Here is a 55,579-nt window from a genome sequence, read left to right as displayed (position 1 = left end):
CTGCCCGAACATGGCATCCAGATCCCCCGCGCCGACGGACATGTTGGCGATCACATCCGCAATGGCCGCGACTGTCAGCAGCAGGCCATAAAACGTGCCGAGCAGGCCCAGAAAAATCAGCAGGCCGGTGAGATACCGTGAGACTTCCCGCCCTTCATCCAGCCGTCCGGAAATGGAGTCCAGCACGGCCTGCATGGCGGGGGTGGAGAGTGCTGCCGGGTTGCCGCGCTGGTCCGGACGGGTGCCGAGGGCTGTAGCCAGCGGGGCCAGCATCCGTGGCGGCGGCAGAGCAGCCAGACCCGTGCGGGACTGACGGATGGCGTCTACCCAGCCTACTTCCGGCAGAAGGCGGCGCACCATCAGGATATTCCACAGGATGCCGATGGCCAGAAGACCCAGAATCAGCCCATCAAGCAGGGGGTTGCTGAAAAAGGCGTCCCGCAGGGGCCGCCACAATGTTGCAGCGACAAGCGCCACACACACGAGAAACCCGATCATTCTGAAGAGATACTGTGTGGGGCGCGTCATTGGGTTCCGGTCCGGTTAGAAGAGGAAGGGCGTCAGGGTACAGCGTCTGACTGGTAAATATCTATATAATCCTGTCCGCCATTGGTGGCGGGGGCCTTGGGCAGGCCAATGACGCGCAGATAAATGCGCGTGGAGGCAATGCCGCCATTCATCAGCACGCTGCGGGCCGCAAGCCCGCGGGAGAGCGCCATACGGCGCGGCATGGAGGGATCATCCACAGCGCCGGAGCTGTAAGCGTCAATCAGCGCGCGCACATGGGGCTTTTCACTCAGAGCCTGCCCGAAAGCCAGAAGCGCCTGATGCGTTTCCGGGTTCAGCGTCGCGGCTCCGGCGGCAAAGGTAATCCGCACGCCGCCCGGAATGGTGGATACGCTGCCTGTGGCTTTTTCATCAATGGCGGGCTGCGCGGGCATGGGGAAGGGGTGGAGTTCCACATCCGGCGGGGCGGGGGTGAGTTGCGGCACCGGAGGCGGTGCCAGTGGAATGGTTGCCGGAGGCGCCGGGTGCGCGGGTTTGACAGGGCCAGCGGCTGGAGTTGCAGCAGTGCCAGTGCCAGTGCCAGTGCCAGTGCCAGTGCCAGTGCCAGTGCCAGTGCCAGTGCCAGTGCCAGCGTGCGTGGCAGGGGCATTGGGTGGGGTGGAAGACGCGCTCTGTGCAGCGGGTGCACCCGTCCCGGTGCCTGCTACCGCTGGCGTGGCCGGATGGGTCAGCGCAGGTTCCGTCGCGGGCTGTTTTACTGTCCGTTTTGGCGTCGGTTTTGCCTTGTGCGGAGCCGGATGCGGCGCGCTGTGGGCGGGTGTTGCCGGGGCCGCGGGCTTGCTGGCCAGCTTGTCCAGCGCCTGTGTGTTGGTGACAACCTGCGCGTGCGCCAGCGTGGTCGGTAGCAGCAGGAGGGCGCACAATCCTGTCAGACGGCGCGGTCGGAGATGAGCGTTGTGCATTGCGGGCAAGACTAAACCAGAAGAGGGACGGGGTGGAATGGCAGAACGCCTTTCACGATGATCTTTTATACGCCGGAAGGGGCGAATATGCGGCATCAGGCAGAAAACTGCTCTGCGGTAATGCGCTCGGAGAGTGTCTGGCCGGGATCAAACAGCACCGTGACGGCCAGCGTGCGGTCCTCATGGATCTGCACGGACACCACATCCCGGATTTCTATCGAATCTGCCACCGCCGCCACCGGGCGTTTTTCTGGCTCCAGAATGGTAAAGCCAACGCGTGCGGTGGACGGCAGCAGCGCGCCGCGCCAGCGCCGGGGCCGGAACGGGCAGATGGGGGTCAGCGGCAGCAGATTGCCCGAAAGCGGGACAATAGGGCCGTGGGCGGACAGATTATAGGCGGTGGACCCGGCGGGGGTGGAGAGCAGCGCACCATCACAGATCAGTTCGGGCATCCGCACCAGATCATCCACATCGACCCGGATTTTCGCGGCCTGACGGGTCTGGCGGAACAGGAAGACATCATTCAGGGCCAGTGCCTCATGCGTGTCACCCTGCATGGTGCGGGCTTTCATGCGCAGGGGGTGCAGGGTAGCGGCCTGTGTGGTGATCAGGCGCTGCGGAAGGCTGTCTTCCAGCATCGGGTTCATCAGAAACCCGACGGAGCCGCAGTTCATGCCATAAACCGGCACGGTCAGATTTTGCTCCAGCACCACGCGCAGCGTTTCCAGCATAAAGCCGTCGCCCCCAAGGCAGACAACGACGTCCGCGTCCCCCGGATGGCAGTTGCCATACTGGCGGGTCAGGCGGTCAAACTCATGCCGGGCGACATCGGTCGGCGCAGCCAGAAAGGCAATGCGTTCCGGCACGTCTGACAGCACGGGCGCAGCGGCTGCTGAGGGAGGCGGAAAGCTAGTCATGGCAGGCATCCCATGGCGGGCTGATGGCGGAAAAAGCGGGCGGGCAGGCCGCATTCCTTATCCTGCAATGGTCTGATCCTGAAAGAGGGTGGCCTCATTTTTATGGAGGTCGGCTTCATGCAGATGGGTGCCCAGTAGTTCATCATACACGCTCAGGGTGGCCTGCTGCATGGCGTGGGTGGTGTAGCGAGCCAGCACCGTGGCGCGGGCCGCCTCACCCATAGCATGCAGGCCTTCCTGCGGCGCATGCAGGACAGCGGCAAGTGTTTCGGCCAGAGCCTGCACATCCCCCGGCGGGACGCTCAGGCCCGTCATACCGTGCTGAACGGTTTCCAGCGCGGCGCCGTGAGCGGTTACAATCACGGGGCGGCACATGGCCTGTGCTTCCACCACCACACGGCCAAACGGTTCCGGCCGGAGCGAGGGGATGACAACCAGCGTCGCCAGCGCCATGGCCGCAGGCATATCCTGACAATGCCCGGCAAACCGAACCTGCTCTGTCAGCCCCAGTGTGCGGGCGTATGTCACAAGGTCTTCCGCATAGCGATTGCCGGGGGGGCAGGAGCCCACAAAAACACATATCCACGGTGTCTGCGGGGTGGTCTGCTTAACCCGCGCGAGGGCTTCCAGCAGAAAACGCTGGCCTTTCCATTCCGTCAGACGGCCGGGCATCAGAAGCACCGGCACCCCGGCGGGGATGCTCCAGCTTTCGCTCAGCCGGTGCACCCGCTGTCCACTGACGGCTTCCGGGCTGAACTGGGCGCTATCCGCCCCGCGCGGGATCACGCGCAGGCGGTCCGGCCCGACATGATACTCCTGCGCCAGCCGCTCGCCGATATGCTGGCTGATGGCAATTACGCGGTCTCCCGCAGCCAGCACGGCGTTATAGCGTTTTTTTCCGGGAAAATTATTGGCATGGACGCCATGCCATGTGGTGACAAACGGGGTGCCTGTGCGGGTGCAGGCCAGCCGCGCCACCCAGGCCGGGGCGCGGGAGCGGGCATGGACAAGGGCCACGTTATTCTGCCGGATAAAGCGCGCCAGTGTGCCTGCGTTCCGCAGGATGGAGACGGGGTTTTTGCTGCCGCAGCGGGGGAGCATATGGTGCTGCGCGCCCAGCCGCTCCAGCAAGGGCACCAGCCTGCCGCCCGCGCTCATAACCAGTGCGGTGCCACCGGCCTGCGTAATGGCATCGGCCATTTCCAGTGTGCCCCGTTCAACCCCGCCCTGTTCGAGTGCCGGAAGAATTTGCAGGATGACGGGGGAGGATGGCGTAATCGTCATATCTGGGCTGTTAGCATGGTTTTCCGGCAACAGACACTCTTCCACGCACCTGCGGTCGGGTGGTCTGACTTGACCACCCGGCCCGTATCCGCGTTATGGAAGAAAGAATGACGCATTTGTCTCTCTCTCTGCGGCCTGCTCCGGTGCGTTGCACGCCTTTTGTTGCAACAGTGGGGCTGGGCCTTCTGCTGGCTGGTGGCCCGGCCCGCGCGGCGACGCCTGCGGCGCATGGCGCAAAGGATGCCCGGCAGACATGGGCGCTTGCCGAGTGCATGAGCATGGTGGAGGAAGACCCCTTCGGCGCGCGGGATTACGCGCAGGACTGGCTGAAGCACGGCGGAGACCGCGAGGCCCGGCACTGCCATGCTCTGGCCCTGCTGGAACTGGGGGATGAACTGGACGCGGCGCAGGAACTGGATGATCTGGTACGCAAAGCCCCGGCCTCCGGCCCGGAAAGCTCCGCCAGTCTGCGAGCCGTCATGGCGGAAGAAGCGGCTGAAGCGTGGCTTTCAGCCGGGAATATTCCCGGTGCCTTAAATATTGTGGATTACGGCCTCTCTGTGCGCCCCGGTGATGTTTCTCTGCGTCTGGCCAAAGCGCGGGCGCTGCTTGAGCAGGGTAATGCCGGTGCTGTGGTGGCGGATCTGACCTCTCTGGTGGCGCGAGGGGCGGAAGCGCCCCCGGAAGCCTTTGTGCTGCTGGCCTCAGCGGAGCGGCGGCTGGGGCAACTGGATAAAGCGACCCAGCATATTACGCTGGCCTTACAGCGGATGCCGGAAAACGCCGCCGCCCTTCTGGAACGCGGGATTATCCGGGAGCAGGTTGGGGATGCCACGGGCGCGCAGGCGGACTGGCAACATGTGCTGGATGTTGCACCTGACAGCCACGAGGCTGACCGCGCCCGTCAGGATCTGGCTGTTCTGGCGGCTGACCCGGATTCGCCGTGACGCAACCGCAGGCTGTGCAGCGTATTCTGGTCATCCGGCTGGGGGCGCTGGGGGATTTTGTGCAGAGCTTCGGCCCGTTTCAGGCTATCCGGGCGGCGCATCCTCAGGCGTCTATCACGCTCCTGACCACGCAGCCTTTTGTAGAACTGGCCCGTCTTTCTCCGTGGTTTGACGCAGTTGAGACCGACCAGCGGCCTGCATGGAGCAATCTTCCGGCCCTGCTGAAGCTCCGCCAGTCCCTGCGTAGCTACGACAGGATATACGACCTTCAGACTTCCAGCCGCACAGCACGTTATTTTGTGCTGGCCGGACGCCCGGCAAGCTGGTGCGGGCATGTGGGGCACGGCCCTCTGCGGCATGATAACCGCTGGAGGAATGACATGCATACAGGCCCCCGCCAGCGCGACCAGTTGCGGCGGGCAGGCATTGCGGATGTGCCGGTGCCGGATGTGTCATGGCTGGCGGAACGCGGGCCGCATCTGGACAGACCCTATGCGCTGATTGTGCCCGGAGCCTCCCCGCATCGCCCGGCCAAACGCTGGCCGGTGCGCCGGTATGCCGAACTTGCGGCCCGTCTTGAAAGTCTGGGTCTGCTCCCTGTCGTTGTGGGTGGCCGGGGGGAGACACCGCTGGCGGACATCATCCGGCAGGACTGCCCGCAGGCGCTGGACCTGACAGGTAAGACAACCTTGCCGGAACTGGCGGGGCTGGCCGCACGGGCGCAGATGGCGGTGGGGAATGATACCGGGCCAATGCATCTGGCCGCGCTGATGGGCTGCCCCTCCGTTGTGCTGTTTTCCGCGGACAGTAATCCGTCCCTTACCGCCCCGCTGGGGCGGGTGCCGGGGCAGGTTTGTGTGCTTTCTGTGCAGGATCTGGCGACACTTTCCGTCAACAGGGTTGCAGCCGCGCTCTCCTGCCGCCATTAGAAACCTTTCCAACCATCTGATCTCCGGAGTTCTTCCATGCCTGCCATCACCTTGCCTGACGGATCCGTTCGTAGTTTTGACGGGCCGGTTACGGGCACGGCCATTGCCGAAGCCATCGGGCCGGGGCTGGCCAAAGCGGCACTGGCCATGGAGGTCAACGGTGCATTGCAGGATATTGGCCGCGCCATAAGCGATGATGCCGCCGTCCGCTTTATTACCCGGAAAGACCCGGAGTCTCTGGAGATGATCCGGCATGACGCCGCCCACGTGCTGGCCGAAGCTGTGCAGTCTCTCTACCCCGGCACACAGGTGACCATCGGGCCGTCCATTGAAAACGGCTTTTATTACGACTTTTATCGCAACGAGCCGTTTACCCCGGAAGACTTCGCCGCGATTGAAGCGCGGATGAAGGACATCGTTGCCAATGCCGAGCCCTTTGTGCGGGAAGTCTGGCCGCGGGATAAGGCGATTGCCTTTTTTGAAGAGAAGGGGGAACGCTTCAAGGCCGAGCTGATCCGTGATCTGCCGGAAGATGAAGATATTTCCATCTACCGTCAGGGCGAGTGGCTGGACCTCTGCCGAGGCCCGCATCTGCGCAACACAAAGGATGTTGGCACGGCCTTCAAACTCATGAAAGTGGCCGGGGCTTACTGGCGCGGTGACCATCGCAACCCGATGCTGACCCGTGTTTACGGCACCGCATGGCGGGACCAGAAGGAACTGGACGCCCACCTGCACCAGCTTGAAGAGGCGGAACGCCGTGACCACCGCCGCATTGGCCGGGAAATGGACCTGTTCCATTTTCAGGAAGAAGCGGTGGGGCAGATCTTCTGGCACCATAAAGGCTGGCGTCTGTATTGCGCCCTTCAGGATTATATGCGCCGCGCCCAGACCCGTGGCGGCTATCAGGAAGTGCGGACCCCGCAACTGGTGGATCGTGGCCTGTGGGAAGCCTCCGGCCACTGGGACAAATACCGCCACCACATGTTTGTGGCGACGGTGGAGGACGAGGATAAGACCCTCGCTCTCAAACCCATGAACTGCCCGTGCCATGTGCAGATTTTCCGCCACGGCCTGCGCTCCTACCGTGAACTGCCGATGCGTATGGCGGAATTCGGGGCGTGCCACCGGTATGAACCCTCCGGCGCGCTGCATGGGCTGATGCGCGTGCGCGGCTTTACGCAGGATGATGCGCATATCTTCTGCACGGAAGACCAGATTGCGGATGAAACCGTGCAGTTCGTGCGCATGCTGCATGAGGTCTACAAGGATCTGGGCTTTGAGCATGTTCGCGTGAAGTTTGCGGACCGCCCGGAGCAGCGGGCCGGAAGTGACGAAACATGGGACAAAGCTGAAAGCGCGCTGAAGGAAGCGTGTGAAGTGGCCGGTGTGACGTATGAATATAACCCGGGTGAGGGCGCGTTCTACGGCCCCAAGCTGGAATTTGTGCTGCGTGACGCCATCGGGCGTGACTGGCAGTGCGGCACCCTTCAGGTCGATCTGGTGCTGCCGGAACGACTCGATGCGAGCTATATTGGCGAGGACTCAGCACGCCACCGGCCGGTAATGCTGCACCGCGCGATTCTTGGGTCCTTCGAGCGGTTCCTTGGTATTCTGATCGAGCAGCATGCTGGCCGGTTCCCGCTCTGGCTGGCCCCTGTGCAGGTGGTTGTCGCGTCTATCGTGAGTGATGCCGGAGCCTATGCGGAAGAGGTGGCCGCGGCCCTGCGCGCGGCTGGTCTGGCCGCGGAAGCCGATGTGCGCAACGACAAGATCAACGCCAAGATTCGTGAGCATAGTGTGGCGCGCGTGCCGGTTATTCTGGTGGTTGGCCGCCGGGAGGCGGAGGAGCGGACCGTGGCCATGCGCCGTCTGGGCGGGAAAGATCAGGAAACGCTCGGGTTTGATGAGGTTGTGGCCCTGATGGCTGAGGAAGCAACGCCGCCGGACCTGCGCAAAAAGGCGTGAGACTCGGCCGGTTGTTTTTGGCAGGGCTGGAATGAGTCTGTTTTCTGGCCGGATATGCTTGATAAACGGCTGAGAATTGCGCACATAATAACACCGTAAGCGGAAGCACCGGGAGGTGCTTCTGTTTGTTTTGTATCCATGACAGGAGCTGACCATAGCCAGACCCCCTATTCCCGCGCCGCCCACCCGCGAGGGACCACGTGTTAACGAAGAGATCCGCGTTCCGCAGGTTCGTCTGATTGACGAAGAAGGCGAGATGGCGGGTGTCATGTCGACCCGCGATGCGCTGGCTCGCGCTTATGGCGTCGGACTCGATCTTCTTGAGATCAGCCCGAACGCAGAACCGCCCGTTGCCAAGATTCTTGACTACGGCAAGTTCAAATACGAGCAGCAGAAAAAGCGTAACGAAGCCCGCAAGAAGCAGAAGGTCATTGAAATCAAGGAAGTCAAGGTTCGTCCGAATATCGACGAAAATGACTACCAGGTTAAAATGCGTTCCGTAAAAAGCTTCCTGGGGGATGGCGACAAGGTGAAAGTCACCCTGCGTTTCCGTGGCCGTGAAATGGCGCATCAGGAACTGGGCATCAAGGTGCTGGAGCGTATCCGGACCGAGATGGAAGAGCAGGCTAAAGTTGAACAGATGCCGCGTCTTGAAAACCGGCAGATGATCATGGTGCTGGCTCCCCGTTAAGCTCTGCCTCCGGGTGCAGGCTGATCTAAGCAGTCTGATCCGCCCGGCAGAACCAAAAAGCGCCTGTGCGAGGGGAAACCCCGCACAGGCGCTTTTTTTATGGCGAGTTGCCGCCCGCAGTAGATGCACAGGCGGCCAGTTTATCGTCCGGTTTACGGCGTCAGCAGAACTGTAGCGTTGGCGCTGGCATGCACCGTCTGGACTTCCGCTGTGCTGGAAGGCGGAGGGGCACCGTCGGCCAGACCGGCCCGTGCAGGCATTGCCATCAGCATGACGGGTCTGGGGTAGCCGCCATCGGAGATGGACACCTTGGCAAACCGCACAACATGCAGGCCAAGGGATGCAGCAAGGGTATCGGCCTGCTTTTTCAGGTCTTCAACGGCCTTTTTCTCGGCGTCCAGCTTCAGCGTTTTCTGGTTTTCGGGCGAGAGAGACCATGAAAGATCTTCCAGTATCAGCCCTTCCCCCTGAAGGTCTCCGGTCAGCGGCAGCAGGCCTGAACCATCGGGCGCGGTAAAGGTGAGGGACTGTGAGGCTGTCCATGAGGCAGGAGCCTTGTCCGGTCGCTCTTCTGAAACGGAATATTGCAGCACGGCGGCTTTGATCCCGGAGGTCTTGCCGGACTGTTCCACCGCTTTATGGACAAGCGTGTTGACAGCCTGCTGAGCGGCGGCGGCTGTTTTTGCCCGCCCTTCCGCCCGGAAATGCGCAGTAAGCTGGTCCGGTGCTGCCTGCACTGAGCCTGAGCCGCTGATATCCAGACGGGTGTAGGTCTCCTCCGGTTTTGTCTCCGCAAAGGCAAGGCCGGGAGCAATCAGGGCAACGGCCAGTGCAAAAGCTGGCACATGGAAGGAGGGGATTTGGGGTGAGAGGCGCATTACGGTGTTGTCCTTTTCAGGCTGACAATGGCGCGCCGCAGGCGGATCAGTCCGGAGCGAACCAGCCCCTGCCGGCACAGGTCTGTGCCTTCGTCCCGGAGCTGGCTGACAGTATGCGGCAAGACGCCCTGCGTCTTGTAAGTATCAATGACATGCGAGAGCCGGAGGCAGAACTCAACACTGTCTGAGGTAATGACCACAGGCTCGCTTGGGGGCAGCGCACGCATAATCCGCCGCTCCTCAGCAGGCGGGGCAGGGGGCATAACGGCCTGTGCTGACAGTCGTGTGGCGAGGGGTGTCACCACAAGACTCCCTAAAATCAGCACAAGGGTGAGAGGCAGGGGTCGTCTCATGCCCTGATAGTTTTAGGGGCGCAGTGTCTTTTTTAAGGCCGAAATGAGGGCATAAGTATTCGTTAATGTGCGCGCCTCAGAAGGGGTGAGGAGGGTCGCCAGCGCGTTCAGAAGAGGCTGTGGCCTCATCCGGCAGCGGGACGGTGATGCGGGCGAGCAACCCCGGGGTGTTTGAGGCCAGCTGCAACTGTCCGTCATGCAGGTGCACAATGGCCTCCACAAGAGACAGACCAAGGCCGGAACCGGGGGTATGTCTGGCCTGTTCCGCCCGGAAAAACCGCTCGGAAGCACGGGCTATATCGGCATCATTCATGCCGATCCCTTCATCCGTCACACTCAGGCTGAGCTGTCGGTCGCTGCTGCCATCTGAGCACCGTCCGGTGGTCAGGATTTCAGCAGACAGCGTGACTGTGCCGTTGGGGGGCGAGAACTTTATGGCGTTATCCAGCAGATTGGCCACGGCCTGCTGGAACATGGCGCGGTCTCCAAAAAAGGGCAGATGGTCGGGCAGGTGCCGCACACATTTCAGCCCGTGCTCTTCCGCCACGGCCTGATACAGGTCCGCCACATCCTGCAACGCCGGAACCAGATCAAACTGCACAAAGGCGGAGCGGCGCGCCCCGGATTCAATCTGGGCGATCCGCAGGAGTGCTTCAAAAATAGCAGTAACGTTGTCCAGATTACTGGCCGCCTGCTCCATCGCCGCGCGGAGTTCCGCCTCACTTGTTGCGTGCAGCGCGGCATCTTCCAGTTGGGCACGCGCCCGGGCGATGGGGGTGCGCAGGTCATGCGCAATGGCGTTTGAAACCTGCCGGACGCCTTCCATCAGGCGGCTGATCCGGTCCAGCATTTCATTGATGGTGATGGCAATTTCATCCAGCTCATCATCCGTGCCCTGCACCGGCATGCGGCGGGACATATCTCCGTGGGTAATCGCCTGCGTGGTGCGGCTGATGGACTGGATAACGTGCCGGAACAGCCGCCGGATAAGCCACCCACCGCCGACAGCCAGCAGAATGAGCATGAGGCACGCCCAGAGCAGCGTATCCGTGAGCATCTTGCGCAGCAGAGTGCGGCCGCTGATATCCCGCCCAATCAGCAGGTGGTACCCCTCCGGTAGAGCATAGGCCCGCACCTTGGCTGTATCCTGCGCAAAGGCGCGCTGAACGGGGAGGTTAAACCAGCGCTGGTCGCTGGTAATCTGGTGCGGCCATTCCGAGAGATTGCCCGCGACCCATTTCCTGTCTTTGTTGATCAGCAGATACAGGGCGTTGTCATCCACGTCCTGCTCCAGCCTGTCATCAATCACCATCGTCAGGCCGGTGGGGCCGCTTTCTTCCCAGATATTGAACAGGGAGCGGGAATCTATGGTGATCGCCTGTTCAACCTGATGCTCCAGCAGCCCGGCGGTTCCCCACCAGATAAAGGAGAAAAACAGGGCAGCGGAGCAGACAAAAAGCGTCCCGTAAACCAGTGCGAACCGTAAGCTGACCGAGCGGAGGCGTAGAAAGCCGGGCTGCGGGCTTGCGGGCGCAGAGGAGACCGGCGCGGTCATTCCTGCAACATATACCCCGCATTGCGGATGGTGTGGACAAGCGGACGGCCAAAGGGCTTGTCAATTTTCTGGCGCAGGCGTGAGACATGGACGTCAATCACGTTGGTCTGCGGGTCAAAATGGTAATCCCACACGCCTTCCAGCAGCATGGTGCGGGTTACAACCTGCCCGGCATGGCGCATCAGAAACTCAAGCAGCCGGAATTCACGCGGTTGCAGGTCAATCTTCTGCCCGGCCCGTTTGACCCCGCGGGAGAGCAGGTCAATTTCAAGATCCCCGACCACAAGGCGGGTCTGCGGCTGGGCCTCGTTCCGGTTGCGCCGGACAAGTGCTTCCAGACGCGCCTGAAGCTCACTGAAGGAGAAGGGCTTGGTGACGTAGTCATCGGCGCCAGCTTTCAGCCCGGCAACCTTTTCATCCACATCAGCGAGAGCCGAGAGCAGCAGCACAGGGGTTACGTTCCCCTGCCGCCGTAATGTTTCGAGAATATGGATGCCGTCCACGCCGCCCGGCAGCATCCGGTCCAGAATGATGATGTCAAAATTCTCGTTGGTGGCGAGGGACAACCCATCTTTGCCGTTTTCAGCCTGCTCGACGAGATGCCCTGATTCGGACAGGCCTTTAGCGATGAAGATTCTGACTGTTTGATCGTCTTCAACAAGAAGAATGCGCATTTCTGGACCAAGACTCCGGAAGTAATTACCAAAATCTTACGGTGTTCCTACCGGTTTGTCACGACGGAGTTTTTATACGCGTTCGTCATCTGAGAGAGGGGGCGTTAACCCATCAAAAATGGAGAGGAGTGCTGCGGTTAAGGGGGAGGCAAAAATCAGACCGGGGAACCCCAGAATGGCGCCAAACAGCGTCTGGGAGAGGACCGTGATGGCCGGGGGCATCTGCACGGCATGGCGCTGGATAACGGGTGCCAGAACATTCCCTTCAAAAAACTGGATCACGCTGTAGAGCACCGCCACCATGATGGTTTCCCGCGTGCCCAGAGACAGCGCCAGCAGCAGGGCGGGCACGGCCCCCATAATCGCGCCGATATAGGGGATAAAGTTACACAGCCCCGCCAGCACACCCAGTGCCAGAGCCAGCGGCACGCCGATAAACCAGAGGCCCACGCCGGAGAGAACACCCACCACCAGCATGTCCAGAGACTGTCCGGCAACCCAGGCCCACAGCGTCTGGCTGGCACGCAGCATCAGCATCCGGGCGCGGGGGCGCTGAGCGACAGGCACCAGCCGCAGAGCACCGTTGGCATACAGGGCCGGGTCCATGGCGAAATACAGTCCGGCGATCAGAATCACGACAATCGTGCCCGCAGCGCCAAAGGCGGAGCCAAGGATGCCAGTCATGGAGCCTGCAATCCGTGAGCCGAGCGAGGCGAGGCTGCCACCGCTGCCGCCCTGATTGCCCCCAAGGGAGGCGGGCAGATAATTCAGGATCATCTGGCCGGTGGGGTTATGCTGCAAGGTGGTGCGCAGAGAGGCTTCCTGCTGGCGCAGGGCATCCTGTAGTTTGGAGGCCTCGCTGACAATGGCCGGACCGCTGCCCCACACCAGTAACGCCACCGCTGCGATCAGCGCAGCCACCACGGCCGTCAGAGACCAGCCGTAGGGCAAGCGCAGATGTTTGACGAGAATTCTGGACAGGCCATGCAGCACCACGGCAAACAGCGTCGCGGCGAACAGGATGGTCAGCACATCCCCCAGTAGCCACACCATCAGCCCGATCACGGCCAGCCCCAGTGTCAGCCGCAGGATGTGGGTTATGCTGCCCAGCCACCCGGCGCTGTCCTCTGAGTTAGTTTCAGGGACGGGGCAGGACGGAGCGGCAGTATCCGTCTGTTTTTTGTCAGTTTGCTCAGATGATGCGGCGCAATCAGGCGGAGAAGCGGAGGCGGAAGTCATGGAAAGCAGTTCTTTCAAAGGAAGGAATGGCTATGTAACGACTGATGGGGATTTTAGTGACCGGGAACAGTACATATTTTTGTACGTTCTGTAATAAAATGTTCTGAATGAAATGATTCAGACAAAAATGAGAACTGGGGAGTGCGGGTAACGATGTCAGGCGGGAACGACGGGGGGCTTCAGGCAGCCTCAAAGGCCATTCTCGCTTTTGCTGTGGGAACATTTGCAATTGGAACAGGGGAGTTCGCGGCGATGGGGCTTTTGCCCCAGATTGCGGACAGCCTGCATGTGACAGCCCCAGAAGCCGGGGGCGCGATTTCCGCTTACGCGCTGGGTGTTGTGGTAGGTGCTCCTCTGGTTTCTGTGATCGGGGCGAGTTTTTCACGCCGTTCCCTGATGGTGGTGCTCATGGCGTGGTTTGCGGTGACAAACTGCCTGAGCACCTGTGCGACCTCCTTGCACATGCTGGAAATTGCCCGGTTTATTACGGGGCTGCCGCATGGCTCTTTTATGGGGGTGGCCGCGCTGGTTGCGGCGGGTCTGGTGGAGCGGGGGTACCGGGGGCGCGCCGTCGGGCGCGTGTTTGCGGGCATGACCATCGCCAATATTCTGGGCGCACCCTTTGCCAGTTATGCCGGAACGTATTTTGGCTGGCGGCTGTCTTATCTGCTGATCGGGCTGATCAGCGCGGTGTGCTGCGTGATGGTGCAGATGTTTGTGCCGTATGACGCCCCCAATCGTGCACGCTCCGCTCTGGGGGAACTGGCCGCGTTTTCCCGCAAGCAGGTCTGGTTTGTCATTGGCACGGTCGCTGTCGGGTGTGGGGGGATGTTCTGCGTCTATACCTATTTCTCCCTGACGTTGCAGAGCGTGACCCACGTGCCGGTCTGGGCGGTTCCTCTGTTCCAGTCGCTGTGGGGTGTCGGCATGTTTGTCGGCGCGTGGGTCGGCGGTATTGTGATGGACAGAAACCTGAAATGGGCAACCATCGGCGCGTTTATCTGGAATGCCGTTGCTTTGGGGCTGTTTGCGCTGGTTGCCACCAATATCCCCCTGACCGCTCTGGCGGTGTTCATGCTGGGGGGTGGTATTGCGCTTTCTCCCGCCATGCAGATGCGCCTGATGGATGTAGCGGCTGATGCGCAGACGCTTGCGGCCTCAATGAACCATGCGGCGTTTAATATGGCGAACGCGCTGGGAGCCTGGCTGGGTGGCCTTGTGCTGGTGGCCGGGTATGGGGACGCCGCAACCGGCTGGGCGGGCATGGCCCTGTCCTGCATCGGGCTTCTCCTGTTCCTGCTCTCTTTGTGGAGTGAGGCGCGGGACGGCAGGAAAGAAGCCCGTCTGGCTGGCTGATGCTAGCTCACTGACACCGGCAGACTGACGCCCGGAGCGTCAGTCCTCCAGGGCTGCGTTTTCTATTTCCGCTTCGGCTTCCAGCCAGCGTTCTTCCAGTTCCGCCTGTTCCTTGCCAATGGCGGCAAGGCGGGTGTTCAGGCGGGTGACTTCATCGGCCTTGCCGTCGGCGTAGAGAGCCGGGTCGGCGAGGGTTGTTTCAATTCTGGTGCGTTCCGTCGCCAGTCTGGCGAGCTTCGCTTCCGCATCTTTGATGATTTTGCGCAGCGGAGCCTGAGCCTTGCGGGCCTCGGCGCGTTCCCGCCGATCATCCTTACGGCTGGCCTGTGCGGAGGTATCCGGTTTTGTGCTGCGGTTGGCGGCACGGTTCTGCTCAATCAGCCAGCGGCGGTATTCGGCCATATCGCCTTCAAACGGCGTGACTTTCCCATCCGCGACCAGCCACAGCCGGTCCGCCACCATTTCAACCAGATGCGGGTCATGGCTGATCAGTAATACGGCCCCTTCAAACTCCGACAGGGCGCGGACCAGCGCATCCCGCGCATCCAGATCCAGATGGTTGGTCGGTTCGTCCAGAATCAGCAGTTGCGGGGCGTCGCGCGTGGCAAGCGCCAGGAGCAGCCGGGCTTTCTCACCGCCTGAAAGATCCTTGACCGGCGTTTCCGCCCGGTCCGCATCCAGCCCAAACCGCGCCAGTTGCGCCCGCACGACGGGCGGGAGGGCCTTGGGCAGGGCGCGCTCCATATGGTCAATCGGGGTCTGATGCAGCACCAGCTCTTCTGCCTGATGCTGGGCGAAGTAGCCGATTTTCAGGCGGGAGTTGCGCTCAACAGAGCCGGACATCGGCTCCAGACGCCCCGCAATCAGCTTGGCGAGGGTAGATTTCCCGTTTCCGTTTGCCCCCAGAAGGGCAATCCGGTCTTCCATATCCAGCCGGAAAGACAGATTGGTGAGAATGGGCGTGGTGCCATAGCCCACACTCACGCGATTGGCCGTGAACATGGGCGGGGCGAGTTGTTCCGGCTCCGGGAAGGCGAAGCGGGTAGGGGTCTCCTCCACCACACTTTCAATCACCGGCAGTTTTTCCAGCGCCTTCAGGCGGGCCTGTGCCTGCCGGGCTTTGGTGGCTTTGGCGCGGAAGCGGTCCACAAAGGACTGCATATGGGCGCGTTGCGCCGCGATTCGTTCAGCCGCGCGCGCCTGCTGCAACGCCTGTTCCGTGCGGATTCGTACAAAATTCTCATAGCCGCCGGGGGTGAGGCTGAGCTTGCCTTTGTCCAGATGCGCAATGGCGTCCACGCACGTATCCAGCAGTCCGCGATCATGGCTGACAATCAGCGCGGCTCCGGCAAAGCGCGTCAGCCAGCCTTCCAGCCAGAGAGTTGCTTCCAGATCGAGATGGTTGGTCGGTTCATCCAGCAGCAGAAGGTCGGGTTCTAAAAACAGGGCGGTCGCGAGGGAGACACGCATCCGCCAGCCACCGGAAAAGTCCGACACTGGGCGGCGCTGGGCTTCCGCACTAAAGCCGAGACCGGCCAGCACGGACCCGGCGCGGGCCGGGGCGCTGTCGGCCTGAATAGCGCGCAGGCGTTCATGAATTTCTGCAATACGGACCGGGTCTGTCGCGGTTTCGGCCTCGTTCAGCAGGGCTGTGCGCTCCGTATCGCCCGCCAGAACCGTTTCCATCAGGGAGGCTCCGTCAGCAGGGGCTTCCTGTTTGACGCGGGCCATGCGGGCGCGGGAAGAGAGGCGGATTTCCCCGCCATCCGGCGCAAGGTCCCCCGCAATGGCGGCCAGCAGGGTGGATTTTCCAGCCCCGTTCCGCCCCACCAGCCCGACCTTGCGGCCCGGTTCTATGGAGAGGTCCGCGTGGTCCAGAAGGGTGCGGCCAGCAATGCGGAGGGTCAGGTCGGAAATGACAAGAAGGCTCAAGGAGGGTCTCGTTCTGGCTGGAATCTTATTATGATCTGGTGAAGTACCTACCAGCCTGCGCGAATATGCTCTAGAGGAGCAGGCGGAAAGGCCGCTTTATTGTGCGGCCCGATTATGAATGAGGAGACCGCACATGGCGACAGAACGTACTCTTTCCATCATTAAGCCCGACGCCACCCGTCGTAACCTGACCGGCAAAATCAATGCCGTGTTTGAAGACGCAGGCCTGAAGATTGTGGCGCAGAAGCGCGTGCAGCTCACCCCGGCTCAGGCCGGTGCGTTCTACGCTGTGCATAAAGAACGCCCGTTTTACAACGATCTGGTGTCCTTCATGATCTCCGGCCCGGTGGTTCTGCAGGTTCTGGAAGGCGAAAACGCCGTTGCCAAGAACCGCGACGTCATGGGTGCCACGGACCCGAAGAAAGCTGAAGCACACACCATCCGTGCTCAGTTTGCTGAAAGCATTGAAGCTAACTCCGTGCACGGTTCCGACAGTGCAGAGAACGCTGCCAATGAAATCCGCTTCTTCTTTGCGGAAACCGAAATCCTTCCCTGAGAAGGTCGTTCATTTCAGCGCGGTCTTTGCCTGACGGCATGACTGCTCTGGTATGAGACACTCTGGCCCGTACCAGAACCTGGCGCGCCTCACGGCGTTCCGGGGGCTGGACGGGCCAGATGTGTATGAGGGCTGATGGTGTTCCCCACAGCGCCTCCTGCAGAATGCACATAAAAGTTATGAGCAGACCGGAGAGACCGTTCCGGAGGCTTGTCATGAAACTGCAATAATAGAAAAATAATGGTGTAACAAAGGGTTAAGGTGCGATTTTGCGTCCGCACACCCCTGTGAAGACATTTGTTTCCTGCATGGGTGGTGGGTTGTCAGCACCAAGGTTACGCGGGGCTGATCCTTTATGATCCAAGGCTCAAGAAATTCTGACAAACCGGTCGAGGCCATGCCTGTCTGTGGTCGCCCGTATAGGAAAGGAATGTCATGAAAGTCCTGGCGGTTCACCCCAGCGCCCTGATGTATACCAAGGTTTTTCTCCGGCTGGAGCCACTCGGGCTGGAACTGGTGGCAGGTGCGGCGCGGGACGCCGGGCATGACGTGCAGCTTATTGATCTGCAGGCTGAAACTCACAAGGATTACTGGGCGCTGCTGGACAGTTTTCAGCCGGATGTGGTGTGTTTTTCTGGAAACTACCTCGCCAATGTACCGGAAATTATCGACCTCTGCCGCGCCACGCGGGTGCGCTACCCCGATATTTTCCAGTTTATTGGCGGTCACTCAGTCTCCTTTATTGCGCGGGATGTGCTGGCTTTGTCCGAAGGGGCGGTCAACTGCATCCTGAAAGGGGAGGGGGACGCCTCCATCGGCCTGCTGCTGCGCGCACTGGAAGATGGCAAAGATCTGCTGAGCGTCCCCGGTGTAGTGACGATGGACGGGGAAGGGCCGCCGCCGGTTTTTGTGGAATCACTGGATGCCATCCGTCCGGCGCGTGACCTGCTGCGGCACCGCAATAAATACTTTATCGGCACGCTGGACCCTGCGGCCTCCATCGAATTTGCGCGGGGCTGCCCGTGGGACTGCACATTTTGTTCGGCATGGACGTTCTACGGCCGCTCTTACCGCACCGCCAGCCCGACCGTTATTGCGGATGAACTGGAAGAGATCAAAGAACCGGGCATCTTTATTGTGGATGATGTGGCCTTTGTGCATGAAGAGCACGGTATGGCCATTGCCAATGAAATTAAAAAACGCGGTATTAAAAAAGAATACTACCTGGAAACGCGGGCGGATGTGCTGCTGCGGAACAAGGAAGTGTTCAAGGTCTGGAGTGAGATCGGCCTGTCCTACATCTTCATCGGCATGGAAGCGGTGGATGAGGAAGGGCTGAAGCAGTTCCGTAAACGGGTCTCACTGGATAAGAACTTTGAGGCACTTGAGTATGCGCGGTCTCTGGGGCTGATTGTCGCGATCAACATTATTGCTGATCCTGACTGGGATCGCGCCCGGTTTGAGGCGGTGCGGCAGTGGTGTCTGGAAATTCCGGAAATCGTCAATATTTCCGTCACCACCCCGTATCCGGGCACGGAAATCTGGCACAAGGAAGCGCGCCGCCTGACCACGCGGGACTATCGCCTGTTTGATATCCAGCATGCCGTGCTGCCCACCAAGCTGCCCCTGCCGGAATTTTATGAAGAACTGGTGAAAACCCAGCAGGTGCTCAACACCAAACATATGGGCTGGGAAGCGCTGAAAGATACCGCAGGCATTGCGGGCCGTCTGTTATTGAAGGGGCAGACAAACTTCGTAAAAATGCTGTGGAAGTTCAATTCCGTCTTTAACCCCAAACTCCAGCTTGCCGACCATATGCGCAAAGCGCGTTACCTGATGCCCATCCAGCCGGATGTTGTGGACTCTGTGGACCGCAAAGACCTGTATGTGCATGGCCCGGGTGGCCGCAAAACCCGCGCGCTGGATGACGCGACAGAACAGTTTGTTGACAAGACCCGCATGAGCGAGAACGCCTGAGCTGAGAGCTGAGAGCTGAGAGCTGAGAGCTGAGAGCTGAGAGCTGAGAGCTGAGAGCTGAGAGCTGAGAGCTGAGGCAAGGATCTGGAACCTGAATCTTCTGTGTGGGAGCAGGTTTCAGGCTCCGGCGTAAAGACTGTTTACAAAGTGGTTGAGAAGGCGGGCGGCGGGAAGCTGAAAGCCCCGGCGGTGTAGCTTTCAATCACGGCGCTGAGAGGCGTGCCGTCCTGCCGGGCCAGTACCGCGTGATGCCGGAACAGGACAGGTGGAAAAACCAGAGGTGTGTCGGACCCGGTGGGGAGGGGGTGGAGTTCCCACCCCGTAGGCAACGGAGACCAGAGGCGCTCAGCCAGCACAAGGCGGCGCGTGAAGGCAAGGGACGCGGTGACACGCCCGAACGGGGTTTCTGTCGTGTCCAGCGCCGTGTTCATTTCCGCTGTCAGGCGGTCCGGCAGATACCAGTTTTCAGCGTCTGACAGAGTACGTTCGCCACAGATCAGCCGGACATGCCGGTAACGCAGCGCATCGGCCGGGCTATCATCAGATAATCCAAGAGCCTGCCGCAAGGCCGGCGGGCATGGGCGTGGCGGCGTTTGCTGGCAGACAGCCCGTACTGTGGGAACTGGAGCCAAGCGGTGCCGCCTGCTCCAGTCCTCCAGCGTCCGGGTGGCGCTGGACGTGCTGAGGAGGGCCGCATCCAGCTCGTTCAGCAGTGCTGTCAGCATCAGGCGATGCAGAGTTGTGGTCCGCCAGCATGTTTCCGGCTGAGGCGGGAGCGTTGCAGAAAAGTGAGGCGTGTCCGGCATAAGCGTATCTTACGCGCCAGCAGGCTCTCTGCCGAGAGGGGGAGTGTGAAAAGACGTGACTGCTGCCATCAGGCCCCTGCGGGTGGAGGACTATCCTGCCCCGTCGGATAGGGGTTGGGGCAGGAGGGGCGGATGGGGTACACTGTGCGCTGGTTCTGGCGCAATGCCGCCAGAGGGTAAGATTTCAATGCGAGGTGACGCACTCATGGCAACCACAGAAATAAGCTTTATGGTTGAAGGTATGACCTGTGATGGCTGTGTGTCCTCCATCAGGCGCGCTCTGGCCGCGGTGGATGGCGTAAAAAGCACGGACGTTAATCTGGCCACAGGCGAGGTAAAAGTGGAATATGACCCGGCACAGGCGGGCAAGTCCTCCCTGCAGAATGCTATTCTCGGGGCGGGGTTTGACGTCGGATAAAGTGGAAACCCTCTGTGTCATGCGGTCCGCACGGGGGGGATTTGCCAAGCCTTATACTAGGCGCAGGCGGCAAGGCATGGCAGGGTGATCAGCCCTGTCCGGCGTCTGGATGCCGGTGCGGTGTGGCGAGAAAAAAAGGTCAGCGTGGTTGTGAGACGGAACAAGAAGACACTCGGCTTTGGAATGATGCTCACCGGGCTTATGCTGCTGGGTGGCTGTTCCTCTGAAATTGGCCGGAAGCCTTTTCTGGATACGGATGTGTCCTGCCTGAGAAATCAGATGAAAGGCCCGATGTTCCTCAGCTTTCCTCTGGCGGCCAATACCTGCCAGCGCATGAGCAACCATAACTTCATTCTGGGTGAAAAAGACGCGCATCCGTTGCCGCTGAATTTGAAAGATGCGCCCGACCTGCAAAAGCAGGCGGATGACTATGGTTACAGCTACACCCGATAACACCGGGCGGCCCGGCTTTGTGCGGGGCTTTTAGCTTTCCAGTTCTGTGTCCCAGTACAAATAATCCCGCCAGCTTTCGTGCAGGTAATTGGGCGGAAAGGCCCGCCCATTATCCTGCAACTGCCATGATGTGGGGCGCACAGGTCTCTGGCGGGGCAGCATGTTGATGCTGTGCGGCAGATGCGGGCCTTTGCGCAGATTACAGATCCCGCAGGCGGTGACGACATTTTCCCATGTGGTGCGTCCGCCCTTGCAGCGGGGAATAACGTGGTCAAACGTCAGATCCTGCGTGGGGAGCTGGTCTCCGCAATACTGGCAGGAAAAATTGTCCCGCAGGAAAACATTAAAGCGCGTAAAGGCGGGTTTGCGGGCGGAGGGCACATAATCCTTCAGCGCAATAACGCTGGGCAGGCGGAAAGTCTGGTGGGGGGAATGGACTTCAGCATCATATTCGCTCAGCACCGAAACACGGTCGAGGCACACAGCTTTGATGGTATCCTGCCAGGACCAGAGGGAGAGCGGAAAATAGGAGAGCGGGCGGAAATCCGCGTTTAACACCAGAGCAGGGAAGTTTATCGTACTGCCGTCAGCCAAGACGCGCCTCCTTGGGGGAGTGAGGGCGCAACTTCCGGTGCTGGCGTTAAAACTCGTAACAGAACGCCGTCAGAAGTGCGTCGTCGAGATCAGTGTTGGCAGGAGTATTGCAGATAGAGTTGTTTATCGCAAGAAATGACCTAAGTATTTAACAAAACAGTATTATTGTCATTGTATGAGAGTGTTATGAGTCCTGTTCTGCCCGGTTGCGCCCTATGACGGAGTCTTCATGGGTGACACGTTTTGCGCCCAGCCCGACCGGGTTGTTGCATCTGGGGCATGTGGCGTCGGCTCTGGCAGGCTGGACGCAGAAGGGGCCGCACGGCCTCTGGCTGGTGCGGATGGAAGATATTGACCCCCAACGCTGCCGGGACGATTACGCCACGGCTTTACTGGAGGACCTGGACTGGCTGGGGTTGCGCTCTGCGGGTCCTGTGCTGCGACAATCCGGAAATATGCCTGCCTATCGCGCAACGCTGCACTGGCTGAAGCAGATGGGGGTGCTGTATCCCTGCTTTTGCACCCGCTCTGATATTGCGCGGGAATCTGCGGGCATGATGTCCGCCCCACATGCTGCGCCGGATGGGAGCCTGCTTTATCCCGGCACATGCCGTTCTCTGTCTGCCCCAGCGCGGGTGGCGGCTCTGGCAGCGGGAAAGCCGCATGTCTTGCGGCTGGATATGGCCAAGGCGCTCAATTCTCTCAGGACGGAGGTTCCTGCCGTCTGGCCTCTGACCTATCAGGATCTCGCACGCGGGACAGTGCAGTGCCAGCCTGAATTGTTTGGCGATGTTGTGCTGGCCAGACGGGATGTTCCGGCGTCCTACCATCTGTGTGTCACGCATGATGATGCCGCACAGGGTGTCACACTGGTGACACGCGGAGACGATCTGCGTCCCGCAACCGACCTGCACCGGCTGATACAGGCGCTGATGGGCTGGCCCGCGCCAGCGTATCTGTTTCACCCGTTATTATGTGATGCGCAGGGGCGGCGTCTTTCCAAGCGGGATGGCGCGAAAGCCGTCCGCGCCATGCGGGAGGCCGGTATGACGCCGGAGGATGTGCGTGCCGCTGCCGGATATCCCGACGCGCTGAGGTGAGCGATCCGGCAGTCTTGTGGGTCTGTATAAAAGATTTTTCATAAAATTTGCTGCCATGCGTGGTTTCCCCGGTTCCGCCGGACGCAGAAGCGCATTAGGGTGTCGGCCCTTGCCGGTTTTTTATCTCCATTCGGCCCTGTTCCGGCAGCCAGAGGCGGGGCCGATGGCATAATGTGTCAGGAAGTGTTGGAATTATGAGCATTGTTGCTGACCGTCTGAACAGGATCAGCCCGAGCCAGACGATTGTTATTTCGACCAAAGCGCGTGAGCTGAAGGCGCAGGGGCGGAATATCATCAGTCTTTCCGCTGGTGAGCCGGATTTCCGCACACCTGACAACATTGCCCGCGCCGCCATGAAGGCGATTGAAGACGGCCAGACCCGCTATACGGACGTGGCAGGCACCCCCGCTCTGCGCAAAGCCGTGGCGGAACGCTTCCGTCTGGATAGCGGTCTGGATTACACGCCAGAAGAAATCATTGTGTCCACCGGCGGCAAGCAGGTGATTTACAACGCCATGATGGCAACGCTCAATCCGGGTGATGAAGCCATTATTCCCGCACCGTGCTGGGTGTCTTACCCGGATATCGTGACGCTGGCAGAAGGCGTGCCGGTTATTGTGCCCTGCCGCCGGGAAAACGGCTTCAAGCTGACGGCTGAAGAGTTGGAAGCCGCGATTACGCCGCGCACAAAATGGCTTTTCCTGAATTCCCCCTGTAACCCGACCGGCGCGGCCTATTCCGCCGAGGACCTGCGGCCGCTGTGTGATGTGCTGCTGCGGCACCCGCATGTCTGGGTGTTTACAGACGATATTTACGCCAAGCTGACTTATGACGGCTTCCGTCCCGCCACGTTTGTGGAAGTCGAGCCGCTGCTGCGGTCCCGCACCGTGACGATGAATGGTGTCTCTAAAGCCTATGCCATGACAGGCTGGCGCATTGGCTTCTCCGGCGCGCCGGTGGAACTGACCAAAGCCATGAACAAGCTGCAGGGGCAGTCCACGTCCAACACCTGCTCCATTGCGCAGGCGGCGGCAGTTGAAGCTCTGACAGGCCCGCAGGACTTTATTGGCGGGATGGTCAAAACCTATCAGGCCCGGCGGGATCTGGTGGTAGACATGCTGAATGAGGCCGAAGGTTTGCAGTGTGACAAGCCGGAAGGTGCGTTTTACGTCTTCCCGTCCGTCAAGGCGTGCCTTGGCAAAACTTCCCCCGGTGGGCGTAAGCTGGAAACGGATGAGGATTTTGTGACAGCCCTGCTGGAAGAGGAAGGCGTTGCCGCTGTGCATGGCTCGGCCTTTATGTATCCGGATTACATGCGCATTTCCTATGCCACGGATACGGAAAGCCTGCGGGAAGCCTGCGCCCGCATCCAGCGTTTCTGCAAAGGGCTGATTTAAGAGTATGGCACGGTCTTTCGCGCGTCGGCTGGACGGACTTCCGGCTCCGGCAACCATTGAGATGGCACGCCGTGCCCGTGCGCTGCGGGCGGAAGGCAAGCCGGTTATTTCTCTGGCGCTGGGGGAGCCGGACTTCCCCACGCCACCCGCTGTGGTGGAGGCGGCTCATGCGGCCGCTCTGGCCGGGCAGACCAAATACCCGCCTGTGGACGGCACCCCTGCGCTGAAGGCCGCCATTGCCCGCAAGTTCACGCGGGAAAATGGACTGGACTACGCGCCGGATGAAATTATGGCGTCCAACGGCGGCAAGCAGGTTATTTTCAACGCCTTTATGGCGACACTCAACCCCGGTGATGAAGTGGTGGTGCCAGCGCCATACTGGGTGAGTTATCCGCTGATTGCCCGCATGTTTGGCGGTGTGCCGGTGGTAGTGCCCTGCCGGGAGGAAGAGGGCTTCAAGCTTGATCCCGCAGCCCTTGCGGCAGCGCTGACTCCAAAATCCCGCTGGCTTGTCCTGAACTTTCCCAATAACCCGACCGGGGCCGTCATGACGGCGGAGGAGCTTGAGCCGATTGCGGAAATCGTGCGGCGCTATCCCGATCTCTGGGTTCTGTCAGACGAAATTTACGAACATCTGGTGTTTGATGGCGTGCGTTCTGCCTCACTCGCCGCTGTTGCGCCGGACCTGAAAGACCGCATCATCACGCTCAATGGCGTTTCCAAAGCCTATGCCATGACGGGCTGGCGTGTTGGCTTTGCCGGAGGGCCGAAAGATCTGATTGCCGCCATGCGTGGCGTTCAGGGCAACGCGACATCCGGCATCTGCACCATTGCGCAGGCTGCGGCGGCGGCTGCGCTGGATGGCCCGGCGGATCTGGTGCAGGAAATGGCGGCAACCTATGGCCGCCGCAGGCAGATGGTGGTCGATGCGCTCCGGCGAATCCCCGGCCTGACCTGCGCCATGCCGGAAGGTGCCTTTTATGCTTACCCCGGTGTAGCGGGCTGCCTTGGCCGTACCACCGCAGGCGGCACACGGCTGGAAACCGACCATGATTTCGCATTGGCTTTTCTGGATGAAGGCTATGTGGCCACGGTGCCCGGCAGCGCGTTCGGGCAGTCTCCATATCTGCGTCTCTCCTGCGCCACGGGCGATGCAGATCTGATGGAGGCCTGTGCGCGTCTGGAGCGGTTTGTCAGCACGCTCCGCTGAAATTGGAACAGTAGGCTTGGGTCTGCCTGTTTTTCTGAGAAGGCGGGAGTGCCGCAGGGAACACTCCTGATCAGGTGGTCTTGTCGGACAGGCTGTTCCCGCTGATTGAAAGCATCAGGCGGGTTCTTTCACATGATTGGATGAGTGTGTGAGAGGTCGTGCGTTCAGGAAGAAACCGTACGCACAAAGCGCAGGATTTTCTTGCCAGCGTTCAGATAGGCATAGTTCTGTGCGCTGTTATAAATTGTAAAATCATTGGCCTGTACAAGCTGAGTTTCCGTATCGAACTCAAGGGTCAGCGTCCCTTCCAGCACAAAAATCATCTCGTGCCAGCCTTCCGGGTCAGGTTCCGCCACATAGCGTTCCCCCGGTGCGAGGGACCATAGCCAGAGCTGCGTATCATGCCGCGCAGGGGCCGCGCCCAAAAGAGTCGCCTTGCTGGCATCTGTCTTGCCGCGCCACATCACTTCCTCAATGCGGCGTAATTCCCGCTCCGGGTTGCTCACCAGTTTGAGAAAGGTTGTGTCCAGTGCTTCTGCCAGCCGGTCCAGACTCCCCAGACTAATATTGGCGTTGCCTGCTTCAAGACTGACAATCATGCGGCGGCTGATACCCGAGGCATTGGCCAGAGCCTCCTGACTCAGGCCTGCTTCCTTGCGCAGGCGACGCAGGTTTGTCCCCACATACTTTAAAACATCGGATCGTGGGGGTTGATTGTGCATTATAGTGCCCATATACGCTGCTAACTATGATCAAGACTCCACCCCCCTCAGGCTCTCGCGTCAAGTTCCTGTCCCAGCAGGAGATCATACTTGTCCTGATCACCATGCTGTGGGGGGCAACATTCCTGATCATCCATCATACCATGGAACATACCGGCCCGCTGTTTTTTGTGGGCGTGCGGTTTATTACGGCTGGTCTGATGTCCCTTCTGCTGTTCCGCAAATCCCTCGCGGGTATGACGCGGTATGAGCTGAAGGCCGGTTGCATGATCGGGGTGGGTGTTTTTCTGGGCTATACCTTTCAGACTCTGGGACTGAAGACTATTTCCAGCAGCCAGTCAGCGTTTATCACAGCGCTCTATGTCCCGATGGTGCCTTTTCTCCAGTGGGCGGTGCTGAAGCGCCGACCGCATATGATGAGCTGGGTTGGGGTGTTTATCGCATTTGTTGGCCTGATCTGCCTGACCGGGCCGGATGCGGCCAGTGGCCTCAGCTTCAGCCCCGGTGAAGTTGCGACTCTTCTCGGTGCTGTCTCCATAGCTGCGGAAATTATTCTGATCAGCCGCTATGCGCTGCGGGTGGACAGCCGCAGGGTGACCATCGTGCAGTTGCTGGTAGCAGGCCTGCTGGCACTGGTCTTTATGCCGGTGGCTGGTGAGCATGTTCCGGCGTTTTCATGGGTCTGGGTGGCATCTGGCGTAGGGCTGGGGGTGATGAGCGCGGTTATCCAGTTTGCCATGAACTGGGCGCAGAAAACGATTTCCGCCACGCGGGCGACGGTCATTTACGCAGGTGAACCTGTGTGGGCCGGGCTTGTGGGGCGCATTGCGGGGGAACGCCTGCCACCGCTGGCTATAGCCGGGGCCGGGCTGATTGTGCTGGGGGTTCTGGCGAGTGAAATTCGCCTGCCGCGTAAAAAGAAAGCGCCAGAACTGCCCTGAACCTGCGCTGCCCTGCGGGTGTCAGAAACAAAGGACGCGGAGGGGAAAAGTCTGTTAGCCGTTCAGCACATTACGTGTTGTGCGCCGGGCAATATCGGCGGCGGCTTCTGTATCGGGCAGCAGGCCGATAAGTTGCAATTCATCACAATACTGCGCAATCTGGTCGCGCAGCGCGTGGCCGGTTACGGGGCTGATGGCAGGCTGATGGCGCATCATGGCGCGCATGGTTTCAGTGCTGAACTCTGGTGATTCATCAGCAACCAGTGTTGCGGCCTCGTCCCTGTGCTGGTTGGCCCATTTTGCTGCGTCCCGCAATGCAAGGGTGAGGGCGGTTGCGGCGTCCGGATCTGTCTCCAGCGCGGTGTGAGAGGCGCCGAGAATCAGGCTGGTGCGGTCCGCGTAATGGCCAGTATTGCTGCTGACCAGTTCTGCAAACAGGTCCGGGTGGCTGTTGAGTAACTGCCACGCCAGCGGGTCATGCGCCACGAGCGCATCCAGAGTGCGGGCACTGGCGGCGTCTACCATCTGCTCGGCTGGCATATCCGTCCATGTGATGCCGTCCATGGCGTTAATGCCCTTACGGCGCATCATGATGGCAAAGAAGAATTTATCCGCGGCATTTTTATCAGGTACGGCTACAGTCCGGCCGACAAGCTGATCAAGCCGGGTGATGTTTGCTCCGCGCCGCACCAGCAGGCGGAAGGTACCGGGCTGGATGCCCAGAACAAGGCTGGCGGGCAGGCCGCTATACAGGCGCGGCAGCCATGTGAGGGCCGGAGCAACAGCATAATCGGCTTTGCCTGCAACCAGCGCATCCAGTGCATCATTGCCGTTCTGCGGCGCAAAAACCCCTTCCACATCCAGACTATAGCGGGCAAAAAATCCTTTCTGGTAGGCTACGGCCAGAACCGGCGCGGTATCCGCATGCGGCCAGATCAGCCTGAGTTTACGATACTGACCATCCGGCTGTCTGCGGTGGGAGCGTTTGTGCCTGTGGTGTTCAAACGCGCCCACCGTTCCGGCCACACCCAGTCCGGCAAGGCCTGTCAGAACAATTCTGCGGCGGAAAGCCGGGGCGGAGGAAGGTCCTTGTGCGCTCATGCGTCTTTCTTACCACGAGGAGCTTTGCGCGTCGTCTGCTCATAAAAACAGGAAACACAAAAAAAATGAAAAAAGGGGGTTTACGGCTCCCCCGGATCACGGTTATACGATGCCTCGCTGATCCCGAATAGCTCAGTTGGTAGAGCAAGCGACTGTTAATCGCTGGGTCGTAGGTTCGAGTCCTACTTCGGGAGCCAGCCTTTCTCACACAGTAAAATAATCCGGACAGATAGAAAAAATTATTGTCTGTTTTGCCGCGAAACGCGTCTCCCGATATCGCGCGCGTTTTTGCGGCCAGATGCGTTCCGGCGGCCTATGTGCGGCCTAATGGACAGAACATTACACGCAGGCTTTTTTGGGTGACCATCTGCTGGAAATTTCTTCGCGAAATTAGTCAAAAGCCATTATGTGTTCTGCGATTTAGGCATATTTTTCTGAGTATAGAAATCTAGCTAGGCAGAAAGAAAATCCCAACTATCCTTTGATCGCACTTCAGTTTTGACGAAACTGCTGGTTTGAGCAGCCGGGATCAGGCCGTCTGGGGCGGACCGATAGGGGGTGCCTGTAGGACTACGCTTTAGTCCTGCGTCGTTTCCCCGGCCTTTTTGCATAATGGACGTGGCTGTCCCGTCCACGGGCAATGCGTGAGACTGTGCTTTCGCTAATCCCGAAGGCTGTAGCAACAGATTTCAGAGTTTCTCCTTTCTGCCTCCGGCTTGTGATCTCCTGCCTCTGCACGTCCGTTATTTGCCTCGGCCGCCCCATGCGCTTGCCCTGCTCCATCGCACGAGCGCGTCCTTCCGCTGTACGCGTGCGGATAAGGTCGCGCTCCACATCAGCAAGACCACCAAGGACTGCAAGCATCAGCCTGCCTGTACTTGTGCTGGTGTCAGTCCAGGGCTCGGCCAGAGAATAAAACTGGGCCTTTTTGTCCGTGATCGTTTTAACGATAGAGAACAGGTCAAATGTACTGCGTGCCAGACGATCAAGCCGGGTCACCACCACGCTCTGGCCGGGTTTAAGGCTGGCAAGGAGCTTGCGGAGTTCAGGGCGCTCAGCGTCCGCCCCGCTGGCCTTCTCGCGGTAGATACGGCGACATCCGAATTCCTTGAGTGTGTTGAGTTGAAGTTCCAGAGTCTGCCCCGTGGTACTGACGCGGGCATACCCGACTTTGCGGCGTGTGATGCAGGTATTCATTCACCCATAAAGAGCTGAAAATGCTTAAGAGTTGCTTGATAAAGTCTTAATTTGCGCAAGCCGAAAAGTCCCGTCTTGCAAAGTGTTAATGAACCGTAAAAACGCTTACACCCCCAATATTGTTAGTGCAAGCAAAACATAGAATATCAAAAAAGACACACTCCCAATTCTTTGCGCAAATCAAGGATTGGGAAAATGTCTACCATAAATACTACTAGTGACTGGGGTGACCAATACGATAGTCAGGATGTGACTCTTGATGGCACTTCTTCTCCGATTACAGTAACGGTCAAAGCTGTTCATTACGATGGGTGGACGGAAGGCGATTCATCTAATACTAATTTTCATTCTAATAATATGACGGTTAATGGTAACGTAACATTAAAGGGTGATGGTTATCTTACTGTAAACAATACCGTTACAAACAATAGTTCTTTAACTATTGAAGCAACAAATTTTACTATTGACGGCACGCTAACCGGTAAAACTGTTACGATTGCTAACGGCGGGGCCTTAACTGTAGGCACCTTGACTGCTCCTATTACATTTGGTGCTTCTCCGTCAGGGGCAACAGAATATAATACGCTTACGGTAAAAAATTATGCTGCAAGTGGAACACTTACATTAAATAATTTGTCTCCACGGGATAAAATTATTTTTGATAATGGTCAAAGTACAACTCTCCAATGGGGAGACGATGGAAAGACTATTGTTGATCAGAACGGTACCGTCTTGGCAAATGTTACTTTTGCCGAGGGTTATGACAAAGATGACTATCAGTTTAATGGTGATGTCGTTACTGTCACATGCTTCCTTTCGGGCAGCATGATCCGTACCTGTAATGGGGATGTAGCGGTTGAAGCCCTCCGCATTGGTGATCAGATTGTTGCATTTGACTGGAAGAATAAAAAGGACGTTCTTCGTCCGGTTGTCTGGGTTGGCAAAGCGCGTGCGACGGTGCGGCCGGGTCTGCATGATGATGAAGCCGGGTATCCTGTCCGTGTTCTGAAAGATGCTGTTTCCGACGGTGTGCCTTACAAAGACATGCTGATTACAGCAGAGCATTGTCTGTTTTTTAAAGGCAAGTTTGTTCCCGTTCGTATGCTCGTGAATGGCGCGTCCATTTTTTATGATAAATCCATAACGTCATACGACTACTACCATGTGGAAACAGAGCAGCATTCCGTTATTACCGCCGATGGCATGCTGACCGAAAGCTATCTGGATACGGGCAACCGCTCCTCTTTCCGTCAGGAAGGCCGGGTTGTGGCCCTGCATGGCACAGCCCGCACATGGGAAAAGGATGCGGGGGCACCGCTTTGTGTAGACCGTGCTTTTGTGGAGCCTCTGTTCCGCATGCTGGAATGGCGGGAAGACAGTGTGGCTGGCTGCCAGACTTCAGCAAACGCTCCGGCTCTGACGCAGGATCCTGATCTGCATCTGGTTACGGAAACTGATGCCGTGATCAGGCCCATGCGCAAAGCCGCGCATCATTACAGCTTCATGCTGCCGCCGGGCACACAATCTGTCCGGATTGTCTCCCGCACCAGCCGTCCGGCTGATGTGACCGGCCCGTTTGTGGATGATCGCCGGTCTATGGGCGTGGCCGTTGCGGATATTCATCTGTTTTGCGCCAAAAGTCAGCATGACATCAGTGCGCATCGTCAGGCTGTAAAACCGGCTGGCTGGTACCCGTCGGAAGGTGCGCAGTGTGTGTGGACCAATGGGGATGCGGAGCTTCCGTTGGGTGATTACCTGAAAGAGGGAAAAATGGGCATCCTCTCACTCCAGATTCTTGCAGCGGGGCCCTATATTATCCGCGCTGAGGAGACAGCGGAAACGCAGGTCAAAACGGCCTGATAGTCTGAAGGTCTGAAATGGGATGCAGGGTCTGCTTTTTCTGGCAGATCCTGCATTTTTTGAAGAGTGTAGTGTTATCGGAGCGCGGCAATGCCGGTCAGTTCCACACGCCACTCCGGTCTGGCGAGTTTTGCTTCGACCGTCGCGCGGGCGGGTTTGTTGTCCCGGTCCAGCCAGGCGTCCCATGCGCGGTTCATGCCTGCCATATCGTTCATATCCGCCAGAAAAATCTGCACGGAAAGCAGGCGGCTTTTATCTGTGCCCGCTTTGGCCAGAAGGGTATCCACCTGCCGCAGGATATCGGCCATCTGGCCTTCCGCATCCAGAGTGGCATCATCAGCAATCTGCCCGGCCAGATGCACAAGCCCGTTGTAAATGACAGCGCCGGTCAGGCGTTCTTCGGGGTCAAGACGTGTAATGGTCATGGATGTGTTTCCAGTTTTCTATCCGGTGGTGTCAGGCAAGCGGCATGTTATCAATCAGCCGGATGTCTCCAAGGCTGGCCGCAACAAACAGGCGGGTGCCGGGGTCAGCTTTTTCTGACGGCGCCAGAGTTTTTTCAGATCGCAGGTCCAGATAATGCACTGTAAACCCAGCGTCTTGCAGGGTTTGTGTGCAGCGCTCCAGCGTGGCGGCCACGGGTTTTCCGGCTTTCAGCGCGGCAACGCAATCCTGCAAAGCCTGTGGCAGATGGGTGGCCTGCTGGCGCTGGGCAGCGGTGAGCCGCCTGTTGCGGGAGGATAGCGCCAGATGGTCAGCTTCCCGCACGGTGGGCACGGGCAGAATGGTCACGGGCAGGTCCAGGTCCGTTACCATCCGGCGGATAATGCAAAGCTGCTGGAAGTCTTTTTCCCCAAACGCGGCAATATCGGCACGGGTTTGCATGAACAGCTTGGTGACGATTGTTGCCACGCCATCAAAATGGCCGGGGCGGTCCCCGCCACACAGCATCTTGTCCGGGCCGGAAACAGTAATGCGCGTGCAGAAGCCGGGCGGGTAAATCTGGGTTTCATCCGGGGCGTACAGAACATCCACTACGCCGGTTTGTGCCAGAAGGGCTTCATCCGCGTCCAGACCGCGCGGATAGAGCTGGAAATCATCCGGGTTGTTAAACTGGATCGGGTTGACAAAAATCGTCACAATCCGCCGGGTAGCTTTGCCGTCCAGCGCCTGCACCAGTGTCAAGTGGCCTTCATGCAAAGACCCCATGGTGGGCACCAGTCCGATTGTCTCCCCGTCCTTATGCCACTGAGTGACAATCTCGGTCAGTTCCTGTCTGGTTCTTACAAGCTTCATGACGCATCCCGGTTTGCAGTAAAAGCGCAGGACAGAGGACTACCCGGTCTGTGCACGATTGCCGGGAAATCCACTGTCCGTCCTGGGCCGTCTTACTGTGTTTTCAGGAATGGTTCCAGCAGCACACGGTCTGCCGGGCTGAGCCGGTCTGCCGCGGTGCTCGCCTGATGCCAGTAGGGATAGAGCAGGGGAGGCTGGCTGGCCTGATTAAGGCGGTTGAGCTGGTCTTCCGACAGCGTGAGTTCCGCGGCTTTCAGGTTGTCTTTCAACTGCTCTTCCGTGCGGGCGCCCACAATGACGGAGGTAATGGCCGGGCGATGCATGGTCCATGCCAGAGCGACCTGCGCTGCGGAAACGCCATGCTCTTCCCCAATAGCAAGCAGCACTTCCACAATATCAAAAAGCTTTTCCTTGTCATGCACCGGGGGTTCGCCAAAATTTTCAAGCTGACGGCCTGCGGGTGTTGGCTGGTTACGGCGATATTTGCCGGAGAGCAGGCCCCCTGCCAGCGGGCTCCAGACCTGCACGCCAATCCCCTGATCCACAGCCGCGGGCAGCAGTTCATACTCTGCATCGCGTGCCTGAAGTGAATAATAAATCTGCTGGGATACCGGGGCGATCAGCCTGTTGCGCTCAGCAACGGACAGCGCTTTCATCATATGCCACGCGGAGAAATTGGAAACCCCACTATAGCGGATCTTTCCGGAACGGGTCAGCGTATCAAGGGCTTCCAGTGTTTCATCCAGTGGGGTCTGACCATCCCATTCATGCAGATAATACAGATCAATATGGTCGCGGCCGAGGCGCTTCAGGCTGGCCTCACACGCGGTAATGAGATGCAGGCGGGAGGAACCAGCCCCGTTTGGTCCGTCCTGCGTGCGGAAGCGGGCTTTGGTCGTGACCAGAATTTCCTGCGAGCGCCCTTTCAGGGCTTCCCCCAGAATAGTTTCGGATTCCCCGGAGGAATAGATATCCGCCGTATCAAACATGGTGATGCCCGCATCCAGGCACAGGTCAATCAGGCGGCGCGCCCCGGCTGTGTCGGTATTCCCCGTCTTTGCAAAGTCCCCTTTGCCTCCAAATGTCATGGTGCCAAGGGTAAGGGCAGAAAGACGCAGGCCAGACCGGCCAAGTTGACGATACTGCATGAAGCTGTTCTCCGTGTGGGTGAAGAGTGAACGCGGATGACCGTTTTGAACTGGCAGTATAGAGGGACGTTTTCAAGGGTGTCAGGGCGTTCACTCTGTTTTGACAACCACCAGAGAGCCTGCTTAACAAAGGGCAGATGGTTCCCGTCAGGGGATGAAAAGGGAAGTACGGTGAGAACCCTTCTGTTTCTTGGCCGTCGCTGCCCCCGCAACTGTATGTGACATCAGGCGTGTTTTCCGCACTCTTGTTTTTGGGAGTGTTGACCCACTGGAGCGTGCTCCGGGAAGGGCGGAAACAGGCGAAAACTGCCGGAGCGCCGGGGGTTTTGTGTCATGAGCCAGGAGACCTGCCATCTTTGTGCTGAGTGTCATGTCTGGCGGGGTGTCCGGAGCGTGATGGTGCGTTGGGTCAACGCGCTACTATCTGGTTTGTCCTGATGGCCTTGTGATGAACACCCCCATGCGGCCTTGTGCTGTGTGTTGACTGAAGGGTGTTCATGTCTGCCGCGTTTTCTGCCCCAGTGGTGAAGGGATGGTGCCCAGGTCTGTTTGCCCCCATGCAGGCGGCGGATGGCTGGCTGGTACGTGTACGCCCGCCGCTGGGCCGGATAACCGCAGCGCAGGCGCATCTGCTGGCCAATGTTGCGGAGCAGGACGGCAACGGGCAGATCAGCCTGACCAACCGGGGAAATGTGCAGTTGCGGGGGTTCGCGCCGGAAGCGGCCCGTGCTTTCCCGCAGCGGATGATAGCGGCGGGCCTCGGGCAGGCAGACCCGGATGCTGAACGGCGGCTCGCACTTCAGATATCCCCTCTGGCGGGCGTGGACCCGGCCTGTGCGGGGGAGACGATGCTGTGTGCGGAGGCGTTGAGGGCCGGGTTGATCGGCTCTCCCGCTCTTTCAGCTTTGCCTGATAAATTCGGGTTTTGCGTCGATGGCGGTGGTTTTTTCCCCGTTGGGTCTTTGCAGGCTGATATCATGCTTCAGGCTGTACAAAACCCGGCTTCTGAGTGGGGAGGCTGGCGCGTTGTCTGTGGTGAGGCCCGCTCAGAGCCGCAGGGTTTGTCTGAGGCTGTGCAGACGGCTCTTGCATTGGCGGGTGCTTTTATAAAATGCCATGAGGCCATGCGCCCTTTGCGGGGGCCTGCTATTGCCCAGAGACTGTTTGCAGAAATCGGGGTTGCATGGGTACATGCTGCCAGAACAGAGAGGCAGCACGGTCGTGCGTTGGTTCAGAGGGCCGGACATCTGACAGGCCATCTTTATGCGGTGGCTGCGCCGCTGGGGCGTCTGACGGCAGCAACGCTGCGGGCCTGTGCAGATGTTGCGCAGACCGGTGAGGGCATTTTGCGCATGACACCGTGGGGGAGCCTGATTTTTGGCGGATTAAGGAAAATGCCGGAAATTTCAGGGCTTGTTATGCATCCAAGTGATCCGCGCTTGCGGGTCTATGCCTGCATTGGTGCGTCAGGCTGTGGGCAGGCTTCCGCCGACACAGGGCGGCTGGCGCTGCAACTGGCTCCGCTTTTGCCGGAGGGGATGGAGATGCACGTCTCCGGGTGTGCCAAAGGCTGTGCGCATCCGGGGCGTGCGACAGTCACGCTGGTTGCCGGGGCGGAGGGATATGGCGTGATCCGGAACGGACGCGCGGGGGATCAACCCGTCTGCGTTGTGCCGGAATGTGATGGTGCAAAGGTCGTGAGACAGGTTCTGTCTGAAGGAGATGTTAAAAATGCAGCCTTATGATTATATCCGCGATGGCGCTGCCATTTATGAACGCTCCTTTGCGACCATTCGCGCAGAAGCTGACTTAAGCGGTTTTTCCACCGAGCAGGCCCAGATTGTTGTTCGTATTATTCATGCCTGTGGCATGGTCGATGTAGCACAATCCGTGATGATGACGGAGGATTTTGTATCTTCCGCAAGAAAATCCCTTAAAAAATCCTGCGCTGTTCTGTGTGATTCCGAGATGGTGGCGCATGGCATTACCCGTGCGCGTCTACCTGCGGATAATGCCGTGGTGTGCACCCTGCGGGATGCGCGCACGCCAGACCTTGCGCGGCAGATTGGCAACACCCGGTCTGCCGCAGCGCTGGACTTGTGGGGGGAAAAGCTGGCCGGGGCCGTTGTGGCAATCGGGAATGCGCCTACAGCCCTGTTCCATCTTCTGGAACTGCTGGATGCCGGTGCGCCAAAACCTGCGGCTGTAATTGGTTTGCCGGTCGGCTTTGTCGGGGCGGCGGAATCCAAGGAGGCCCTTGCAAAAAGGCATGATATCCCATGGCTGGTTGTGCAGGGGCGGCTGGGGGGGAGTGCCATGGCCGCGGCGGCTGTCAATGCGCTGGCGAGTGAGGTGGAGTAATGGTGCGCGGAACGCTGCATGTGGTGGGCGTGGGGCCGGGAGACCCGGACCTGATGACGCTGCGGGCTGTTAAAACCCTGCAAGGGGTGCCGGTTGTGGCCTATTTCTGCCGGCATGACACACAGGGGCACGCGCGCCGCATCGCGCACGCGCATATTGCTGCCACAACGCAGGAAATACGGCTGGCTTATCCGTTTACCACCGAAATTTCCGTTAAAGACCCAAGCTACCATATCGACATGCATGCGTTTTATGATCGCTGTGCGGAGGATCTTGCTGCGGTTCTGGAAGAGGGGCGGGACGTCGCTCTGCTGTGTGAAGGGGACCCTTTTCTGTATGGGTCCGCGATGTATCTGTTTGACCGTCTGCATACTCGGTTTGAAACTCAAGTTGTGCCCGGTATTTCCGCCATGAGCGGTTGCTGGTCTCAGGCGGCGAGGCCTATGACGCACGGGGATGATGTTCTGTGTGTTCTGCCTGCTACCATGCCGGAAGAGGCTCTGGTGCACTGGCTGGACAAGGCCGATGCGGCGGTGGTGATGAAGATTGGCCGGAATATGCCAAAATTGCGGAAAGCACTGGAGCAGACAGGCCGTTTGCCGGATGCTGTCTATGTAGAGCGTGGCACGCAACCGGAGGCACGCTGCCTGCCATTTGCGGAACAGGATGGGCCTGCGCCCTATTTTTCACTGGCGCTGGTGCCGGGCAGAAAGGGCGTGCGATGACGGGTTCTGTCAGCATTATCGGGCTTGGTCCGGGGAATGCGCTCCAGCGCACACCGCAGGCGGATCAGGCGCTGAGCCGTGCGACGGATCTGGTGGGATACGGCCCCTATGTGCAGCGGGTGGACGCGCCGGCCTCCGTGGTGCGGCACTGTTCGGATAACCGGGAGGAGTTGGACCGGGCGCGGCATGCGCTGGAACTGGCTATGCAGGGGCGGCATGTCGCGGTTGTCTCCGGCGGAGATGCCGGGGTGTTCGGCATGGCCAGCGCAGTGTTTGAAGCTGTGGACCATGGCCCGCAGGCATGGCGTGCGCTGGATATTACGGTTGTGCCGGGTGTGAGCGCGGTTCTTGCGGCTGCCGCCCGGCTTGGGGCACCGCTGGGCGGTGATTTCTGTGTGATGTCCCTTTCCGATAATCTCAAGCCATGGCCAGTTGTTTTGCGCAGGCTGGCGCTGGCGGCGGAAGCGGGGTTTGTTATTGCGCTCTATAATCCGCGCTCCAAGGCGCGCCCGACCCAGTTGGGGGAAGCGCTTGAGCATTTACGTGCCTGCCTGCCCGGATCAGTCCCTGTCGCGTTTGCGCGGGCCATTGGGCGTGCGGATGAAGCTGTGCGGCTGACAACACTGGCAGAAGCGGACGCTACATGGGCGGATATGAGCACATTGGTGCTGATTGGCTGTGCCGCCAGCCATCTGATCCCGCGCCCGGACGGTGGAGCGTGGCTTTATACGTCGCGCAAGGTCGAGGCAGCCTGATGTGTCTGGAGCCAGAGCAGAGCCTCCGCGGGTGTTTGAACATGCGGGCAGGGCGGGTGGGGCGGACGCTCGATCATAATTACCGGGCACCCCAGAGCACGCGCCGCTTCAAGTTTTGGAAAGGTTGCGGAGCCGCCAGAATTTTTAGTGACAAGACACGCAATCTGATGCGCCTTCATGAGCGCTCGTTCCGTAGCATAATCAAACGGTCCGCGAGCAGAAAGGACAGTCGTACTGGGGGGCAGTGTGGCTGGGTCGGGCGGTTCAATCGAGCGCAGCAGATAAGTATGCTGCGGGGCCATGCAGAAGGGCGCGACCTCCTTGCGTCCTGTTGTCAGAAAAACCCGCAGGGGGCGCTCCCCGAAACCAGCCGGGTCTGCCAGCAGGCTGGCAGCGGCAGTCAGGTTGGTTACAGAATGCCATGTGTCTCCCGGCACAGGGTTCCATGCCGGGCGCTCCAGACGCAGCAGTGGCAGGCCAAGGGTCCCGCAGGCCGTCGCGGCGTGCTGGCTCATGGTGGCGGCAAACGGGTGTGTGGCGTCAATCACGGCCTGAATGGCATTTTGCGTCAGCCAGTGTCGCAGGCCGTTTGGGCCGCCAAAACCACCAAGCCGGACAGCCATCTCTGGCAGATGCGGGTTACTGGTTACGCCAGCCAGAGAGAGGGTAGGTGTAAAGGCGGAATTATGCTCCAGCAGACGGCACAGGCCAGAGGCTTCCGTTGTGCCGCCCAGAATCAGCACGGGCAAAGGGGTTGGGGCGGAGGGGCACATGTAACACTGTATCCTGAAGGGCGCTATTTGTCTCTCCATAGCGAAGAGAGCGGACAGGCCGCAAACTGTCTGCCGAAGGCATGTCTGATGTCTCAGCCGGATTTTCGGGCGAATGACATCGGCCATACAGACAAACTGGCACAGACTGGAGGTGTGGATGCCTGAGGTCTGGCTGACCCTGATTGGCATTGGGGAGGAGGGCGTGGCGGGACTGAGTGCTGCCGCCCGCACACTGGTCTCGCAGGCTCCCTATGTTGTAGGGGGCGCGCGGCACCTTGCTCTGGCGGCTGAGCTGATTCAGGGAGAAACGCTGGTCTGGCCGTCTCCTTTTCAAAACGGCATAGATGCTGTTCTGGCGCGCCGTGGCTCACCGGTTGTGGTGCTGGCCTCGGGCGATCCGTTTTTTTATGGCGTTGGCGCAACGCTTGCCCGGCATGTGCCGCCGCAAGAGATGCTGTGTCTGCCTGCTCCATCCTGCGTTTCTCTGGCTTGTGCGCGGCTGGGTTGGGCCTTGCAGGATTGCCGGGTGATTTCCCTCTGCGGGCGCTCCCTGCACCGGATGCGGCCATTTTTGCAACCCGGCGCACGTCTGCTGGTGCTGTGCGCGGATGAACAGTCTCCGGCACACGTCGCTGCATGGCTCACGGAAGAAGGTTTTGGGCGAACGCTCTGCCATGGTCTGGAAGCATTGGGTGGCTCGGCCGAGCGGCGTTATGACTTTGTGGCGCGAGAGGGGGTGCCCGGCACGCCGGGGCGGCTGTCCCTGCTTGCGCTGGAAAGTGTGCCGGATAAACGCACGTTTAGTCTGCCTCTGGCGTCTGGCCTGCCAGATTCCTGCTTTGAGCATGACGGGCAGATGACAAAGCGGGAAATCCGTGCAGTGACCCTCTCTTCTCTCGCTCCGCGGGCCGGAGAGGTGTTGTGGGATATAGGCGGTGGTTCTGGTTCCGTTGGTATTGAATGGATGCTGGCGGACCAGACCTGCCGCACCATTACGCTGGAACCTGTGCCAGAGCGTGCCGCGCGGATTGCCCGGAATGCGCTGCATTTGGGTGTGCCTGATTTGCAGGTTGTGGTGGCACGCGCACCTGAGGGTTTAAAAAATCTTCCCTGCCCTGATGCTGTGTTTGTCGGAGGGGGTGCAAGCCGTGCCGGGGTGCTGGAGGCAGCGTGGACGGCCCTCAAACCCGGTGGCCGCATGGTGGTCAATGCCGTGGTGATGGAAACGGAAGTGCGGCTGATGCAGGCCGTGCAGGAATGGGGCGGCAGTCTGACGCGCCTTGCCGTGTCCCGTATGGAAGATGTTGGCCGCCTGCATGGTTTTCGTCCGGCCATGAGTGTCACGCAATGGGTGGCATGGAAACCGGATACATCGTTATGAGTGTTGTGGGTATGGGGTGGTGCAGCACAGCCAGCGCGTCTGATGCAGCCGGGTTTATCAGGCAGACGGTCCGTGAAAGTGGGGCTACCGCCCTGACCCGGCTGGCCGTGCCCGGTTTCCGGCAGGGAGACCTGTTTCCGGAACTGGTCGCTGCGGCGCTGGAGATTCCCGTGTTCTGGGTGCCGGAGAACGCCTTGCAGGCTGTGCAGGCGCTTTGTCAGACTATTTCGCAAAAATCTTTGCAGAAAAATGGGTTTGCTGCGGTAGCGGAGGGTTGTGCGCTGGCCGGAGCAGGGCCTGGCGCGTGGCTGCGAGCACCTCGGCAGACTTATGCTGGGATAACCTGCGCGGTGGCGGAAAGAGAGGGGATAGAATGACCGTTTATTTTATTGGAGCAGGGCCGGGTGCGGCTGATTTGCTGACACTGCGCGGTCGCGATCTGCTCGCCCGGTGCCCGGTCTGCCTGTATGCAGGCTCCATTGTGCCGCCGGATATGCTGAAATTCTGCCCCGAGGACGCTCGTCTGGTGGATACCGCGCCGCTTTCTCTGGATGAAATTGAGGCGGAATATGCCAAAGCGCACGCGCAGGGGCAGGATGTTGCCCGCCTGCATTCCGGGGATTTGTCCATCTACAGCGCGGTTGCGGAACAGACGCGCAGGCTGAACCGGCTTGGTATTCCGTGGAGCATGGTGCCGGGTGTGCCCGCTTTTGCTGCTGCGGCATCCGTGCTGGGGCGGGAACTGACAATGCCCGGCGTGGCCCAGAGCGTGGTGCTGACCCGCATGACAGGCCGGGCCTCCGCCATGCCGGAGCGTGAAAAGCTGGAAGCGTTTGCCGCTACCGGAGCCACACTGGCTATCCATCTGGCCATTCACGCGCTGGAGAAAATCGTTCAGGCGCTGACGCCTTTTTACGGAGCTGAGTGCCCGGTTGCGATTGTGGCGCGCGCCACATGGCCAGATCAGCTTGTGCTGCGGGGCACGCTCGGCACGATTGAGGCAGAGCTTGCGCAGAACCCGGTAGAACGGACAGCTCTCGTTCTGGTCGGGCCAGCACTTGCGGAACAGGACTTTCGGGAAAGTGCCTTGTATGACCCGGATTATCGGCGGCGTTTCCGCAGTTAGATGCACCTTCAGGGCTGGGTAGGCCCGGCCTGCCCCACACAGCGTCCTGTCCGGTCAAACACCATGACATCTACGGTGCAGGGGGCTGGCATAAGCGTTTCCAGAACAGTGCACAAAGCAGACTGCGCGATGAATGACCCCAGCGGGATTTCCGCTGCGGTGGCGAGCAGAAAGGCTTCGGCCACTGTGGGGCAGGTGGCAAGGGAGGCTGTGAGCGATGCGGATGCGCCTCCTGTCGCGGCAAGCTGCGCCAGTGCGGCCATATCAGCCTGTCCACGTTTGGAATGGAGGTCCAGCCTGCCCTGACCAAGCTTGGTCATTTTGGCAATGCCACCTGCAATGGTCAGGCGTGGCACGGGGTGGCGGCGGAGATATTTCAGGAAACCGCCGGCAAAATCGCCCATTTCAATCAGGGCGGTATCCGGCAGGTTATAGAATTTCTGCACCGCTTTTTCTGAAACATTGCCAGTCGAGGCCGCCAGATGCGTCAGTCCTTCGGCACGGGCCACGTCCACGCCCCGATGAATGCTGTCAATCCACGCCGCGCAGGAAAAGGGGACAACAATTCCGGTTGTGCCCAGTACGGAAAGGCCACCCATAATCCCCAGACGGCTGTTAAGCGTGCGCTCCGCCAGTCGCGCGCCGTCTGCTATGGAGAGCGTGATTTCTGCATCGGGCAGTAGTCCGCCGCTGGCTTCGGTCAGGGCTATGCGGATCATGGCGCGCGGGGTGGGGTTAATGGCAGGCTCACCCGGCGGAAGGGGCAGGCCGGGGCGCGTGACTGTGCCAACACCGGGCCCGGCACAAAACCGCACGCCAGAGCCTTCCGGCAGACGGCGGACTGTGGCGCGGATAATGGCCCCGTGCGTGATATCCGGATCATCCCCGGCATCCTTCACAACCTCCGCAAAGGGGTGGCCGTTATGCAGGCCGGTGCGGCAAATGGCAAAGGCAGGGCGCTGGCCGCCGGGGAGAGTGATGGTGACACAGGCCGGGGCTTCGTGCCCTGAGAGGATCAGCCACGCCGCTTTTGCGGCGGCTGTCGCGCAGCTTCCGGTGGTCCAGCCCCGGCGTAAGTCTGTTCCTGTCTGCTCCATAAGGCGGTTGTAAAGCATCCGGCTGTTGTGCGGTATCCAGATAAGCATTTGTAAGGTGACGTACAGGCGGCTGGGTGTGATAGAAAGGGGCATGTCTTATGCCGATTTCGTCCATCTCCGTGTTCATTCCGCCTACTCCCTGAGTCAGGGGGCCATCCGCGTGCCAGAGATGGTCTCCCTGACCAAAGAGATGCGGATGCCTGCCGTGGCCATTACGGATTCGGGCAATCTGTTCGGGGCGCTGGAGTTCTCGCAATATACCAGCAAGAGCGGTATTCAGCCGATTATTGGCTGCCAGCTTGGCCTGCCCTCACGCAATGACAAGCCGGGCTCCCCGTCCGAGCCGATTGTTATGCTGGCGCAGGACGAGGTGGGGCTGGCAAATTTGCAATATCTGTCCTCCACAGGCTTCAGAGAGTCGGACCCGGCGGACCCGGTTATCAGCATGGATGTTCTGTGTGGCCATTCTGAAGGGCTGCTGCTGCTGACAGGCGGCACACGCGGGCCGGTTTTTCAGATGCTGGCGGACGGGCAGAGGGATGAAGCCGAACGCTGGCTTGCACAGGCCAGGGAAGCCTTTGGAGACCGCCTGATTGTGGAGTTGCATCGGCATAACCTGCCGGTGGAAAAAGCGGTGGAACCGGGTGTGCTGGCACTGGCCGACCAGTTCGGTCTGCCGCTGGTGGCAACCAATGAATGTTTTTTCCCTCGCCCGGAAATGTATGAAGCGCATGACGCGTTGATCTGTATTGCGCAGGGCCGCACCATGGCGGAGCGCGACCGCTGGCGCGTGACGCCGGAACACTGGTTCAAACCGCCGGAAATGATGCGCGCGCTGTTTGCCGACCTGCCGGACGCCTGTGATAACACGCTGGAAATAGCCCGGCGCTGCGCGGTAAAAGTGGAAACGCGCAAGCCTCTTCTGCCAGTTTGTCCAAAAGTGCGTGAAGGTGCGACTGAGGATGAAACCCTGCGCGCCATGGCGTGGGAAGGGCTGGAAAAACGCCTGTCCGGCATGAGTATGGATGAGGAAACCCGCCAGAAATATAAAGACCGGCTGGCGTTTGAGCTGGATATTATTTCCAGCATGGGCTTCCCCGGTTACTTCATGATCGTTGCGGACTTTATCCAGTGGGGGAAGGCGCATGATATCCCGGTGGGTCCGGGCCGTGGGTCCGGCGCAGGCTCTCTGGCCGCATGGGCGCTGACCATTACGGATATTGACCCTATTCCCTTCAACCTGCTGTTCGAACGGTTTCTGAACCCCGAACGTGTGTCCATGCCTGACTTTGATATTGATTTCTGTCAGGACCGGCGTGACGAGGTGATTGCCTATGTACGCCGGGAATACGGGCCGGACCGCGTGGCGCAGATTATCACTTTCGGAAAGTTGCAGGCGCGCGCAGCGGTGCGTGACGTGGGGCGTGTGCTGGGCCTGCCTTACGGCATGGTGAACCGCGTTGCGGAACTGATCCCCAACAACCCTGCCAAACCGACTACGCTGAAGGAAGCGATTGCCGGGGAACCCAAACTTCAGGAAATGCGCGACAATGATGAAGCGTTGCGCCGCCTGCTGGAAATTGGGCAACAGATTGAAGGGCTGTTCCGCCATGCCAGTACGCACGCCGCAGGCGTGGTGATTGGGGACCGGCCTTTAGTGGAGCTTGTGCCGCTCTATCGAGACCCGAAAAGTGATATGCTGGTCACCCAGTATAACATGAAGTTTGTTGAGCAGGCCGGTCTGGTCAAGTTCGACTTTCTGGGTCTGACAACACTGACCATTTTGCAAAGGGGGGTTGGCTTCCTCAAAAAAATGGGCATTGAGGTTGATCTCAGCCGTATTCCTCTGAACGATGCCGCGACGTATGAAATGCTCAGCAAGGGCGATACCGCAGGCGTGTTCCAGTTTGAAGGCGCGGGGATGCGGGATGTTCTTAAACAGATGCGTCCCACCCGGCTGGAAGATCTGATTGCGGCTGTGGCGCTGTACCGCCCGGGCCCGATGGCGAATATTCCTGATTATTGCCGCAGAAAACACGGGGAGGCATGGGAGCCGCCCCACGAGGAAATCCGCGATATTCTTGAAGAGACCTATGGCATCATGGTCTATCAGGAACAGGTGATGCAGATCGCCCAAAAAATGGCGGGCTACAGCCTTGGCGGCGCTGACCTGCTGCGGCGCGCCATGGGTAAGAAAATTCGTGCGGAAATGGACACCCAGCGCGAGATTTTCACGGAAGGGGCGACAAAGCGCGGGATTGACCGCGATAAAGCTGTTGAGGTGTTTGACCTCATGGCGAAATTTGCTGACTACGGCTTCAATAAATCTCATGCTGCAGCGTATGCGCTTGTCTCCTATCAGACAGCATGGATGAAGGCGAATTATCCCGTGGCGTTTCTGGCGGGCTGTATGTCTCTGGCGCGGGAGCGCACGGAAAAGCTGGCGGCACTCCGGCAGGAAGCCGAGCGCATGGGGATTAAGGTTCTGCCGCCAGACGTGAACAAATCCGAAGCCGATTTTTCGGTCGAGACGCTGCCGGATGGCACACATGGTATTCGCTATGCATTGGCGGCGGTTAAAAAGGTCGGCTTCAGCGCCATGGAAGCTCTTGTGGCAACGCGTCGGAACAAGCCGTTTAAAGATCTGGCAGATTTTGCCATGCGGATTGACCCGAAGCAGATCAACCGGATGCAGATGGAAAATCTGGCCAAAGCCGGTGCGTTTGAATGTCTGGATAAAAACCGGGCACTGGCTTTTAATTCAGCCGATACGATTTTGCGGCGCGCGCAAAGTCAGGCGCAGGAAGCTGCGTCCGGGCAGATTGGTCTGTTTGGTGGTGGCGGCCATGTGGAACCGCTGCGTCTTGCCAAATGTCAGGACTGGCCGGAGTTTGAACGTCTGGCGATGGAGGCCGAGGCGATTGGCTTCCATATGACGGCGCATCCGCTTGATTCCTATGGCACCGTGTTGCGGCGGCTGGATGTAACCCGCTGCTCCGGCCTGCTTTCCGCCGCGGAAGCAGGGGTTGGGCGTGTGCGGATTGCAGGCTGCGTAGTGGACCGTAAGGAGCGCCCGACCCGTACCGGCAATAAAATGGCATGGGTCCGGCTTTCTGATTCCTCCGGTGGGTGTGAAGTTACACTTTTTTCCGAAGTGCTGACCCGTGTGCGGGACAGTCTGACAGCCGGAACAGCAGTTCTGGTCACAGCCGACATGAAGCTGGAAGGTGAGGCAATGCGCCTGACCGCAACGGATGTTGTAGAGCTTGAACAGGCCGCAGCGCAGGCAAAAAGTGAGTTGCGGATCTGGGTGGAGCAGGAAGATGCTCTGCCACGCCTGAATGAAATTCTGACAGAGCAGAAAGGCGGCTCCAGCCGCATCGTGCTGCTGCCGGGTGTTGCGGAAACCTGTGACGTGGAAATCCGTTTGCGCGGCGGCTATCGGGTGACGCCGCTGCTGGGGCAGAAGCTGAAAATGCTGGAAGGAATTTCCCGCGTCGAGCAGGTTTAGGGGCGCGACAGTTATGGTAACCGTACGCCTCTGGGCGCATGAACTGCTCTGGCGTGAGCCGGAGACTGTCTTTGCTGCGTGGGGTGATGCGCCCTGGTGTGCGTTTCTGGATAGTGGCGGCCCGGTAGAAGAGCGTGGCCGCTGGCAGATTTTCTGCTGCACACCCCGCCAGACGCTGGTGGTGCAGGACGGGCAGATTCTGACCAATGCTGAAGATGGCGTCCCTTTTACGCCTGATGCGCTTTTTGAACGGTTACGGCATGGTATGCCCGAGGCCGTGGGAGACGGAGGGAGAGAGGCGGATGGGCTGGACGATATCCGGCTGCCATTTTTCGGGGGCTGGGTCGGGTTTGCCGGCTACGGGCTGGGGCAGAAGCTTGAGAAGATTGCTGGGTGCCGTCCTGTGCAGGCTGAGCCAGATTTTGCAGCCGGTTTTTATGATCATGCTTTTATCTGGGATCGTTTTTCAAAACGGTCTTTTGTTGCGGGTCTGGCGTTTGAGGAAGGCGCTCTGAACATCAGGAGCCTTTGTGCTCCGTATAGTGCGGCATGGGCTGCGCTACCGCATGCGGTTCCCGTCATGCCTGAGGTGCCGGATGTGCAGTTTGCGGCAGATCAGTCCCGCGCCGCTTATTGTCAGGCTGTAGAGCGCGCCAGAGCGTATATCGCCGCAGGAGATATTTTTCAGGTCAATATCACAGGCCGGTATTCTGCTGAATTTCCCAGAGAGTTTCCTGATGTTGCACTGTATCTCGCTCTGCGGAAGCAGGCGCCGGCTCCGTTTGGGGCGTATCTGTCCTGCGGTGAGGGATATGCCCTCCATTCGTCTTCGCCGGAACGGTTTTTGCAGTGTGATACAGAGGGCGTTGTAACGTCCCGCCCTATCAAGGGCACGGCTCCGCGCGGGCAGACGCCGGAAGAGGATGAGGGTTTTGCGGCCTCTCTGAGTCAGGATGAGAAGGAACGTGCGGAAAACCTCATGATTGTTGACCTCATGCGGCATGATATTGGCCGTGTGGCGCGGTTAGGCAGCATGGGGGTGCCGGAGTTTCTCAAAGTGGAACGCTTTGAGCATGTGCATCATCTGGTGTCTGAGGTGCGGGGTGTGCTGGATGCGGGGCGTGATGTGTTTGACCTGTTGCAGGCAACGCTGCCACCGGGGTCTGTCACGGGGGCGCCAAAGCATCGCGCGATGGACATTATTGAAGAACTGGAGGCTTCTCCCAGAGGGGCCTATTGCGGAAGTGTTCTGTGCCTTGGTGTTGATGGGCGTCTGGAAAGCTCTGTGATTATCCGGACACTTATCCGAAAAAGTAACTCTGTGACACTGGCTGCGGGTGGCGGGATTACTATTCTGTCCGATGCAAGCAGGGAATATGCGGAAATGCGTTTGAAACTAGCACCATTTTTTGCCCTTTTTGGTGCCGCAGCATGATGTTTGTGTGGCTGAATGGGCAGATCTGCAACGCGACAGAGGCGCATGTCAGTCTGGCGGACCGGGGCCTGACGCTCGGGGACGGCTTGTTTGAAACCTTCCGTGTTAAAAATGGTCGCGTTCTGCATCTGGATTTGCATATGGAGCGCCTGCAAAATGGTGGGGCTGTGCTGGGGCTGCCTGTTCCGGACATGGACTATGTGGCGCAGGCGGCGCAGAGCCTTCTGGACGCAACTGGCCTGCAAAACGGCTCTGCGCGTCTGACAGTCACGCGGGGTGTGGCACCGCGTGGCGTGCTTCCGCCACAACATTGCACGCCCACGGTTTTTATGACGGTCGCGGAGGGTGCGGCGAGGGTTTCAGACGTTTCTCTCATGACGGCGCAGACTGTGCGGCGGGATGAGCTTTCTCCGTTAAACAGAGTGAAAAGCCTGAACTACCTGCCCAATATTCTGGCGCGGCAGGAGGCGGCGCAGGCCGGGTGTGATGAGGCGTTATTACTGAATATGCAGGGTCGGGTTTCTGAAACAACGATTAGCACTTTGGTGATTCAGGAGCAGAACAGGTTTGCAACCCCCCCTGTTTCAGAGGGTGCTTTGCCGGGTGTCGCACGCGCGGTTTTGCTGCGGGCAGGGCTTTTGCAGGAGGAGCGTCTTGCTCGGGAACGCCTGAGGGCTGCGGACGCGGTTTATCTGATTAATAGCCTGAGTGTGCGGCGTGTTCAGGTTTTTGATGGACAGTCTGTCAGCCAGTCTTCTGCGGGCTTGCGGCGGCTGTGTGCGGCGCTGGATGTTCCACTTCCTGAAGGCATGGGGGCCTGAATAAGCGGACGGCACAGGCAGCCCGATATAAAACGGTGCGCAACCTTCCTGACGACGCACCGTTAGAAAACTGAGCTTGTTGTTAGATCAGTTAAAAAGGAGGGCTCCATGCCTTCAAAACTTCATTCCATGACTCTGGCTGTTTCTCTGCTGGTTGCTCCGGCGATTGCGATGGCACAGGCTACAGAAACCGCACCAACGCAGGGCACGCCGACGGCAAATTCAGCCGCGTCTCAGGTTGGTAAGGCCCCGCCTGCCGCGCAGGATGAAAACGGCAAGCGGGTGGAACCCTCACAGAAGCTATGGAATAACCCGCGCACTGAGGCTGAACAGCCCGGCACACAGCCCCCTTCAAATGGCGGTAACGGGTCCGATAGCCGCACGCTTTCTGGTAGCCAGACGGAAAAGCCCAGCCAGCACGCCAAAGGCGGTAAGCATCACGCCGCGCCGCATACGCCGAAACACTCCTGAAAGTCTGCCCTGCTGAGGCGGGGGATGGAAGACAGGCAGTGCGCTGTTGCGGCGCGCCGCTCTGCCTTGCTAATCTGGCATGCAGAGGCAGGGCTTGTCTGATGTTTTAGGAAAGACCAATGCTAGACGGCATGACCCCGTGAGGTGATGCCGTTTTTCATGCATACGCCTCTGGCTCTATCAGGAGGTGACCCCATGCAGGACCATGCCATTCAGGAAAGACCGGCTGAACAGGACTCTGGCCCGGAGTATGATCTGCGGCAGATCGATTGTGATCCGAATTTCTGGTACCCGATTGCATGGTCGTATAAAGTGCGTTCCGGCAAGGCGTTTGCAGCGCGTTATGCCGGGCACCCGATTGCGCTGATCCGCCCGGAAAATGGTCCGGTTTATGCGCTGGAAGACCGCTGTGCGCATCGGCAGGTGCCCCTGAGCAAGGGGACGGTCGAAGGGGATTGCATCAAATGCTGCTATCACGGCTGGGCGTTTGACCGTGCGGGCAAGTGCGTCACGGTGCCTTACCTGAATAAGGAAGGAGTCGGCAGGCCCGTCAAATCGTACCCGTGCCGGGAAAAAAGCGGCCTGATTTTCGTCTTCCCCGGAGATCCTGCTCTGGCTGAGACGGTGCCTCTCCCTGAGATTGCGCAGGTGGAAAATCCGGAATTCAAGACACGTCGTTTTTATCCGCGTCTGAAATGCCATTACACCTTCATGCATGAGAACCTGATGGACATGAACCATCAGTTCCTGCACCGGCGGCAGATGGGGTCTATCACGGCCCGCTTCATGGGGCAGGATAAAGGCGAAAACTTTCAGGAAGCCCGCTACAGCTTTGCCCGTAAAGGCGGGAATCAGCCGCTGGCTGAGGCTCTGATTTTTGGCAAGCATCGTGACATTGAAGGGCAGGAACAGCCGGTGGAGGAGATTGTTTCCATCCGCACGACCTACCCGTACCAGACTCTGCAAATTCATGACAAAGACGGCGATCTGGTGATGGACCTGTGGGTAGCTTACGTGCCGCTCGGGGCTGACCAGCAGGGCACGCAGACCTTCGGGCTGCTATCTGTCAAAAAACCCAAATGGGGCTTTCTGCTGGATCTGGCGTGGCCGGTCCTGGGGATTTTCACCAACAGAATCTTTGAAGAAGACAAAGAAGTGGTTGAGCTGGAACAGAAAGCCTGGCGGGAACTGGGCGGTGACCATAACATTGAGGTCTTCCCCATTGTGAAGGCGCTCCGCGCCCTGCTGGCCCGCAGCGGTGTGCCCAACGCAAACGCCCGACCGCTGAAAAAGGGCTGATAACCCGCATTTTTGCCTTGCAAGGGCCAGCGAAAACCGCCATATCGGCATCGCTTGGCCCAGGCCGGGACTACGCACGCGAAGCCACACACCGTCTGGTGCCCTGAGTAAAAAGGGGCCGTGCTTCGCGGAGGATTAACCAGATAAGGTAGGATACGCCCCCATGGCGATGCCAGATTTCACACTCCGCCAGCTGCTTGAAGCTGGTGTTCACTTCGGTCACCACACCCGCCGCTGGAACCCGCGGATGGAGCCATACCTCTTCGGTGTGCGTAACCAGGTTCACATCATCGACCTTCAGCAGACTGTTGGCCTGCTTGACCGCGCTCTTCAGGCCATCCGTAACACGGTAGCCGGTGGTGGTCGCGTTCTGTTTGTCGGCACCAAGCGCGCTGCGGCAGACCCGATTGCTGAAGCTGCAAAGCGTTGCGGCCAGTATTACGTCAACCACCGCTGGCTGGGCGGCATGCTGACGAACTGGAAGACCATTACGGGTTCCATCAAGCGTCTGCGCCAGATTGAAGAGACGCTCGACGGCGGCACGTCCGGTCTGACCAAGAAAGAAATTCTTGAACTGACCCGCGATCGCGACAAACTCGAACGCTCTCTCGGCGGGATCAAGGAAATGGGCGGCCTGCCCGATATCCTGTTCATCATCGACACCAACAAGGAAAAGCTGGCTGTTGAAGAAGCCAACAAGCTGGGCATCCCGGTTGTGGCGATTCTGGACAGCAATTCCGACCCGAAGGGCGTGACCTTCCCGGTTCCGGGGAACGATGACGCGATCCGCGCTATCTCCCTGTATTGCGATCTGGTCTCCTCCTCCGTTCTGGACGGGATTTCCGCAGAGCTGGGTGCATCTGGTCAGGATTTCGGTGCGGCTGAAGAACTGCCGGTTGACCCGGCTCTGGAAGCAGAAGTCCCGGCCGCAGCTCCTGAAGCTGCCGCTGCTCCTGCTGCAAATTAAAGTTTTGCTGACCGGCTCTGGCATGACCTGCTAGGCCGGTTTTTCAGATAGAGTAGGTGTCTGCCCACAGGCATGACAGCCCTGTGCGCGCCCCGATGGGCGCGTTCCGGTTTTTAAGGAGATGAACTATGGCGGCCATTACCGCTGCACTGGTTAAAGAACTGCGCGAAACAACTGGCGCAGGCATGATGGATTGCAAAAAGGCTCTGAGCGAGTCTAACGGCGAAATTGAAGGTGCCATTGACTGGCTGCGCACCAAAGGCCTTGCGGCTGCTGCCAAAAAGTCCGGCCGTACCGCTGCTGAAGGTCTGGTTGCTGTTGCCTCCGAAGACAAAAAAGCAGCCATGGTTGAAGTGAACGCCGAGACGGACTTTGTGGCCCGTAACGAAGCGTTCCAGAGCTTTGTGGAAGCTGTTGCTCAGGTTGCCCTGAAAGTTGGCGAAGATCTGGAAGCCATCAAGGCAGCAACGCTGGCCAGCGGCCGCACGGTTGCTGATGAACTGACGCACCTGATTGCCACCATTGGTGAGAACATGTCCCTGCGTCGCGCACGCGTGCTGACGGTGCCGTCTGGCGTTGTGGCAACGTATGTGCATGGTGCTCTGCGTCCGGGTGTTGGCAAGATTGGTGTGCTGGCTGCGGTGGAAGCTCCGTCTGCTTCTGACGCCATTAACCAGCTTGGCCGCCAGATCGGGATGCATGTTGCAGCCACCCGCCCGTCCGCTCTGGACGTGAGCAGCCTTGACCCGGCTGAAGTCGAGCGTGAACGCGCTGTGCTGATTGATCAGGCGAAGGACTCCGGCAAGCCGGAAGCCATCATCGAAAAAATGATCGAAGGCCGTATCCGCAAGTTCTATGAAGAAGTTGTTCTTCTTGAGCAGGTGTGGGTGCATGACGGTGAAAGCCGCGTGAAGAAGGTTCTGGAGCAGGCTGGCGTGAAGCTGGTTGGCTTCGACCGCTTCCAGCTCGGCGAAGGCATTGAAAAAGAAGTCGATGACTTTGCTGCGGAAGTGGCGAAGGTCTCCGGCGTCTAAGTCAGGCGTTTTTGCACGATGATGCAACAGGGCGGGACTTCCCTCGACAGGGAGGCTCCCGCCCTTGTGCTTTCTGCGGCGTTGCTGGGTGAAAACAACGCCCGTGTGCATGTGCTGACAGAAGAAAACGGGCTGGTGCGCGGTGTGGTCTACGGGGCCAGATCCCGCGCGGGCAGCGCGTTATGGCAGCCGGGAAATCTGGTGAAAACCCGGTTTCAGGCGCGCTCCGCCGGAGGCATTGTCCGGCTTTCAGGTGAATTACTTTATGGATGCGGCTTCCGGTTGCTGGATGCCCCGCTCACGCTGAGCATGGTTCAGTCCGTCTGCGTGCTGGCGGATGCGGCTTTGCCTGAGGGGGAGGCGTGTCCGGTTCTGTTTGCCCGCACAGTAAAGCTCCTCAGCTTTCTGGGGTTTGACCCGGCTGTGTCAGAGCGGGAAGGTGTGCCGGATGTGGTGCGCTGGGAATGTGCGCTGCTGACAGAACTCGGCTTCGGGCTTGACCTGTCGGCCTGTGCAGTTACCGGGGCAACAACAGGGCTTGCCTATGTATCTCCCAAAACAGGAAAAGCCGTGTCTGAAGACGGTGCGGGGGAATGGAAAGACCGGCTTTTGCCGTTGCCGCACTTCCTGCTGTCTGAGGAGGAAACGGGCACTCCGGAAGACTGGCTGGCCGGCTTGCGGCTAACGGGCCATTTTCTGGCGCGGGACGCGTTCGGCCAGCGGCACCGCCCTCTGCCCGCCGCGCGGGAACGGCTGATGGACCGCGTGGCGCGCCTTGCCGGAGTGCCGAATGACTCCGGAGAAACAGAAGAAGGCTAGAACAAAACGCGTCACAGCGTTATGTCTCTGCCTGTATAAGAACCGGCATCAGGTCTGGGGAGCAGGAAATGAGCGAGACATTTGAAGGCCATGTTGAGGATACCAAGCTGGCGGATGCGCTCAGTGAACGGTATCTGGCCTATGCGCTGTCCACCATCATGTCACGCTCCCTGCCGGATGTGCGGGACGGCCTCAAGCCGGTGCATCGCAGGCTGGTTTATGCCATGCACCAGCTTAAGCTGGACCCCTCTGCCGGGTTTAAAAAATGTGCCCGTGTGGTGGGTGACGTTATTGGTAAATTCCATCCGCATGGCGATGCCTCGGTCTATGAGGCGCTGGTGCGTCTGGCGCAGGAATTTGCCGCGCGTTATCCGCTGGTGGAAGGTCAGGGCAATTTTGGCTCCATTGACGGCGATAATGCTGCCGCCATGCGGTATACCGAAGCGCGCCTGACAGAAGTTGCCAAAGCCCTGCTGGATGGCATTGAAGACGATGCCGTGGATTTCCGCCCCACCTATGATGGTGAGGAGCAGGAACCGGTTGTGATGCCCGCAGCCTTCCCGAATCTGCTGGCCAATGGCGCCGCCGGCATTGCCGTGGGGATGGCGACCAGCATTCCGCCCCATAACGCGGCAGAAGTCTGCGCCGCTGCATCCTTGCTTGTGCGTAAGCCGGAAAGCACCACGGGAGACCTGCTGGCGCTTATGCCGGGGCCGGACTTCCCGACGGGCGGGATTATAGTTGAAGATTCTGATGCCATTCTGAAAGCCTATGAGACCGGCCGTGGCGGCTTCCGTATGCGGGCGCGCTGGGACGTTGAGCAGGGGCGTTTTGGCACATGGCAGATTGTTGTGACGGAAATTCCGTATCAGGTGCAGAAATCCCGCCTGATTGAGCAGATTGCTGATCTGCTGGAGCAGAAAAAGCTGCCCTTGCTGGGCGATGTCCGGGACGAAAGTACGGACCAGATCCGGCTGGTGCTGGAACCCAAAACGCGCGGCATTGAGCCGGAAGTGCTGATGGAAACCCTTTTCCGGGCGACCACACTGGAAAGCCGCTTCCCGCTGAACATGAATGTGCTGAGTGCGGAGCGCGCGCCGGGTGTTATGGGCCTGAAAGAGGTGCTGCGCGCCTGGCTGGACCACCGGCATGAGGTGCTTGAGCGCCGCAGTCGCCACCGTCTGGCGGCTGTTCTGCGGCGTCTGGAAATTCTGGATGGTTTCCTCGCGGTTTATCTCAATCTGGATGAAGTGATCCGCATTATCCGTGAAGAGGACGACGCCAAGGCCAGCCTGATTGCGACCTTCTCCCTGACGGATTTGCAGGCCGAATCTGTTCTAAACATGCGTCTGCGGAGCCTGCGTCGCCTTGAAGAGCTGGAAATCCGAAAGGAGCATGACGGACTTTCCGCCGAGAAAGCCGAACTGGAAACGCTTCTGGGGGATGAGAAAAAACGCTGGTCCCGCATCGGGCGGGAACTGGACGGGATGGTCAAAAAATTTGGTGACGGGCATCTGGGCAAGCGGCGCAGCACGCTCCAGTCCGCGCCTGCTCCGGTTGATATTTCCGTTGTGGAAACGGTGGAACGTGAGCCGCTGACACTGATCCTGTCTGAAAAAGGCTGGGTGCGTGCTGTAAAAGGTCATGCGGTTGATCTGGAAAACCAGAAGTTCAAGGAAGGGGACGGCCTGCGTCTGGCAATTCCCTGCCAGAGCACGGATAAGCTCTGCTTCTTTGGTACAGACGGGCGGGCCTTTACCGTAAAAGGCGCGGATCTGCCGCGCGGGCGCGGCGATGGGCAGCCGGTGCGTCTGCTCTTTGACCTCTCGAACGATGAAGATGTAATTGCGGTCTTCCCGGTGCAGGCCGGTGCGCGCCGCCTTGTGGCGTCCAGCGCCGGGCGTGGCATGCTGGTGGATGAAGAGAGCATGGTGGCGGAAAAACGCTCCGGGCGTCAGGTGCTGAACCTGAAAGGCGATGAGAGCGCACAGCTCTGCGTGCCTGCGGAGGGGGATCAGGTTGCCGTGCTGGGCAGCAACCGCCGGTTCCTGATTTTCCCGCTGGAGCAGTTGCCGGTTATGGGCCGTGGTCTGGGCGTTGGCCTGCAGAAATACAGCAAAGCCAGTGAATCTCTGAAAAACGCGGTTGTCTTCAAGGCGGAGGATGGTCTGCTCTGGCCTGGTAATGCCCGGACGCGTTCCTTTGCGGATTTGCAGACATGGGTTGGAAAACGGGCGGCCGTAGGGAAGGAAGCCCCGTCCTGGGCGTTGAAAAAGGCCTGAAGGGTTCGAGGGTGAGGGCAGACCGTACCGCGGCGAATGGCGTGAGACGCTCTGCGCTCCAGAGCACGGAGGCTGTGTTCGCGCTTTGCCTTCTTCTCTCGTCAGATGACATGCCCTGAAAGTGGCTAAGACATGTTTGAGGGCGCAGGGGAGGTAAGACTATTTGGGGACTGGGATAGATTTTGCATCGTCACGCAACTTGATGAGCACTATTGCGGCGTATGGCTCAATGGAGAGTTGTTTTATAGAATTGATGGGCAGGATTTTGGGAGCCGGTATGGCGGTGTTTCTTTAAGAGATGCGCTGTATATGTCTGAGTATATTGTTGAGACTAAAGAGAAGAGAATAAACAAAACACTTTATGATATGGCATACGAGCGTATTTTTGCGCTGATTGATGATGCGATTTACGGAGATAATGAGGAATTATTTCAATATATTGACGAAAATGTTTTTGCTGGCGATTTTTCAATATCCATAAATGTACAATCTATGTTGGGCACTAAAATTTTTGCCGTTTCCTATGACGGGAAAACAAAAGTTGTTTATTGTAAATCAGATGATCACAAGATTTCTGGTTTAGTCTTTGACGATGAGAGCATTGATCATGTTTTTCATAAAACTTATGAATATTTAAGAAATCTTCATGATAAGGAAGTCGAGAAAGCAGCGCTGTAATCCGAATTTTCTTTGTCTTTGCGCTGCCTGACAGACAATGAGGCAAAGGATCGGCCTTTCAAAAAAGGCGGTTGATACTCATGGCAGCGGCGGCGTTTTCAGTGTTTGCCACACACCATGCCTCAGGATTTCGGCAGGGCGGAAGCGGGATTTGTAGGACATTTTCCGGCTTTCCTGAATCCAGTAGCCTAAATACAGGTGCGGCAGTCCCAGCCGGGCGGTTTCCTCAATCAGAAACAGGATTGCCAGACTGCCGAGCGAGCGCCGGGGCAGGTCCGGATTATAAAAGCTGTAAACTGCGGAAAGCCCGTCTTCCAGCCGGTCAATCAGGCTGACAATCATCAGCTCGCCATCATCCGTGCGGAATTCAAACAACATTGTTTCTACGGGGGTATCTTCCACCATGTTGCGGTAGTCGTCCGCGGTCATGGTGGCCATGTCACCCTCTGTATGGCGGGCCGCCTGGTAGCGGCGGAAGAGGGCATATTGTTCTGGCGTGGTCACGGGCGGCAGGCCGTAGGCATGCAGGTCCGCATTATGGCGCAGGGTACGCCGTTGCGTGCGGTCTGGTTCAAAACGCTGCACAGGTACACGGATAGGCGTGCAGGCGGAACAGGTCTCGCACACCGGCGTATAAGCCAGCGTATGGCTGCGCCGGAAACCCGCGCGGGAGAGGCGGTTATGCAGGGCATCCGCGTTGGGGACAGCCAGATCCGCAATCACCTTGCGCTCCATCTGGCCCGGCAGATACGGGCAGGGCTGGGGCGGTGTTGTGTAGAAAAACTGCGGCTGTCGCAGTGTGGAAACCATACGTCCTGTCCGGGATAAGGGTGGCGGGCCGGGAGCGGAAACGCGGCCTGCCTGACTGTAACAGCAGCACCGCCTGCATCGCACGCCCTTTCAGCAAAACAGATGTTTCACAGAACGGCGATGCAGGTGGAAGCCGGAGCATAAAGCCCCGGCGGCTCTGTTCAGACGCCGTACGTCTGTTTGATGCGTTCTGCGGCTTCAACCGCAAAATAGGTCAGCACACCATGCGCTCCGGCCCGGCGGAAGGCCAGCAGGCTTTCCATCAC

The 55,579-nt window shown here is 59.2% G+C and carries 53 protein-coding genes, 1 tRNA gene and 1 riboswitch (2 of these 55 cut by a window edge); of the genes, 32 read left to right on the top strand and 22 right to left on the bottom strand.

Annotated features, from left to right (window positions below; genetic code table 11):
* The 4 genes from JK199_RS01030 to JK199_RS01015 all read right to left on the bottom strand — a co-directional run.
* Window positions 1-528, bottom strand: partial view of a flagellar motor protein MotA gene (locus JK199_RS01030; RefSeq protein WP_077931251.1) — the 5' portion only. 525 nt of this gene lie to the left of the window's left edge; 528 of the gene's 1,053 nt are visible here — the first part of the coding sequence; the start codon lies at window positions 526-528; its stop codon lies off the left edge, out of view.
* 32 nt (window positions 529-560) lie between these two features.
* Window positions 561-1,430, bottom strand: a complete 870-nt coding sequence (locus JK199_RS01025; protein WP_212373119.1) for an OmpA family protein — start codon at window positions 1,428-1,430, stop codon at window positions 561-563.
* Between the two features lie 134 nt (window positions 1,431-1,564).
* A complete protein-coding gene (locus tag JK199_RS01020) occupies window positions 1,565-2,395 on the bottom strand; it encodes an NAD kinase (protein ID WP_408742317.1) in 831 nt (276 codons plus the stop codon).
* Window positions 2,396-2,443: 48 nt separating this feature from the next.
* Window positions 2,444-3,670 (bottom strand): glycosyltransferase family 4 protein, encoded by a 1,227-nt coding sequence (locus JK199_RS01015; protein ID WP_212373114.1) that lies wholly within the window; start codon window positions 3,668-3,670, stop codon window positions 2,444-2,446.
* A gap of 107 nt (window positions 3,671-3,777) precedes the next feature.
* Here JK199_RS01015 and JK199_RS01010 point away from each other — a divergent pair, with 107 nt between their 5' ends.
* The 4 genes from JK199_RS01010 (at window position 3,778) to infC (ending at window position 8,205) form a co-directional block, all read left to right on the top strand.
* Entirely contained in the window at window positions 3,778-4,617 is an 840-nt protein-coding gene (locus tag JK199_RS01010) for a tetratricopeptide repeat protein (RefSeq protein ID WP_244984787.1), read from the top strand.
* A 14-nt stretch (window positions 4,618-4,631) separates the two neighbouring features.
* Window positions 4,632-5,546, top strand: coding sequence for a glycosyltransferase family 9 protein (locus tag JK199_RS01005; protein ID WP_212373562.1), 915 nt, complete (start codon window positions 4,632-4,634; stop codon window positions 5,544-5,546).
* Window positions 5,547-5,582: 36 nt separating this feature from the next.
* Window positions 5,583-7,514 (top strand): threonine--tRNA ligase, encoded by a 1,932-nt coding sequence (thrS, locus tag JK199_RS01000; protein WP_212373113.1) that lies wholly within the window; start codon window positions 5,583-5,585, stop codon window positions 7,512-7,514.
* Between the two features lie 169 nt (window positions 7,515-7,683).
* A complete protein-coding gene (gene infC / locus JK199_RS00995) occupies window positions 7,684-8,205 on the top strand; it encodes a translation initiation factor IF-3 (RefSeq protein WP_025829015.1) in 522 nt (173 codons plus the stop codon).
* 152 nt (window positions 8,206-8,357) lie between these two features.
* Here infC and JK199_RS00990 read toward each other — a convergent pair whose 3' ends face one another.
* The 5 genes from JK199_RS00990 to JK199_RS00970 form a co-directional block, all read right to left on the bottom strand.
* Window positions 8,358-9,083, bottom strand: a complete 726-nt coding sequence (locus JK199_RS00990) for an SIMPL domain-containing protein (RefSeq protein ID WP_212373111.1) — start codon at window positions 9,081-9,083, stop codon at window positions 8,358-8,360.
* Window positions 9,083-9,436, bottom strand: a complete 354-nt coding sequence (locus JK199_RS00985) for a hypothetical protein (RefSeq protein ID WP_212373109.1) — start codon at window positions 9,434-9,436, stop codon at window positions 9,083-9,085. The genes JK199_RS00990 and JK199_RS00985 overlap by 1 nt, the downstream gene beginning before the upstream one ends.
* Before the next feature lie 76 nt (window positions 9,437-9,512).
* Window positions 9,513-10,991, bottom strand: a complete 1,479-nt coding sequence (locus tag JK199_RS00980; protein WP_212373107.1) for a sensor histidine kinase — start codon at window positions 10,989-10,991, stop codon at window positions 9,513-9,515.
* Complete coding sequence (locus tag JK199_RS00975) at window positions 10,988-11,665, bottom strand: winged helix-turn-helix domain-containing protein (RefSeq protein ID WP_025829011.1); 678 nt, start codon at window positions 11,663-11,665, stop codon at window positions 10,988-10,990. The genes JK199_RS00980 and JK199_RS00975 overlap by 4 nt, the downstream gene beginning before the upstream one ends.
* A 72-nt stretch (window positions 11,666-11,737) precedes the next feature.
* Window positions 11,738-12,904, bottom strand: a complete 1,167-nt coding sequence (locus tag JK199_RS00970) for an AI-2E family transporter (RefSeq protein WP_025829010.1) — start codon at window positions 12,902-12,904, stop codon at window positions 11,738-11,740.
* Between the two features lie 153 nt (window positions 12,905-13,057).
* On the opposite strand from JK199_RS00970, the gene JK199_RS00965 reads away from it, so the two are divergent.
* The gene (locus tag JK199_RS00965) at window positions 13,058-14,260 is read left to right on the top strand and encodes an MFS transporter (protein WP_086656277.1); all 1,203 of its coding nucleotides are present in this window, start codon (window positions 13,058-13,060) and stop codon (window positions 14,258-14,260) included.
* A 39-nt stretch (window positions 14,261-14,299) separates the two neighbouring features.
* Here the strand turns inward: JK199_RS00965 and JK199_RS00960 are convergent, their stop codons facing one another.
* Entirely contained in the window at window positions 14,300-16,192 is a 1,893-nt protein-coding gene (locus JK199_RS00960) for an ABC-F family ATP-binding cassette domain-containing protein (protein ID WP_212373105.1), read from the bottom strand.
* A 133-nt stretch (window positions 16,193-16,325) separates the two neighbouring features.
* Here JK199_RS00960 and ndk point away from each other — a divergent pair, with 133 nt between their 5' ends.
* Window positions 16,326-16,748 (top strand): nucleoside-diphosphate kinase, encoded by a 423-nt coding sequence (gene ndk / locus JK199_RS00955; protein ID WP_043553592.1) that lies wholly within the window; start codon window positions 16,326-16,328, stop codon window positions 16,746-16,748.
* A gap of 435 nt (window positions 16,749-17,183) precedes the next feature.
* Window positions 17,184-18,725 (top strand): hopanoid C-3 methylase HpnR, encoded by a 1,542-nt coding sequence (hpnR, locus tag JK199_RS00950; RefSeq protein WP_025827187.1) that lies wholly within the window; start codon window positions 17,184-17,186, stop codon window positions 18,723-18,725.
* A gap of 140 nt (window positions 18,726-18,865) precedes the next feature.
* On the opposite strand, the gene JK199_RS00945 is transcribed toward hpnR, so the two are convergent.
* Window positions 18,866-19,531, bottom strand: coding sequence for a hypothetical protein (locus JK199_RS00945; RefSeq protein ID WP_212373103.1), 666 nt, complete (start codon window positions 19,529-19,531; stop codon window positions 18,866-18,868).
* A gap of 205 nt (window positions 19,532-19,736) precedes the next feature.
* On the opposite strand from JK199_RS00945, the gene JK199_RS00940 reads away from it, so the two are divergent.
* Both JK199_RS00940 and JK199_RS00935 read left to right on the top strand, forming a co-directional pair.
* Complete coding sequence (locus tag JK199_RS00940) at window positions 19,737-19,949, top strand: heavy-metal-associated domain-containing protein (protein WP_025827182.1); 213 nt, start codon at window positions 19,737-19,739, stop codon at window positions 19,947-19,949.
* Between the two features lie 183 nt (window positions 19,950-20,132).
* Complete coding sequence (locus JK199_RS00935) at window positions 20,133-20,402, top strand: hypothetical protein (RefSeq protein ID WP_212373560.1); 270 nt, start codon at window positions 20,133-20,135, stop codon at window positions 20,400-20,402.
* A gap of 30 nt (window positions 20,403-20,432) precedes the next feature.
* Here JK199_RS00935 and JK199_RS00930 read toward each other — a convergent pair whose 3' ends face one another.
* The gene (locus JK199_RS00930; RefSeq protein ID WP_025827178.1) at window positions 20,433-20,996 is read right to left on the bottom strand and encodes an HNH endonuclease; all 564 of its coding nucleotides are present in this window, start codon (window positions 20,994-20,996) and stop codon (window positions 20,433-20,435) included.
* A gap of 215 nt (window positions 20,997-21,211) precedes the next feature.
* Here JK199_RS00930 and gluQRS point away from each other — a divergent pair, with 215 nt between their 5' ends.
* The 3 genes from gluQRS (at window position 21,212) to JK199_RS00915 (ending at window position 24,703) form a co-directional block, all read left to right on the top strand.
* The gene (gene gluQRS, locus JK199_RS00925) at window positions 21,212-22,096 is read left to right on the top strand and encodes a tRNA glutamyl-Q(34) synthetase GluQRS (RefSeq protein ID WP_212373100.1); all 885 of its coding nucleotides are present in this window, start codon (window positions 21,212-21,214) and stop codon (window positions 22,094-22,096) included.
* 194 nt (window positions 22,097-22,290) lie between these two features.
* Window positions 22,291-23,493, top strand: a complete 1,203-nt coding sequence (locus JK199_RS00920) for a pyridoxal phosphate-dependent aminotransferase (RefSeq protein ID WP_212373098.1) — start codon at window positions 22,291-22,293, stop codon at window positions 23,491-23,493.
* A gap of 4 nt (window positions 23,494-23,497) precedes the next feature.
* Window positions 23,498-24,703, top strand: a complete 1,206-nt coding sequence (locus tag JK199_RS00915) for a pyridoxal phosphate-dependent aminotransferase (RefSeq protein WP_212373097.1) — start codon at window positions 23,498-23,500, stop codon at window positions 24,701-24,703.
* 164 nt (window positions 24,704-24,867) lie between these two features.
* Here the strand turns inward: JK199_RS00915 and JK199_RS00910 are convergent, their stop codons facing one another.
* Window positions 24,868-25,425 carry a helix-turn-helix domain-containing protein gene (locus tag JK199_RS00910; RefSeq protein WP_212373095.1) on the bottom strand — a complete coding sequence of 186 codons (558 nt, stop codon included), beginning with the start codon at window positions 25,423-25,425 and terminating at the stop codon, window positions 24,868-24,870.
* Window positions 25,426-25,451: 26 nt separating this feature from the next.
* Between JK199_RS00910 and JK199_RS00905 the strand changes: the two genes are divergently transcribed.
* Window positions 25,452-26,366 (top strand): DMT family transporter, encoded by a 915-nt coding sequence (locus JK199_RS00905; protein WP_212373093.1) that lies wholly within the window; start codon window positions 25,452-25,454, stop codon window positions 26,364-26,366.
* Window positions 26,367-26,420: 54 nt separating this feature from the next.
* Here the strand turns inward: JK199_RS00905 and JK199_RS00900 are convergent, their stop codons facing one another.
* Window positions 26,421-27,467, bottom strand: a complete 1,047-nt coding sequence (locus tag JK199_RS00900) for an ABC transporter substrate-binding protein (protein ID WP_212373091.1) — start codon at window positions 27,465-27,467, stop codon at window positions 26,421-26,423.
* 121 nt (window positions 27,468-27,588) lie between these two features.
* On the opposite strand from JK199_RS00900, the gene JK199_RS00895 reads away from it, so the two are divergent.
* Window positions 27,589-27,664, top strand: a tRNA-Asn gene (locus JK199_RS00895).
* Window positions 27,665-28,037: 373 nt separating this feature from the next.
* On the opposite strand, the gene JK199_RS00890 is transcribed toward JK199_RS00895, so the two are convergent.
* Window positions 28,038-28,664 (bottom strand): recombinase family protein, encoded by a 627-nt coding sequence (locus tag JK199_RS00890; protein WP_212373089.1) that lies wholly within the window; start codon window positions 28,662-28,664, stop codon window positions 28,038-28,040.
* A gap of 195 nt (window positions 28,665-28,859) precedes the next feature.
* Between JK199_RS00890 and JK199_RS00885 the strand changes: the two genes are divergently transcribed.
* Complete coding sequence (locus JK199_RS00885; RefSeq protein WP_212373086.1) at window positions 28,860-30,524, top strand: Hint domain-containing protein; 1,665 nt, start codon at window positions 28,860-28,862, stop codon at window positions 30,522-30,524.
* Window positions 30,525-30,598: 74 nt separating this feature from the next.
* On the opposite strand, the gene JK199_RS00880 is transcribed toward JK199_RS00885, so the two are convergent.
* From JK199_RS00880 to JK199_RS00870, 3 genes are all read right to left on the bottom strand, one after another.
* Window positions 30,599-30,949, bottom strand: coding sequence for a RidA family protein (locus tag JK199_RS00880; RefSeq protein ID WP_025827165.1), 351 nt, complete (start codon window positions 30,947-30,949; stop codon window positions 30,599-30,601).
* Between the two features lie 31 nt (window positions 30,950-30,980).
* The gene (panC, locus tag JK199_RS00875; protein WP_212373084.1) at window positions 30,981-31,820 is read right to left on the bottom strand and encodes a pantoate--beta-alanine ligase; all 840 of its coding nucleotides are present in this window, start codon (window positions 31,818-31,820) and stop codon (window positions 30,981-30,983) included.
* A gap of 92 nt (window positions 31,821-31,912) precedes the next feature.
* A complete protein-coding gene (locus tag JK199_RS00870) occupies window positions 31,913-32,968 on the bottom strand; it encodes an aldo/keto reductase (RefSeq protein WP_212373082.1) in 1,056 nt (351 codons plus the stop codon).
* Between the two features lie 121 nt (window positions 32,969-33,089).
* A riboswitch (cobalamin riboswitch) is annotated at window positions 33,090-33,337 on the top strand.
* Between the two features lie 128 nt (window positions 33,338-33,465).
* Between JK199_RS00870 and cobG the strand changes: the two genes are divergently transcribed.
* From cobG to cobJ, 4 genes are read left to right on the top strand one after another with little or no spacing between them, the layout of a single operon-like run.
* Window positions 33,466-34,713: a precorrin-3B synthase gene (cobG, locus tag JK199_RS00865; RefSeq protein ID WP_212373080.1), complete on the top strand. Its 1,248-nt coding sequence runs from the start codon at window positions 33,466-33,468 to the stop codon at window positions 34,711-34,713.
* The gene (locus JK199_RS00860; protein ID WP_212373078.1) at window positions 34,700-35,329 is read left to right on the top strand and encodes a precorrin-8X methylmutase; all 630 of its coding nucleotides are present in this window, start codon (window positions 34,700-34,702) and stop codon (window positions 35,327-35,329) included. Before cobG ends, JK199_RS00860 begins: the two co-directional genes overlap by 14 nt.
* Window positions 35,329-36,054 carry a precorrin-2 C(20)-methyltransferase gene (locus JK199_RS00855; RefSeq protein WP_212373076.1) on the top strand — a complete coding sequence of 242 codons (726 nt, stop codon included), beginning with the start codon at window positions 35,329-35,331 and terminating at the stop codon, window positions 36,052-36,054. The genes JK199_RS00860 and JK199_RS00855 overlap by 1 nt, the downstream gene beginning before the upstream one ends.
* A complete protein-coding gene (gene cobJ / locus JK199_RS00850; protein WP_212373074.1) occupies window positions 36,051-36,809 on the top strand; it encodes a precorrin-3B C(17)-methyltransferase in 759 nt (252 codons plus the stop codon). Before JK199_RS00855 ends, cobJ begins: the two co-directional genes overlap by 4 nt.
* Here the strand turns inward: cobJ and JK199_RS00845 are convergent.
* The gene (locus JK199_RS00845) at window positions 36,779-37,582 is read right to left on the bottom strand and encodes a cobalt-precorrin-6A reductase (protein ID WP_212373072.1); all 804 of its coding nucleotides are present in this window, start codon (window positions 37,580-37,582) and stop codon (window positions 36,779-36,781) included. The two genes, cobJ and JK199_RS00845, sit on opposite strands and share 31 nt — an antisense overlap.
* A gap of 157 nt (window positions 37,583-37,739) precedes the next feature.
* Between JK199_RS00845 and cbiE the strand changes: the two genes are divergently transcribed.
* Genes cbiE through cobM form a run of 3 tightly spaced genes read left to right on the top strand, consistent with a single transcriptional unit; the run spans window position 37,740 to window position 40,089 of the window.
* Window positions 37,740-38,963: a precorrin-6y C5,15-methyltransferase (decarboxylating) subunit CbiE gene (gene cbiE / locus JK199_RS00840; protein WP_212373558.1), complete on the top strand. Its 1,224-nt coding sequence runs from the start codon at window positions 37,740-37,742 to the stop codon at window positions 38,961-38,963.
* Window positions 38,960-39,340, top strand: a complete 381-nt coding sequence (locus JK199_RS00835; protein ID WP_212373070.1) for a cobalamin biosynthesis protein — start codon at window positions 38,960-38,962, stop codon at window positions 39,338-39,340. The genes cbiE and JK199_RS00835 overlap by 4 nt, the downstream gene beginning before the upstream one ends.
* The gene (cobM, locus tag JK199_RS00830) at window positions 39,337-40,089 is read left to right on the top strand and encodes a precorrin-4 C(11)-methyltransferase (RefSeq protein ID WP_212373068.1); all 753 of its coding nucleotides are present in this window, start codon (window positions 39,337-39,339) and stop codon (window positions 40,087-40,089) included. The genes JK199_RS00835 and cobM overlap by 4 nt, the downstream gene beginning before the upstream one ends.
* Before the next feature lie 8 nt (window positions 40,090-40,097).
* Here cobM and JK199_RS00825 read toward each other — a convergent pair whose 3' ends face one another.
* On the bottom strand, window positions 40,098-41,186 hold the full coding sequence (locus tag JK199_RS00825; protein WP_212373557.1) for a cobalt-precorrin-5B (C(1))-methyltransferase: 1,089 nt from the start codon (window positions 41,184-41,186) through the stop codon (window positions 40,098-40,100).
* A 91-nt stretch (window positions 41,187-41,277) separates the two neighbouring features.
* Between JK199_RS00825 and dnaE the strand changes: the two genes are divergently transcribed.
* From dnaE to JK199_RS00775, 10 genes are all read left to right on the top strand, one after another.
* Window positions 41,278-44,697 carry a DNA polymerase III subunit alpha gene (gene dnaE, locus JK199_RS00820; protein ID WP_212373066.1) on the top strand — a complete coding sequence of 1,140 codons (3,420 nt, stop codon included), beginning with the start codon at window positions 41,278-41,280 and terminating at the stop codon, window positions 44,695-44,697.
* A gap of 13 nt (window positions 44,698-44,710) precedes the next feature.
* The gene (locus tag JK199_RS00815; protein WP_212373064.1) at window positions 44,711-46,132 is read left to right on the top strand and encodes an anthranilate synthase component I family protein; all 1,422 of its coding nucleotides are present in this window, start codon (window positions 44,711-44,713) and stop codon (window positions 46,130-46,132) included.
* Entirely contained in the window at window positions 46,129-46,953 is an 825-nt protein-coding gene (locus JK199_RS00810; RefSeq protein ID WP_212373062.1) for an aminotransferase class IV, read from the top strand. The genes JK199_RS00815 and JK199_RS00810 overlap by 4 nt, the downstream gene beginning before the upstream one ends.
* 108 nt (window positions 46,954-47,061) lie before the next feature.
* Window positions 47,062-47,424, top strand: a complete 363-nt coding sequence (locus JK199_RS00805) for a hypothetical protein (RefSeq protein WP_212373060.1) — start codon at window positions 47,062-47,064, stop codon at window positions 47,422-47,424.
* A 195-nt stretch (window positions 47,425-47,619) separates the two neighbouring features.
* Entirely contained in the window at window positions 47,620-48,723 is a 1,104-nt protein-coding gene (locus JK199_RS00800) for an aromatic ring-hydroxylating oxygenase subunit alpha (protein ID WP_212373058.1), read from the top strand.
* A 163-nt stretch (window positions 48,724-48,886) separates the two neighbouring features.
* Entirely contained in the window at window positions 48,887-49,690 is an 804-nt protein-coding gene (gene rpsB / locus JK199_RS00795; RefSeq protein WP_077931281.1) for a 30S ribosomal protein S2, read from the top strand.
* Between the two features lie 128 nt (window positions 49,691-49,818).
* Window positions 49,819-50,724 (top strand): translation elongation factor Ts, encoded by a 906-nt coding sequence (gene tsf, locus JK199_RS00790; protein ID WP_077931282.1) that lies wholly within the window; start codon window positions 49,819-49,821, stop codon window positions 50,722-50,724.
* Between the two features lie 18 nt (window positions 50,725-50,742).
* Entirely contained in the window at window positions 50,743-51,543 is an 801-nt protein-coding gene (recO, locus tag JK199_RS00785) for a DNA repair protein RecO (protein WP_212373056.1), read from the top strand.
* Window positions 51,544-51,611: 68 nt separating this feature from the next.
* Entirely contained in the window at window positions 51,612-53,825 is a 2,214-nt protein-coding gene (gene parC, locus JK199_RS00780) for a DNA topoisomerase IV subunit A (protein WP_212373053.1), read from the top strand.
* 132 nt (window positions 53,826-53,957) lie between these two features.
* Complete coding sequence (locus JK199_RS00775) at window positions 53,958-54,503, top strand: Imm42 family immunity protein (RefSeq protein ID WP_212373051.1); 546 nt, start codon at window positions 53,958-53,960, stop codon at window positions 54,501-54,503.
* A 78-nt stretch (window positions 54,504-54,581) separates the two neighbouring features.
* Here the strand turns inward: JK199_RS00775 and JK199_RS00770 are convergent, their stop codons facing one another.
* Both JK199_RS00770 and hemB read right to left on the bottom strand, forming a co-directional pair.
* A complete protein-coding gene (locus tag JK199_RS00770) occupies window positions 54,582-55,313 on the bottom strand; it encodes an arginyltransferase (RefSeq protein ID WP_212373049.1) in 732 nt (243 codons plus the stop codon).
* A gap of 161 nt (window positions 55,314-55,474) precedes the next feature.
* Window positions 55,475-55,579: the final stretch of a porphobilinogen synthase gene (gene hemB / locus JK199_RS00765; protein WP_212354146.1), read on the bottom strand. The gene runs 900 nt beyond the window's last position; only the last 105 of its 1,005 coding nucleotides appear in the window; its start codon lies off the right edge, out of view — the gene reads right to left on this strand; its stop codon occupies window positions 55,475-55,477.

The organism is Acetobacter persici (assembly GCF_018256955.1).
GTDB classification, from domain to species: Bacteria; Pseudomonadota; Alphaproteobacteria; order Acetobacterales; family Acetobacteraceae; genus Acetobacter; species Acetobacter persici.
The sequence above is the reverse complement of the archived record's forward strand: the minus strand, read 5'-3'. Positions and strand labels throughout refer to the sequence as shown.

Coding starts and splice junctions, on each gene's coding strand:
- JK199_RS00890 (WP_212373089.1), bottom strand. CDS start 28,664: ATGAATACCTGCATCACACGCCGCAAAGTCGGGTATGCCCGCGTCAGT.
- JK199_RS00905 (WP_212373093.1), top strand. CDS start 25,452: ATGATCAAGACTCCACCCCCCTCAGGCTCTCGCGTCAAGTTCCTGTCC.
- JK199_RS00825 (WP_212373557.1), bottom strand. CDS start 41,186: ATGGAGCAGACAGGAACAGACTTACGCCGGGGCTGGACCACCGGAAGC.
- tsf (WP_077931282.1), top strand. CDS start 49,819: ATGGCGGCCATTACCGCTGCACTGGTTAAAGAACTGCGCGAAACAACT.
- dnaE (WP_212373066.1), top strand. CDS start 41,278: ATGTCTTATGCCGATTTCGTCCATCTCCGTGTTCATTCCGCCTACTCC.
- ndk (WP_043553592.1), top strand. CDS start 16,326: ATGGCGACAGAACGTACTCTTTCCATCATTAAGCCCGACGCCACCCGT.
- JK199_RS00945 (WP_212373103.1), bottom strand. CDS start 19,531: ATGCCGGACACGCCTCACTTTTCTGCAACGCTCCCGCCTCAGCCGGAA.
- JK199_RS00880 (WP_025827165.1), bottom strand. CDS start 30,949: ATGACCATTACACGTCTTGACCCCGAAGAACGCCTGACCGGCGCTGTC.
- cbiE (WP_212373558.1), top strand. CDS start 37,740: ATGCCTGAGGTCTGGCTGACCCTGATTGGCATTGGGGAGGAGGGCGTG.
- JK199_RS00805 (WP_212373060.1), top strand. CDS start 47,062: ATGCCTTCAAAACTTCATTCCATGACTCTGGCTGTTTCTCTGCTGGTT.
- JK199_RS00885 (WP_212373086.1), top strand. CDS start 28,860: ATGTCTACCATAAATACTACTAGTGACTGGGGTGACCAATACGATAGT.
- rpsB (WP_077931281.1), top strand. CDS start 48,887: ATGGCGATGCCAGATTTCACACTCCGCCAGCTGCTTGAAGCTGGTGTT.
- cobM (WP_212373068.1), top strand. CDS start 39,337: ATGACCGTTTATTTTATTGGAGCAGGGCCGGGTGCGGCTGATTTGCTG.
- JK199_RS00990 (WP_212373111.1), bottom strand. CDS start 9,083: ATGCGCCTCTCACCCCAAATCCCCTCCTTCCATGTGCCAGCTTTTGCA.
- JK199_RS00940 (WP_025827182.1), top strand. CDS start 19,737: ATGGCAACCACAGAAATAAGCTTTATGGTTGAAGGTATGACCTGTGAT.
- JK199_RS00800 (WP_212373058.1), top strand. CDS start 47,620: ATGCAGGACCATGCCATTCAGGAAAGACCGGCTGAACAGGACTCTGGC.
- JK199_RS00975 (WP_025829011.1), bottom strand. CDS start 11,665: ATGCGCATTCTTCTTGTTGAAGACGATCAAACAGTCAGAATCTTCATC.
- JK199_RS00860 (WP_212373078.1), top strand. CDS start 34,700: ATGCAGCCTTATGATTATATCCGCGATGGCGCTGCCATTTATGAACGC.
- parC (WP_212373053.1), top strand. CDS start 51,612: ATGAGCGAGACATTTGAAGGCCATGTTGAGGATACCAAGCTGGCGGAT.
- JK199_RS00855 (WP_212373076.1), top strand. CDS start 35,329: ATGGTGCGCGGAACGCTGCATGTGGTGGGCGTGGGGCCGGGAGACCCG.
- JK199_RS00915 (WP_212373097.1), top strand. CDS start 23,498: ATGGCACGGTCTTTCGCGCGTCGGCTGGACGGACTTCCGGCTCCGGCA.
- gluQRS (WP_212373100.1), top strand. CDS start 21,212: ATGACGGAGTCTTCATGGGTGACACGTTTTGCGCCCAGCCCGACCGGG.
- JK199_RS00815 (WP_212373064.1), top strand. CDS start 44,711: ATGGTAACCGTACGCCTCTGGGCGCATGAACTGCTCTGGCGTGAGCCG.
- JK199_RS01020 (WP_408742317.1), bottom strand. CDS start 2,395: ATGCCTGCCATGACTAGCTTTCCGCCTCCCTCAGCAGCCGCTGCGCCC.
- JK199_RS00965 (WP_086656277.1), top strand. CDS start 13,058: ATGTCAGGCGGGAACGACGGGGGGCTTCAGGCAGCCTCAAAGGCCATT.
- hpnR (WP_025827187.1), top strand. CDS start 17,184: ATGAAAGTCCTGGCGGTTCACCCCAGCGCCCTGATGTATACCAAGGTT.
- recO (WP_212373056.1), top strand. CDS start 50,743: ATGATGCAACAGGGCGGGACTTCCCTCGACAGGGAGGCTCCCGCCCTT.
- JK199_RS00920 (WP_212373098.1), top strand. CDS start 22,291: ATGAGCATTGTTGCTGACCGTCTGAACAGGATCAGCCCGAGCCAGACG.
- JK199_RS00985 (WP_212373109.1), bottom strand. CDS start 9,436: ATGAGACGACCCCTGCCTCTCACCCTTGTGCTGATTTTAGGGAGTCTT.
- JK199_RS00910 (WP_212373095.1), bottom strand. CDS start 25,425: ATGCACAATCAACCCCCACGATCCGATGTTTTAAAGTATGTGGGGACA.
- JK199_RS01010 (WP_244984787.1), top strand. CDS start 3,778: ATGACGCATTTGTCTCTCTCTCTGCGGCCTGCTCCGGTGCGTTGCACG.
- thrS (WP_212373113.1), top strand. CDS start 5,583: ATGCCTGCCATCACCTTGCCTGACGGATCCGTTCGTAGTTTTGACGGG.
- JK199_RS00870 (WP_212373082.1), bottom strand. CDS start 32,968: ATGCAGTATCGTCAACTTGGCCGGTCTGGCCTGCGTCTTTCTGCCCTT.
- JK199_RS00775 (WP_212373051.1), top strand. CDS start 53,958: ATGTTTGAGGGCGCAGGGGAGGTAAGACTATTTGGGGACTGGGATAGA.
- JK199_RS00835 (WP_212373070.1), top strand. CDS start 38,960: ATGAGTGTTGTGGGTATGGGGTGGTGCAGCACAGCCAGCGCGTCTGAT.
- panC (WP_212373084.1), bottom strand. CDS start 31,820: ATGAAGCTTGTAAGAACCAGACAGGAACTGACCGAGATTGTCACTCAG.
- JK199_RS00980 (WP_212373107.1), bottom strand. CDS start 10,991: ATGACCGCGCCGGTCTCCTCTGCGCCCGCAAGCCCGCAGCCCGGCTTT.
- JK199_RS00970 (WP_025829010.1), bottom strand. CDS start 12,904: ATGACTTCCGCCTCCGCTTCTCCGCCTGATTGCGCCGCATCATCTGAG.
- JK199_RS00935 (WP_212373560.1), top strand. CDS start 20,133: ATGATGCTCACCGGGCTTATGCTGCTGGGTGGCTGTTCCTCTGAAATT.
- cobJ (WP_212373074.1), top strand. CDS start 36,051: ATGACGGGTTCTGTCAGCATTATCGGGCTTGGTCCGGGGAATGCGCTC.
- JK199_RS00770 (WP_212373049.1), bottom strand. CDS start 55,313: ATGGTTTCCACACTGCGACAGCCGCAGTTTTTCTACACAACACCGCCC.
- JK199_RS00810 (WP_212373062.1), top strand. CDS start 46,129: ATGATGTTTGTGTGGCTGAATGGGCAGATCTGCAACGCGACAGAGGCG.
- cobG (WP_212373080.1), top strand. CDS start 33,466: ATGTCTGCCGCGTTTTCTGCCCCAGTGGTGAAGGGATGGTGCCCAGGT.
- JK199_RS01015 (WP_212373114.1), bottom strand. CDS start 3,670: ATGACGATTACGCCATCCTCCCCCGTCATCCTGCAAATTCTTCCGGCA.
- JK199_RS00900 (WP_212373091.1), bottom strand. CDS start 27,467: ATGAGCGCACAAGGACCTTCCTCCGCCCCGGCTTTCCGCCGCAGAATT.
- JK199_RS00845 (WP_212373072.1), bottom strand. CDS start 37,582: ATGTGCCCCTCCGCCCCAACCCCTTTGCCCGTGCTGATTCTGGGCGGC.